The 56,684-nt window shown below is 48.2% G+C and carries 56 protein-coding genes and 3 pseudogenes (2 of these 59 running past the window's edge); 32 read left to right on the forward strand and 27 right to left on the reverse strand.

Annotated elements, in window-relative coordinates:
- The 3 genes from ACM1PF_RS26165 to ACM1PF_RS26175 form a co-directional block, all read left to right on the forward strand.
- A protein-coding gene (locus ACM1PF_RS26165; protein WP_416668785.1) for a hypothetical protein crosses the window boundary here: on the forward strand, positions 1-259 show its final stretch. It extends 1,667 nt beyond the left edge of the window; the window shows 259 of its 1,926 coding nt (coding positions 1,668-1,926); its start codon lies beyond the left edge, outside the window; its stop codon occupies positions 257-259.
- Between the two features lie 334 nt (positions 260-593).
- Positions 594-1,508, forward strand: coding sequence for a TauD/TfdA dioxygenase family protein (locus ACM1PF_RS26170; RefSeq protein WP_416668787.1), 915 nt, complete (start codon positions 594-596; stop codon positions 1,506-1,508).
- A 192-nt stretch (positions 1,509-1,700) separates the two neighbouring features.
- On the forward strand, positions 1,701-2,651 hold the full coding sequence (locus tag ACM1PF_RS26175; RefSeq protein WP_416668790.1) for a zinc-binding dehydrogenase: 951 nt from the start codon (positions 1,701-1,703) through the stop codon (positions 2,649-2,651).
- Between the two features lie 128 nt (positions 2,652-2,779).
- Here ACM1PF_RS26175 and ACM1PF_RS26180 read toward each other — a convergent pair whose 3' ends face one another.
- Entirely contained in the window at positions 2,780-3,295 is a 516-nt protein-coding gene (locus ACM1PF_RS26180) for a beta-lactamase hydrolase domain-containing protein (RefSeq protein ID WP_416668792.1), read from the reverse strand.
- A gap of 323 nt (positions 3,296-3,618) precedes the next feature.
- Here ACM1PF_RS26180 and ACM1PF_RS26185 point away from each other — a divergent pair, with 323 nt between their 5' ends.
- Positions 3,619-3,924, forward strand: coding sequence for a PadR family transcriptional regulator (locus tag ACM1PF_RS26185; protein WP_416676804.1), 306 nt, complete (start codon positions 3,619-3,621; stop codon positions 3,922-3,924).
- 184 nt (positions 3,925-4,108) lie between these two features.
- On the forward strand, positions 4,109-5,368 hold the full coding sequence (gene chrA / locus ACM1PF_RS26190; protein WP_416668795.1) for a chromate efflux transporter: 1,260 nt from the start codon (positions 4,109-4,111) through the stop codon (positions 5,366-5,368).
- Positions 5,369-5,415: 47 nt separating this feature from the next.
- Here chrA and ACM1PF_RS26195 read toward each other — a convergent pair.
- Positions 5,416-5,841, reverse strand: a pseudogene (locus ACM1PF_RS26195) (LLM class flavin-dependent oxidoreductase); the annotation flags it as partial.
- Positions 5,842-6,042: 201 nt separating this feature from the next.
- Between ACM1PF_RS26195 and ACM1PF_RS26200 the strand changes: the two are divergent.
- Positions 6,043-6,852 carry a class I SAM-dependent methyltransferase gene (locus ACM1PF_RS26200; protein ID WP_416668798.1) on the forward strand — a complete coding sequence of 270 codons (810 nt, stop codon included), beginning with the start codon at positions 6,043-6,045 and terminating at the stop codon, positions 6,850-6,852.
- A 176-nt stretch (positions 6,853-7,028) separates the two neighbouring features.
- On the opposite strand, the gene cpcA is transcribed toward ACM1PF_RS26200, so the two are convergent.
- Together cpcA and ACM1PF_RS26210 are read right to left on the reverse strand one after the other, a co-directional pair.
- Entirely contained in the window at positions 7,029-7,520 is a 492-nt protein-coding gene (cpcA, locus tag ACM1PF_RS26205) for a phycocyanin subunit alpha (RefSeq protein ID WP_416668801.1), read from the reverse strand.
- 66 nt (positions 7,521-7,586) lie between these two features.
- On the reverse strand, positions 7,587-8,108 hold the full coding sequence (locus ACM1PF_RS26210) for a phycocyanin subunit beta (protein ID WP_416676805.1): 522 nt from the start codon (positions 8,106-8,108) through the stop codon (positions 7,587-7,589).
- Positions 8,109-9,491: 1,383 nt separating this feature from the next.
- On the opposite strand from ACM1PF_RS26210, the gene ACM1PF_RS26215 reads away from it, so the two are divergent.
- Together ACM1PF_RS26215 and ACM1PF_RS26220 are read left to right on the forward strand one after the other, a co-directional pair.
- The gene (locus ACM1PF_RS26215; protein ID WP_416668803.1) at positions 9,492-9,812 is read left to right on the forward strand and encodes a hypothetical protein; all 321 of its coding nucleotides are present in this window, start codon (positions 9,492-9,494) and stop codon (positions 9,810-9,812) included.
- A gap of 24 nt (positions 9,813-9,836) precedes the next feature.
- Positions 9,837-10,274, forward strand: coding sequence for an RrF2 family transcriptional regulator (locus ACM1PF_RS26220; protein ID WP_416668806.1), 438 nt, complete (start codon positions 9,837-9,839; stop codon positions 10,272-10,274).
- 10 nt (positions 10,275-10,284) lie between these two features.
- Here ACM1PF_RS26220 and ACM1PF_RS26225 read toward each other — a convergent pair whose 3' ends face one another.
- The 9 genes and pseudogenes from ACM1PF_RS26225 to sfnG form a co-directional block, all read right to left on the reverse strand.
- Positions 10,285-11,283 (reverse strand): isopenicillin N synthase family dioxygenase, encoded by a 999-nt coding sequence (locus ACM1PF_RS26225; RefSeq protein ID WP_416668809.1) that lies wholly within the window; start codon positions 11,281-11,283, stop codon positions 10,285-10,287.
- A gap of 366 nt (positions 11,284-11,649) precedes the next feature.
- Positions 11,650-11,880, reverse strand: a pseudogene (locus tag ACM1PF_RS26230) (LLM class flavin-dependent oxidoreductase); the annotation flags it as partial.
- A gap of 30 nt (positions 11,881-11,910) precedes the next feature.
- Positions 11,911-13,155, reverse strand: a pseudogene (ribBA, locus tag ACM1PF_RS26235) (bifunctional 3,4-dihydroxy-2-butanone-4-phosphate synthase/GTP cyclohydrolase II); the annotation flags it as partial.
- Between the two features lie 126 nt (positions 13,156-13,281).
- Positions 13,282-14,292 (reverse strand): hypothetical protein, encoded by a 1,011-nt coding sequence (locus tag ACM1PF_RS26240; protein ID WP_416668812.1) that lies wholly within the window; start codon positions 14,290-14,292, stop codon positions 13,282-13,284.
- A gap of 46 nt (positions 14,293-14,338) precedes the next feature.
- Positions 14,339-15,124, reverse strand: a complete 786-nt coding sequence (locus ACM1PF_RS26245) for a cysteine hydrolase (RefSeq protein ID WP_416668814.1) — start codon at positions 15,122-15,124, stop codon at positions 14,339-14,341.
- Positions 15,125-15,271: 147 nt separating this feature from the next.
- Positions 15,272-16,486 (reverse strand): SfnB family sulfur acquisition oxidoreductase, encoded by a 1,215-nt coding sequence (locus tag ACM1PF_RS26250; protein ID WP_416668817.1) that lies wholly within the window; start codon positions 16,484-16,486, stop codon positions 15,272-15,274.
- 148 nt (positions 16,487-16,634) lie between these two features.
- Positions 16,635-17,171, reverse strand: coding sequence for a hypothetical protein (locus ACM1PF_RS26255; RefSeq protein WP_416668820.1), 537 nt, complete (start codon positions 17,169-17,171; stop codon positions 16,635-16,637).
- 27 nt (positions 17,172-17,198) lie between these two features.
- Positions 17,199-18,686: a sodium:solute symporter family protein gene (locus ACM1PF_RS26260; protein ID WP_416668822.1), complete on the reverse strand. Its 1,488-nt coding sequence runs from the start codon at positions 18,684-18,686 to the stop codon at positions 17,199-17,201.
- Between the two features lie 511 nt (positions 18,687-19,197).
- A complete protein-coding gene (gene sfnG, locus ACM1PF_RS26265) occupies positions 19,198-20,292 on the reverse strand; it encodes a dimethylsulfone monooxygenase SfnG (RefSeq protein WP_416668825.1) in 1,095 nt (364 codons plus the stop codon).
- A gap of 893 nt (positions 20,293-21,185) precedes the next feature.
- Between sfnG and ACM1PF_RS26270 the strand changes: the two genes are divergently transcribed.
- Positions 21,186-22,235 carry an LLM class flavin-dependent oxidoreductase gene (locus ACM1PF_RS26270; protein ID WP_416668828.1) on the forward strand — a complete coding sequence of 350 codons (1,050 nt, stop codon included), beginning with the start codon at positions 21,186-21,188 and terminating at the stop codon, positions 22,233-22,235.
- Positions 22,236-22,261: 26 nt separating this feature from the next.
- The gene (locus ACM1PF_RS26275; RefSeq protein ID WP_416668830.1) at positions 22,262-24,313 is read left to right on the forward strand and encodes a LysR family transcriptional regulator; all 2,052 of its coding nucleotides are present in this window, start codon (positions 22,262-22,264) and stop codon (positions 24,311-24,313) included.
- Between the two features lie 272 nt (positions 24,314-24,585).
- Here the strand turns inward: ACM1PF_RS26275 and ACM1PF_RS26280 are convergent, their stop codons facing one another.
- The 7 genes from ACM1PF_RS26280 to ACM1PF_RS26310 all read right to left on the reverse strand — a co-directional run bounded on the left by ACM1PF_RS26280 (position 24,586) and on the right by ACM1PF_RS26310 (position 31,491).
- A complete protein-coding gene (locus ACM1PF_RS26280; RefSeq protein WP_416668832.1) occupies positions 24,586-25,956 on the reverse strand; it encodes an LLM class flavin-dependent oxidoreductase in 1,371 nt (456 codons plus the stop codon).
- A 181-nt stretch (positions 25,957-26,137) separates the two neighbouring features.
- A complete protein-coding gene (locus ACM1PF_RS26285) occupies positions 26,138-26,500 on the reverse strand; it encodes an acyl-CoA dehydrogenase family protein (RefSeq protein WP_416676806.1) in 363 nt (120 codons plus the stop codon).
- Positions 26,501-27,325, reverse strand: coding sequence for an acyl-CoA dehydrogenase family protein (locus ACM1PF_RS26290; protein WP_416668834.1), 825 nt, complete (start codon positions 27,323-27,325; stop codon positions 26,501-26,503).
- Between the two features lie 65 nt (positions 27,326-27,390).
- Positions 27,391-28,596 carry an SfnB family sulfur acquisition oxidoreductase gene (locus tag ACM1PF_RS26295; RefSeq protein WP_416668836.1) on the reverse strand — a complete coding sequence of 402 codons (1,206 nt, stop codon included), beginning with the start codon at positions 28,594-28,596 and terminating at the stop codon, positions 27,391-27,393.
- 230 nt (positions 28,597-28,826) lie between these two features.
- A complete protein-coding gene (locus ACM1PF_RS26300; RefSeq protein ID WP_416668839.1) occupies positions 28,827-29,579 on the reverse strand; it encodes an ABC transporter ATP-binding protein in 753 nt (250 codons plus the stop codon).
- A 14-nt stretch (positions 29,580-29,593) separates the two neighbouring features.
- The gene (locus tag ACM1PF_RS26305; RefSeq protein WP_416668841.1) at positions 29,594-30,442 is read right to left on the reverse strand and encodes an ABC transporter permease; all 849 of its coding nucleotides are present in this window, start codon (positions 30,440-30,442) and stop codon (positions 29,594-29,596) included.
- Positions 30,443-30,453: 11 nt separating this feature from the next.
- Complete coding sequence (locus ACM1PF_RS26310; protein ID WP_416668844.1) at positions 30,454-31,491, reverse strand: aliphatic sulfonate ABC transporter substrate-binding protein; 1,038 nt, start codon at positions 31,489-31,491, stop codon at positions 30,454-30,456.
- A gap of 136 nt (positions 31,492-31,627) precedes the next feature.
- On the opposite strand from ACM1PF_RS26310, the gene ACM1PF_RS26315 reads away from it, so the two are divergent.
- Positions 31,628-32,068 carry a GNAT family N-acetyltransferase gene (locus ACM1PF_RS26315; protein WP_416668847.1) on the forward strand — a complete coding sequence of 147 codons (441 nt, stop codon included), beginning with the start codon at positions 31,628-31,630 and terminating at the stop codon, positions 32,066-32,068.
- A gap of 52 nt (positions 32,069-32,120) precedes the next feature.
- Here ACM1PF_RS26315 and ACM1PF_RS26320 read toward each other — a convergent pair whose 3' ends face one another.
- The gene (locus ACM1PF_RS26320) at positions 32,121-33,197 is read right to left on the reverse strand and encodes an LLM class flavin-dependent oxidoreductase (protein WP_416668850.1); all 1,077 of its coding nucleotides are present in this window, start codon (positions 33,195-33,197) and stop codon (positions 32,121-32,123) included.
- Positions 33,198-33,665: 468 nt separating this feature from the next.
- Between ACM1PF_RS26320 and ACM1PF_RS26325 the strand changes: the two genes are divergently transcribed.
- Both ACM1PF_RS26325 and ACM1PF_RS26330 read left to right on the forward strand, forming a co-directional pair.
- Positions 33,666-34,880: a glutathione S-transferase family protein gene (locus tag ACM1PF_RS26325; protein WP_416668853.1), complete on the forward strand. Its 1,215-nt coding sequence runs from the start codon at positions 33,666-33,668 to the stop codon at positions 34,878-34,880.
- Between the two features lie 114 nt (positions 34,881-34,994).
- Positions 34,995-36,242 (forward strand): tetratricopeptide repeat protein, encoded by a 1,248-nt coding sequence (locus ACM1PF_RS26330; protein ID WP_416668856.1) that lies wholly within the window; start codon positions 34,995-34,997, stop codon positions 36,240-36,242.
- On the opposite strand, the gene ACM1PF_RS26335 is transcribed toward ACM1PF_RS26330, so the two are convergent.
- Positions 36,188-37,009 carry a phosphate/phosphite/phosphonate ABC transporter substrate-binding protein gene (locus tag ACM1PF_RS26335; RefSeq protein WP_416668859.1) on the reverse strand — a complete coding sequence of 274 codons (822 nt, stop codon included), beginning with the start codon at positions 37,007-37,009 and terminating at the stop codon, positions 36,188-36,190. The two genes, ACM1PF_RS26330 and ACM1PF_RS26335, sit on opposite strands and share 55 nt — an antisense overlap.
- 514 nt (positions 37,010-37,523) lie before the next feature.
- Here ACM1PF_RS26335 and ACM1PF_RS26340 point away from each other — a divergent pair.
- From ACM1PF_RS26340 to ACM1PF_RS26370, 7 genes are all read left to right on the forward strand, one after another.
- On the forward strand, positions 37,524-37,727 hold the full coding sequence (locus ACM1PF_RS26340; protein WP_416668861.1) for a hypothetical protein: 204 nt from the start codon (positions 37,524-37,526) through the stop codon (positions 37,725-37,727).
- A gap of 135 nt (positions 37,728-37,862) precedes the next feature.
- A complete protein-coding gene (locus tag ACM1PF_RS26345; protein WP_416668864.1) occupies positions 37,863-39,065 on the forward strand; it encodes an acyl-CoA dehydrogenase family protein in 1,203 nt (400 codons plus the stop codon).
- 20 nt (positions 39,066-39,085) lie between these two features.
- The gene (locus tag ACM1PF_RS26350) at positions 39,086-39,967 is read left to right on the forward strand and encodes a MetQ/NlpA family ABC transporter substrate-binding protein (RefSeq protein ID WP_416668867.1); all 882 of its coding nucleotides are present in this window, start codon (positions 39,086-39,088) and stop codon (positions 39,965-39,967) included.
- Positions 39,968-40,253: 286 nt separating this feature from the next.
- Complete coding sequence (locus tag ACM1PF_RS26355) at positions 40,254-41,108, forward strand: MetQ/NlpA family ABC transporter substrate-binding protein (protein ID WP_416668870.1); 855 nt, start codon at positions 40,254-40,256, stop codon at positions 41,106-41,108.
- Between the two features lie 24 nt (positions 41,109-41,132).
- The gene (locus ACM1PF_RS26360; RefSeq protein WP_416668873.1) at positions 41,133-42,110 is read left to right on the forward strand and encodes a methionine ABC transporter ATP-binding protein; all 978 of its coding nucleotides are present in this window, start codon (positions 41,133-41,135) and stop codon (positions 42,108-42,110) included.
- On the forward strand, positions 42,110-42,766 hold the full coding sequence (locus tag ACM1PF_RS26365) for a methionine ABC transporter permease (RefSeq protein WP_416668876.1): 657 nt from the start codon (positions 42,110-42,112) through the stop codon (positions 42,764-42,766). Before ACM1PF_RS26360 ends, ACM1PF_RS26365 begins: the two co-directional genes overlap by 1 nt.
- 256 nt (positions 42,767-43,022) lie before the next feature.
- The gene (locus ACM1PF_RS26370; RefSeq protein ID WP_416668879.1) at positions 43,023-43,961 is read left to right on the forward strand and encodes a polysaccharide pyruvyl transferase family protein; all 939 of its coding nucleotides are present in this window, start codon (positions 43,023-43,025) and stop codon (positions 43,959-43,961) included.
- A gap of 92 nt (positions 43,962-44,053) precedes the next feature.
- Here ACM1PF_RS26370 and ACM1PF_RS26375 read toward each other — a convergent pair whose 3' ends face one another.
- The 3 genes from ACM1PF_RS26375 to ACM1PF_RS26385 all read right to left on the reverse strand — a co-directional run bounded on the left by ACM1PF_RS26375 (position 44,054) and on the right by ACM1PF_RS26385 (position 45,747).
- Positions 44,054-44,329: a hypothetical protein gene (locus ACM1PF_RS26375; protein ID WP_416668882.1), complete on the reverse strand. Its 276-nt coding sequence runs from the start codon at positions 44,327-44,329 to the stop codon at positions 44,054-44,056.
- 84 nt (positions 44,330-44,413) lie between these two features.
- A complete protein-coding gene (locus ACM1PF_RS26380) occupies positions 44,414-45,076 on the reverse strand; it encodes a cadmium resistance transporter (RefSeq protein WP_416668885.1) in 663 nt (220 codons plus the stop codon).
- Between the two features lie 482 nt (positions 45,077-45,558).
- Positions 45,559-45,747 (reverse strand): hypothetical protein, encoded by a 189-nt coding sequence (locus tag ACM1PF_RS26385; protein WP_416668888.1) that lies wholly within the window; start codon positions 45,745-45,747, stop codon positions 45,559-45,561.
- Positions 45,748-45,975: 228 nt separating this feature from the next.
- Between ACM1PF_RS26385 and ACM1PF_RS26390 the strand changes: the two genes are divergently transcribed.
- The 3 genes from ACM1PF_RS26390 (at position 45,976) to ACM1PF_RS26400 (ending at position 47,717) form a co-directional block, all read left to right on the forward strand.
- Entirely contained in the window at positions 45,976-46,146 is a 171-nt protein-coding gene (locus ACM1PF_RS26390; RefSeq protein WP_416668891.1) for a hypothetical protein, read from the forward strand.
- A gap of 9 nt (positions 46,147-46,155) precedes the next feature.
- The gene (locus tag ACM1PF_RS26395; RefSeq protein WP_416668894.1) at positions 46,156-46,743 is read left to right on the forward strand and encodes a Crp/Fnr family transcriptional regulator; all 588 of its coding nucleotides are present in this window, start codon (positions 46,156-46,158) and stop codon (positions 46,741-46,743) included.
- 425 nt (positions 46,744-47,168) lie between these two features.
- Positions 47,169-47,717: an MgtC/SapB family protein gene (locus ACM1PF_RS26400; protein ID WP_416668896.1), complete on the forward strand. Its 549-nt coding sequence runs from the start codon at positions 47,169-47,171 to the stop codon at positions 47,715-47,717.
- A gap of 32 nt (positions 47,718-47,749) precedes the next feature.
- Here ACM1PF_RS26400 and ACM1PF_RS26405 read toward each other — a convergent pair whose 3' ends face one another.
- Both ACM1PF_RS26405 and ACM1PF_RS26410 read right to left on the reverse strand, forming a co-directional pair.
- Entirely contained in the window at positions 47,750-48,493 is a 744-nt protein-coding gene (locus tag ACM1PF_RS26405) for an SDR family oxidoreductase (RefSeq protein WP_416668899.1), read from the reverse strand.
- Positions 48,486-48,923 (reverse strand): beta-lactamase hydrolase domain-containing protein, encoded by a 438-nt coding sequence (locus tag ACM1PF_RS26410; RefSeq protein ID WP_416668901.1) that lies wholly within the window; start codon positions 48,921-48,923, stop codon positions 48,486-48,488. The genes ACM1PF_RS26405 and ACM1PF_RS26410 overlap by 8 nt, the downstream gene beginning before the upstream one ends.
- 277 nt (positions 48,924-49,200) lie before the next feature.
- Here ACM1PF_RS26410 and ACM1PF_RS26415 point away from each other — a divergent pair, with 277 nt between their 5' ends.
- The 9 genes from ACM1PF_RS26415 to ACM1PF_RS26455 form a co-directional block, all read left to right on the forward strand.
- Positions 49,201-50,265 (forward strand): sulfonate ABC transporter substrate-binding protein, encoded by a 1,065-nt coding sequence (locus tag ACM1PF_RS26415; RefSeq protein WP_416668903.1) that lies wholly within the window; start codon positions 49,201-49,203, stop codon positions 50,263-50,265.
- Between the two features lie 57 nt (positions 50,266-50,322).
- Positions 50,323-51,387: a sulfonate ABC transporter substrate-binding protein gene (locus ACM1PF_RS26420; protein WP_416668906.1), complete on the forward strand. Its 1,065-nt coding sequence runs from the start codon at positions 50,323-50,325 to the stop codon at positions 51,385-51,387.
- 10 nt (positions 51,388-51,397) lie between these two features.
- Positions 51,398-52,531, forward strand: coding sequence for an FMNH2-dependent alkanesulfonate monooxygenase (gene ssuD / locus ACM1PF_RS26425; protein ID WP_416668909.1), 1,134 nt, complete (start codon positions 51,398-51,400; stop codon positions 52,529-52,531).
- A 220-nt stretch (positions 52,532-52,751) separates the two neighbouring features.
- Positions 52,752-53,306, forward strand: coding sequence for an NADPH-dependent FMN reductase (ssuE, locus tag ACM1PF_RS26430; protein ID WP_416668912.1), 555 nt, complete (start codon positions 52,752-52,754; stop codon positions 53,304-53,306).
- A 211-nt stretch (positions 53,307-53,517) separates the two neighbouring features.
- A complete protein-coding gene (gene ssuC, locus ACM1PF_RS26435) occupies positions 53,518-54,321 on the forward strand; it encodes an aliphatic sulfonate ABC transporter permease SsuC (RefSeq protein ID WP_416668915.1) in 804 nt (267 codons plus the stop codon).
- Between the two features lie 28 nt (positions 54,322-54,349).
- Positions 54,350-55,132 carry an ATP-binding cassette domain-containing protein gene (locus tag ACM1PF_RS26440; RefSeq protein WP_416668917.1) on the forward strand — a complete coding sequence of 261 codons (783 nt, stop codon included), beginning with the start codon at positions 54,350-54,352 and terminating at the stop codon, positions 55,130-55,132.
- A 47-nt stretch (positions 55,133-55,179) separates the two neighbouring features.
- Entirely contained in the window at positions 55,180-56,199 is a 1,020-nt protein-coding gene (locus ACM1PF_RS26445) for an aliphatic sulfonate ABC transporter substrate-binding protein (RefSeq protein ID WP_416668919.1), read from the forward strand.
- A 47-nt stretch (positions 56,200-56,246) separates the two neighbouring features.
- Entirely contained in the window at positions 56,247-56,396 is a 150-nt protein-coding gene (locus tag ACM1PF_RS26450; RefSeq protein ID WP_416668922.1) for a hypothetical protein, read from the forward strand.
- Between the two features lie 71 nt (positions 56,397-56,467).
- Positions 56,468-56,684, forward strand: partial view of an NIL domain-containing protein gene (locus tag ACM1PF_RS26455; RefSeq protein WP_416668925.1) — the 5' portion only. The gene runs 77 nt beyond the window's last position; only the first 217 of its 294 coding nucleotides appear in the window; the start codon lies at positions 56,468-56,470; its stop codon lies off the right edge, out of view.

Here is a 56,684-nt window from a genome sequence, read left to right on the forward strand (position 1 = left end):
CGAAACGAAGCTGAGAATCCGGTTTTATGACAGCGATGATCAGAATGCTACGCTACGAGTCGGTAATCAATTGTATGTATCAGGAAGCCCTACATTGGGTGAGGAAACTGATGCGATGGGACAAGTCGCTTTTCCTAGAGAGGCTGGAGACTATCGCCTGATTTTTCAACTGTTTGCCGATGGGCTTTCTCCTAGTTCCAATGAGGCGATCGAGCCTATCTACACGCAACTGGTGACTGTATTGCCAAGAGAAAGCTGAAATCGCTTAAAACGCGAAAATCTTCATTCCAGTGTAGGGGTTTGGCATTGCCAGATCCCTATTTTTGAAATATTCCAGACAACCAGCATAAACCGTTCTAAAAACGCAAGTGAGCGGGATACAATTTGCCAATTAATAAATCTAATTAATGAAAACTTGTACTTCGCTTTGCGGTGTGACAAGATAAGGAATAGAAATTACGGTAACTTTATCGGTTTACCGTATTTAAGCTTTCAGAAGGCTTGGCTGTGGTTGTCGCTATGCCTGGATGGATCAGCCTGCTTTTGTCTAGATTTGTGAGTCTGAATTCGTAAATTCAAGGAGAAGGAAACGTATGAGCTTCAAACATTTCGATGTTCACCCCGTTGCCGGACGGATTGGTGCTGAAATTATTGGCGTTGAATTACAGCAACGTCTCAGTGATGAATTAATCCGAGAAATTCGTCAGGCGTTGGTGCAGTACAAAGTCATCTTTTTTCGTCATCAATCATTAGATGCAAAGGGTCAAATTGCATTCGCCAGTCGATTCGGTGAAATTACTACAGCCCATCCTACAGTACCTTCTCTTCCTAACCATCCAGAGATTCTCGATCTGGATTATGGTCGTAACGTCAATCGGGCAAATCACTGGCATACTGACGTAACCTTTGTCGATCGCCCACCGATGGGGTCAATCTTGCGGGCTGTAGAAATTCCCCCGGTTGGAGGAGATACAGTCTGGGCAAATACGGTAGCTGCCTATCAGGATCTACCGCCCCATTTGCAAGGGCTGGCCGATCAGCTTTGGGCAGTTCACAGCAACGCCTTTGATTATGCAGAAGCGGCCGTAGACCTCTCCGATCGCCTCAAAGCATTCCATCAGATCTTTGCCTCCACGGTCTATGAAACCCTGCATCCAGTGGTTAGGATTCATCCTGAATCAGGAGAACGGGCATTGCTCATCGGCGGCTTTGTCCGGCAGATTCGCGGACTGTCAACCAGTGAATCCCATGATCTGCTGCGCCTGTTGCAGTCCTACGTCACTCGTTTAGAAAATACCGTTCGCTGGCGATGGCAGGAAGGTGATGTTGCATTTTGGGATAACCGAGCTACACAGCATTACGCGATCGATGATTTTGGTCATCAAGCCCGACGGGTGCAGCGGGTGACACTCGTTGGAGATTTGCCAGTCAGTATTCAAGGGCAGCAGAGTGAAGCGATTCGAGGGGATTCCTCTACTTACATTCAACGGGAAGCGGCTGTCGCTTGAGGTGTTCAGGATGTTGGGTTAGATCACCTGTGTGATCGTTCTATTCTATTGAATGGGCGGGCAAGATGCCCACCCTACAAGAGTGACGGTCTATCGAGTTTCTATTTCGGGTGCGAATGGCTGCCTGCGATGGGTAGTGCCCACCCTACAATAATTGACAGCTTGCTTAAGTGAAAGAACGGGGGATTGGTCATGGCTAAAATTCGTGCGGTAGTGGTTGATCCGGATGCTCCAGGACGATTAGTAATTCGGGACGTGGAAGCTCCCACCCCTGCTCCCAACGAAGCCCTGATCCGAGTGGCAGCCGTTTCCCTAAATCGGGGTGAAGTCCGACGATCGACCACTGCTGAAGCGGGTTGGCAACCGGGTTGGGACTTAGCAGGCACAATCGAAACGCCAGCAGCAGATGGCTCTTCTCCGGCAGCCGGAACGCGAGTGGTGGGGTTTGTTCGTTCGGGGGCTTGGGGTGAATTAGTGGCAGTGCCCAGTCATTCGATCGCCCTTTTACCAGGCTCGGTTTCCTTTGCTCAAGCGGCAACCCTACCCGTCGCAGGGTTAACCGCCTATCATGCCTTAAAGCAGGGCGGACTGATCCTCGGAAAAACCATACTAGTGACAGGCGCATCAGGCGGTGTCGGGCAATTTGCCATTCAACTGGCGCGGTTGTCTGGAGCCAGAGTCATCGCCCATATTCGTCAACCCGATCACGAGGCATGGGTCAAAGAGGCAGGAGCAAATGCGGTGGTGATCGCCGAGGAATTACCCCTGGAAACCGAGTTCGCCCCCTATGATCTGGTGATTGAATCCGTTGGTGGCAAAACCCTCACAGCAGCCTTGGGTTCGATCGCCCCAGATGGAACGGTCGTCCTGTTTGGCACATCCGGCGGCAATGAAGTGACGTTCAACGCACAACGATTCTACGGTGTGAGCAGTGGCGCAAGCCTGTATGCCCTCATCCTGTTCCATGAACTCAAACGCGAAACGGCAGCCGTCGGCTTACAGCGATTGCTAAATCTAGTCGCCTCCGATCAACTCCATCCTCCCATTACGATCGAAGCCCCCTGGACAAAAGTGGCAGACTTAGCCCAGCAACTACTTGATCGGCAATTTCTGGGCAAGGCAGTATTGCACCTTTCAGAGTAGAGGAACGCAATATTTGTACATTGGGAAAACTCTATAGCTTTTGTGGGGTGGACATCTTACCCGCCCCTAACTCAAGAAAACTCTACTCTTGTGGGGTGGGCATCTTGCCCGCCCCATCCATCATACTCTCAACCCACCATTACATCTACCGTCGCGTTTTGCTTCGCACGCTGATTCGCCTGCCGATTCGCGTATTTATCGATGTACTGTACAAACAGTTGTCTGATCTGCGGATTAACGCATCGGTAGTCCAGATACTTAAACCCCAACGCTCTGGCTCGCTCCAGGGTTTGCTCTGGTGTTAAACCTTCTCGAATTGCCACACTCAGCATCGCAATGGCAGTCGATCGCAAACTGGCGGCACAGTGAATTACGGCAGGTTTGGGAATACGATGCAGTTCTGCCAAAATCAGCGTAATCAACTCTTCGTTCAAGGCTTCCAGCTTGAGGGGAATATTGACATAATACAATCCCATCGCTTCAACGACCTGCTGTTCGTCTGGCAAAAAGCCCAGCTCATCGGGCGATCGTAAATTCAGCACCGACTTGAAACCTTCCTGCACAGCCTGTTTAAGTTGTTCGGGAATCACCTGTCCTGTGGTGGCTAAGTGTTCATTAATTCGTAAGGCGTTAATCACGTTCACTCCTTTTGACCAATACAATTCTCAAAAGCAAAAACGCAAAAATGAATCTCCGTAGCTGCTTTCAGGCAAGATCAGCCTAAAAAGTGCAGCTTTACCGTGTGAGCTATTTTTGGCGCGGGAAATCTGCTTCTGATAGGGATAGATGAAGTATTTCATTATTATACGGTTTATCTACAGATTTACCGTAGATTAAGAAAAAATTATCTGATTTGGAAATATATTTGCTGCGGCTAATCATGTTAATAACTTCAGAAGAATTTGATGACGATACAATCAAGCACGAAAGCCAGCCCAGCAGTTTTATAGGGGTTGATGAAAAGCGAATGGAAGATAGAGAATTTTACTCTGGCTTGATCCGGCTCCACATTTTGCATCATGCAGCGCAGGAACCCATTTTTGGGCTGGGCATCATTGAGGAACTGGCTCGTCATGGCTACAAGCTGAGTGCCGGAACCCTCTATCCCATGCTTCACGATATGGAGCAAAAGGGCTATCTCAATTCTTGCAAAGAGCGATCGGGCAGGCATATTCGCCGGGTTTACCGGGCAACGCCGCTGGGAAAGGCAAGGCTGGAGGAAGCGAAGGAGAAGGTGCGGGAGTTGTTTGGGGAGTTGTTTGAGGGGGAGTGAGGAGAAAGTTCGATCGGAGCGTTTTTGTAGCCCACGATATAGAGTTTCGATATCGTAGAACGATATGCTATGAGCAGGGCTGGTTAGGTCGAGAGCCTGAATCGATCGCCCCTATCCAGAATCAAGCTTTGGGTTTGGTTTTCTAAGTCATTACCTGCAATTGAATCTGCAATTAAGATTGAGCATGAATCAGCATTTGAATCAAAACATTCCCCCTGCTCCGCCTCGCTTATCGGCTCGATTAAAAGAACTGGCTCAACTTTTCCTCAAGTTGGGCTTCATTGGGTTTGGGGGTCCACAAGCGCACATTGCCATGATTCATGATGAAGCAGTGGTGCGGCGAAACTGGCTGACCGAGGAGCAATTTGTGGAAGGGGTTGCGGTCTGCGAGATGTTGCCGGGTCCTGCCTCGACCCAGATGGGCATCTATACCGGATATGTGCGGGCGGGTCAGTGGGGAGCACTGGTGGCAGGGCTTTGCTTTATCTTCCCTGCCTTTTTGATTGTCCTGACCCTGTCCTGGGCATATTTTCGCTTTCAGGGTGTGCCGCAAATCAATGACTTGTTTCTAGGCGTTTCACCCGTCGTGATTGCAGTTATCTTTGGGTTTTGCTGGAAGCTGGCGAAGAAGGCGATCAAAGATTGGTATGGGGTAGCGATCGCCCTGGCGGTTTTTCTGATTACACTCTTGTTTCGTACAAATGTCTTGTTGCAGTTCATCATAGCGGGCATTATTGGACTCCTTTTATATCGTCCCGGTCGTTCCCAATCTCCGCCATCGAGTTCAACTCGCGCATTACTCTTTCCCCTCTTGCCAGTGATCCAGATGGTTTCCCATCCGCTAGCCGTTGTGCCTGCTGAACCCCTGGCAGTTTCCAGTTTTTGGGGCTTAGAACGAATCCAGGAATTTTTGATTCCTTTAACCGGGTTCTTCCTCAAAGTGGGTAGCTTCATTTTTGGCGGTGGTTTAGTCATTATTCCTTTACTGGAATTTGAGGTGGTGAACCAATTCCACTGGCTGACCCAAAGCGAATTTATTGACGGAGTGGCGATTGGCGAACTGACTCCGGGACCGGTTGTGATCACAGCAGCATTTGTGGGCTACAAGGTGGCAGGCGCATTGGGCGCGATCGTTTCCTCTATTGCTATTTTTACTCCATCGTTTGTGTTCATTATGGGTGCGGCTCCGCTATTGATTCGGATTCGCCAGAATCCTCGGATTCGTAGTTTTCTCAAGGGTGTGACCCCGGCGGTGTTAGGCGCGATCGCAGCAGCAGCAATCCCTCTGGCACAGGCAGCGATCGTTCACGAGACACCTGCCCGAACGGTTTTGGCAGCAGTGGTTTTCATTGCTGCATTAGTTGCATTAATTCGGTTTAAGCGTCCCACCTGGCAGTTGGTTCCGTCTGGAGCGGCGATCGGTTTAATGGTAGGGGCGTTGTAATGCGCTGCACTCGTGGCATGATCTCTGCGGCAAAACAGCCATTCAGCCGAGTAGCGATAGCGTTCATCATGGGGCAAAAAGGGAATCCCCGTCTTCTCCAGTTCTGGCTTAAACCAGGCACTAATCAAATTAATCGCAAATCGTCCCTGGCTGATGGCATCAATCCCTAACGCCATTTTGGCCAGCACCACCGGATGAAACAGCAGGGGCTTAATTGCCGCAATAGTTTCGATCGTTTGAGTGGCTTCTGCCAGAGCCGCTGCCGCCGTCCAGGTTTCCAGTTGCTCAAAATTGGCATCTCTAAAGTTACAGAGGTGCTGGGCAATCAAAGTGGTGGTAAATCCACAAAACTTTGCCAGTTGAATCAAACACTTCGATCGCGCATAACTGGCATCTCGCGGTGAATCGGGATGGTTCATTGCCCCATGATTGCCAGCAACCGGAAGCCAAATCCCATAGCGCGGTTCCAACATAATGATTGTCCTCAAAATGCGATCGGAGTCATTCTGTGAGATTCTTCAGAGAGATCTCCTAAAGATTTCTCCCGAACTTTTCTTTGGGTTTGTTTGCAGAAAACTTGTCTTTCTAGAGAGACTATGAAACACTTTTTAGATATTCTACTGTAAACCTACCGATTTACAGTATTTTACAAATAATGAATTGAGCAATTGCCCATGACACACGCAACTCCCTCTACCTTTAACTCCACTTTATTTGATGGGGCACAGCAGTACTATGTTCACTATCGACCTAAATATCCGCCCGAATTATACGATCGCATTGCTCAGGGCTTTAACCTGAATGGGAAAGGAAAATTACTGGATTTAGGATGCGGAACCGGATTGATTGCACTTGCTCTCCGCGATCGATTTGAGCAAGTGATTGGACTTGACCCAGATCCAGAAATGCTCAAGCAAGCTCAACAGCAAGCGGATGAGCTAGGTGCAAAAAATATTATTTGGTTAGAGCGATCGGCTGAACAAGTTAACGCACCGCCAAATAGCTTTAAGTTAATCACGATTGGACGAGCCTTTCACTGGATGGATCGTTCCCTCATCATCGATCGCAGCTACGATCTATTGGAAACAGGCGGTGGTTTGGTACTGCTGGCAACGCATGGTGAAGATCCCTGGACAAGCCAAATTCCTTGGAAGCAAGACATCCTGGCAGTGGTGAAACAATGGCTGGGCGATCGGCGACGGGCAGGACAGGGATGGTGGGTTGATCCTGATCCACCCCATGAGGAACTACTGAGGCGATCGGCTTTTTCCTTACAAGTGTTGTATGAAGCTGAATTTGAGCAAATCTGGACGATCGATTCACTCATCGGTTATCTATATTCCACGGCGTTCTGCTTACCCTCCTTTTTCGGTGATCATCGCCAGTCCTTTGAAGCAGAAATTCAAAAGGTATTTCTTTCCCATTACCCATCAGGAAATCATGTTGAAATTCTGAAGGCTTCCGCGCTTGCTGGCATGAAATAGACAGTAAAATATCTGGTAGAATAGCCAGTGCGTTAAATATCCAAAACAAATCATTTCAACGTACTACTCTATTAAGAAAACCATTCGCGTAGTAAGTGAAATGTCGGACTACAGGCATTTCAACTTATTACGCAAACGGCTAGACGCATTCGAACCTTGCAACCGAACGATCCTGGCTAACTCAAGGCATTGATCACATAGTCAATGTATGAGTTGAGTTCAACTGCTGGATCGCCTGTTAAACCGTGATTGACTTTAACGTGCTTGAGAGCTTCAATGTACCAGCTTGGCGATAGCTCAAACGTGCTGTTGATTTCAGCCAACCCCGCTACCAGATATTCATCGATCGGGCCGGTTCCCCCTGCCACTAGCGCGTAGGTGATAATCCGCAAATAGTAGCCAATGTCACGCACACACTTTGCCTTGCCCCGCGCATCTGAAGCGTAATTTGGGCCTTGCAGTTGGGTGGTGTAGGGAAATTTTTGGTAGACTGCGTTTGCAGCACTTTCCGCTAGACTCTGCGCTTTGCCCGACAATGCTTTTGCAGCTTCCAATGTGTTCGCGGCTTGCCGAAAACGACCAAAGGCAATCTGAAACTCGGCACTGCTCAGAAAGCGACCTTGTGTGTCAGCAGCGTTCACGGCTTCCGTCAAAGGGGTCTTTGCCATTGATTCAATTTCTCCTTTAATAAATAGGTTCTGATTAGCAAATGTCTGATTGGGGATAGCAGGACGTTAGCTTACTGCTGCCGCCGCTCGATCGAAGTAGCTGGCGACTTCAGAAAGCACGTTGCTGCAATCCCCCTGAGTGATGCCATCGGGATCATTAGCAAGGGCGAGAGAAGCTTCCTTCAGCTTCTGAATACCTCTGGCAACGGAACTACCCGGAACCCCAAGGGCTTGATAGGTTTCCCTCAAACCGTTCAGAGCGCGATCGTCCAAGATGCTGGAGTCGCCAGTGAAAATGGAGTAGGTGACATAGCGCAGGATAATCTCAAGGTCGCGTAGGCAAGCTGCCGCCCGACGGTTGGTGTAGGCATTACCGCCCGGTGCAATGAGTTGAGGTTGCTCCTCAAACAGACTCCGAGCCGCATCAGCGACGATCGCCGACGCATTACTTGAAATCCGGTTCACTACATCAATGCGCTTGTTGCCATCTCGCACTAAAGCCAGCAGCCCATCCAGTTGAGCATTGCTGAGGTATTCTCCTCGCACATCTGATTGGGCAATGACTTTCGTAAAGGCATCTTGAACCATTTTGTCATCTCCTCGAAATTGCTTGGTTAGTAAAGTAATGTTGATTGAAGTCAACCGTTGAAGGAAAATTTCGTTAGTTTCTGCCATCAAAACACTAACTATCTCTGAAGTTTCACTCTTCAAGATAAATTGATCTGAAAAGCATTATTTTCAGACACTCTAAATCCAAGTTCTGGAAAATATTAAAGAGTGAAATCAAGCTTCAATAAATTGGAAATGGTCATTTCCGCCGTGCAATTTTCCTTACAAATTATTTGTACAACAACAGCGTATCCTCTTTTGTTAAAAATGATTGAGAGCATGGTATCTAAATTCAACCTTAGAAAGGGCAATAGCAGTATTAAAATGTTTAATTGTTTTGGAAAAATTTCTCATAGAAGTAGAAGAAATTGTATTTAAAAGAACAATCTTCTACTTTGCTGAAGTCCGTATCATTTTTGCAGACAGCTTCTATCGCAGACAGCTTGAAGTAGCTAATGTAGCTGACATGCATAGGTTTCACAAATTATTCTCAAGCGGCTCACACTGAAGCACTGAAGATCAACTAGCAACTTGAACGCACTAATTAATAACCCTAGCTAATAAATGGCTTGTGGTGATTTAAGTTTTAATTTTGTAAATGTTGTGACTCAAAATACATTCTATTGAGAGTTAATTCATTATTTCAGCAAATTAAATCGATGGAAAATTGTAACTCATGATACAAGTAATTGATCTGGTGAACTACGCTAAAGCTATACTCATTCAGTAGCTTATATTTTGATGCCTGATACGATTGCTAATCTCAATCCGACAAAGAAAGGTGAATCGAAAGCGGTCAGCCTAGCATCGCACAAAATCATAAAGTACAACCGGGTGTATCCCACTTTTGAATTTGCATGACGGATAGTTCACTGGCAGGCAAGACTTCGGACTTCGGCGTGAGCTCAGTCGAACGCTTGAGCTCAGTCGAAACGCTGCCTGCGCTACGGAAATCGATCAATTTGCATCAATGGGATGCTTCCATATAACCAACTTGTCTATTAGCATGTTGTCCTCTAAGCTTTGGGCTGCGCTCTGGTAAATAAAGAAGCGGTAGCTGCTCGTGTAGAAATTGCAGCATCCTACGCTCGCCATCCCATCCGGTTCCTAAGCAAGGTTTGACATACAGGAGGTTTCCTGACTCCCCTCCAAATCCCCTCCCTTTTAAGTAGCCTTAGATACACAAGAGCTACCTTTTCATCTGCATTTGGACAGAAATCTGCGGCGATCGATCGCTGTATCCTTTGCCTGTCAGGCATAATAAATTCAGTTTATTGATATAATAAAAAAGAACACTTGTTTTTATTGATTGGGTAACTTAGGCTGAAACTAAAGCTTGAAGAAAAGGTTAACGAAACCGTGATGAATTCTAATTGCCAAACTCATAGCCTTGATTGGAACCCAATTTTGCAGCAAATGCAGACTGAGCCAGGGCAAGACTTGCCCATATTCCCTGGAGACTTGAAGACAGCTCTCTTGGCTCATGCTGAAATTAATCAGACCGTAGGGGAAGCTGCTTACCAGCTAGCCGTTGAAATTTCCCAAATCACAACGCAATCCGATCCAGAAATTACCTACTGGTTTTCGCAGTTGGTGTCCTTACTTCATTTAAGCGATTCCCTTCATTCCACTGCCCATCTCAGCTTGCCCGTTTATTTCGAATCCGTTTCTGCCCAATCCTAGCCTGGTAAATCGCCTTTGAAACCTATGGATTTCTCAAACAAAAGCGAGTACGCCCTCCTGGCAATGTTAGAGGTTGCTTCCCATTACCGTGAAGGAAATCCTTTGCAAATCCGCTACATCTCTACTCAGCAAAACATTCCCGATCGCTACCTGGAACAATTGCTAGCAGATCTGAGGCGAGGTGGCTTACTTAAAAGTGAGCGAGGTGCGAAGGGCGGTTATCGGTTGGCCCGATCGCCCAAGGAGATCACCGTGATGGATGTGATTGCCTGTATGGAGGGGATTGATCAGCAACCGACGGTCAGCAAAACGGGAGATGAAACCGTTGATCGGGCTGCGATTTCGGAGATCTGGAATGAGGTGCGGCAATCGGCATTTGCGGTTCTGCGAAATTATACGCTGCAAGATTTACTGGATAAGGCAGCGGCACGACGGCAGTTAAATACAATGTATTACATTTAGCTGGATTGCTTTACAACACACTCTGACGCAGTTCTGGAAACACTTTGGAGACTTTGTTCAAGACATAATCCCCATAGGTTCCTTGCAATGCGTGAATGTTGGCATGATCCCACCGATCGCTGAACTCTTCTTGACTTGAATCAGCGAGAATTCCCTCGATCGGCTTGACCTCAGCAGCAAAGTTGGGATCAAAAAAGAAAGGAAACGAAAGGCGATCGTGGTTTGCCAAGTTTCTAACGCGATGGGGCGTAGAGCGATAGAATCCTCCCGTGAGGCGATCGAGCATATCGCCGATATTGCAAACAAACGAATTGGGGATAGGTGGTGCATCGATCCAGCCAGATCTAGATTTGACCTGTAAACCGCCAGAATTATCCTGTTTTAGAATGGTGAGTAACCCATAATCAGTATGCTCTCCCACCCCCCACTGTTCAGGAGTATAGGGCACAGCTGGATAGTTAAAGATGCGAAATAAAATTAACGGTTCCCAGGTGTAGCGATTGAAGAAGTAGGAAGCTTCTAAACTAAGGCTAAGAGCAATTCCAGACATGATCTGATGCCCCAACTGTGACATTGCCGTCATATAGTCAAGAATGGTTGCTCGAAACTGAACAGGATAGTCTGGGAATAGATTTCGTCCGTGCAGCGGAACCTTAGCTTGTACGAGAGGATGATCATCTTCTAGTTCAGCTCCCAGATAAAGTCCTTCCTTCAAGTCAGGTTTTCCAGAAGTCAGTTCATCCCCAACCGGAAAATAGCCGCGCCATGCCCTGCCACCTTTTGCCATGCTGATCCTTAGCTTGGTATCTGAATCTTGAGCAAAAAATTGACGACTTAGTTCCTCTAGACGCTGTTGGAGTGTCTCATCAATGCCATGACCAGTAATGTAGAAGAATCCATAGTCACAGCAAGCCTGCCGGATCTGTGCTGCAACTGCATACCGTGCCTGGGTATTGGCAATTAGAGGTTGGAGATCAATCAATGGAATTCGAGCAGCTGAACTATTCATGCAACGTAACCAATAGAAGAGGAAAGAGAGGGCAGTGGGTTGCCCTCCTGTCAGCCAGATGGGAGGTATCTGTTGAACTGTGACTGTCCTTCAACCTGCTGCCGTTGTGAGACGACGCAGCCCAACATCTGTCTGAATGGGTTTTCAGCTAACTGCAAGATATTAAACTACGGTACATCGATCGATTTAAAGTAGTTTAATGTTTGATAGTATGACACACCTAAACGAGGAAGGCAAGATAGAGGATCATTCTCATTTCTGCCCTGCAACGCCGATCGCGCTAATCTCCTGAATTCCTGAACCGAGAAGCATTTGCGTCAGTGGCTATAATTTAGCTCAAGGCTGTTATGCCGCTGGGTTATCCTAGGCATCCCATTCACTTTTGGAATAGGAACTGACAATGTTCCAGGCAACCCGTCCACCAGAGAGATGATCGAGGCTGGAGAGTCGTCACACCATTGAGTAGGGATGTTCAAAGTTAGTGGAAAGCGTGACACCCACTCCAAGATGCTGGGTTGCAGTGGTAATAATGGGGACGATCGTGGAAGGTTCGTGGGTCGGACACTGCACAGCCCATTTCACACAAGCGTCCGAACTCTGTATAACGTTTTAGTTTGGATGGGTTTGCAAAAAATGCCCCAATTTTTCTGCTTTGGCAGCGAGGTATCGCACGCTATAGCGATTGGCTGGTGTAATTAAAGGAATGCGTTCCACAATGTCTAAACCCCAACCATGTAACCCAACCACTTTGCGCGGATTATTAGTCAGGAGTCGAATTTCTTGCACACCCAAATCTCTAAGAATTTGAGCACCCACGCCATAGGTGCGAAGATCGGGTTTGAAGCCAAGCTGCTCGTTGGCGGCAACGGTATCCAGTCCGCGATCTTGTAGCGAATAGGCTTTGAGCTTATTGAGTAACCCAATGCCCCGACCTTCCTGACGCAAATACACCACTACTCCCTGTCCTTCTGCTTCGATTAACTGTAGGGCGGTGTGAAGCTGTTGCCGACAATCGCAGCGTAATGAGCCGATCGCATCTCCGGTAAAGCACTCTGAGTGAATTCTTACCAGGGTGGGCTGATGGATAAACTCCTGTGGATCGCCTTTGACGATTGCGGTGGCTTCGGAACCATCCAGCGTGTTGCGATAGCCATAGATTTGAAATTCGCCAAATTCAGTCGGCAGATGTGCCACCGCTTCTCGTACCACAAAGCGATCGGACTGAAGCCGATAGCGAATTAAATCGGCAATGCTGATGATTTTCAGGTGATGGGTTTGGGCATAGGTGAGTAATTCCGGCAGTCGCGCCATCGAGCCATTGCGATTCTGAATCTCGCAAATTACGCCTGCTGGGTAAAGACCCGCTAATCGTGCCAGATCAACGGCTGCTTCTGTATGTCCTGCCCGCTTCAGCACTCCCCCATTCTGCGCCCGCAGGGGAAAAATATGTCCGGGTCGCCGCAAATCACGAGGAGTTGTAGCTGGATCGATCGCCACCTGAATCGTGCGAGATCGATCGCTGGCGGAAATTCCGGTAGTGACTCCTAAATGACGCGCTGCATCAATGCTGATGGTAAATGCCGTTTGATGAGTGTCTGTGTTGCTTTCCACCATTGGCGGTAGTTGTAATTGATCCAATCGATCGCCCATCATCGCCAGACAAATTAATCCCCGTGCCTGGGTTGCCATAAAGTTAATCAGGGTAGGAGTGGCAAACTCGGCAGCACAGATCAAATCTCCTTCATTTTCCCGGTCTTCATCATCGACGACTACGATCGCTTCCCCTGCCTGGAGCGCAGCGATCGCTTCTGGAACAGAATCGAATGGAGTAGGGGTAGATGACGTTAATTGACTGGATATTGGTAAATCCATGAAATCACTATCAGGAATGAGGGAGGACGCAGTTCGGGCAAAGATTAGATCAAACATAAACACATCAACTAGCGATTATCGGCTATGTAGGATTTACCATTCGCGGCTATTCAATTCGGGTTCAACCTAACGGACTTCTTCTTGCCACAGCCCGATACCGTCATACAAGCCTGGAGCCATCAGAAATACCTGCACCCAAAGAATGTTGAACCACCAATAAAGTCCCTGGATGGTGTTGTCCTGATTCAACAGAGATAGCGTCAACCAGTAAAGGGCGATCGTAATCACCAGGCTAGCAGTGGATGCCACAATTCCTTTGAGGGGTTGGGACAATGAAGCAAAGGGCCACATATTGAACTGCCAGAGTATCCCCAATCCCACCGTAGTCCAAATGGCTGCAAAGATCGGGCCTGCGGTGGTAGTGAACAGGTCAATGCCTGCTTGCTTGAGCAGTAGCCCCATAATCAGAGTGAGCAGGATGACGGCTCCGGTATGGATCAGTCCAAGACGAGGTTGCTCCAGATCAAGCTTGCTCAACGGCCAGCGTTCAAAGAAACTGCCAAACACCGTTGAGGTGGGATACCAATACCAGGGAATGTAAAACGGTTCTAGCCCCCAGATTTGCGGTAAGAACGTGAACGCAGGCGCAATAAAAAAGATGGCAAAGAAGATGTTGAGAAATCCGCTCACCGGATGCCAATCCCGAATCTTGTCTGTAGTGACGATCGTGTTGTCAAAAAAGAACAAGCTGGCTGCTGCTGCAATGATGGCAGTTTGTCCCCACAATCCAGCGGACGTTTCAGCGAGAGTGGTCTGGGCAGAAATGTATTTCCAGGCTTCCCCAGTCAGATAGGACAATCCCAAGAGGATAGCTAAGTTGAATGTTCCTCGCCCGAACCGGGAGGATGAAAAGCGATTACCAGGATATCCATTCAGTGAAAATCCTAGATGCCACCACCAGACAAAAAAGATGGTGATGTAGATTAACTTTGAGGTGGTATCCAGTTGCAGCACCTGACCCAGTAGTAGCTCAAAAATCCAACTCACCACCGCAATCAGGACAATAAACAGCACGCCTTTGTAAGGCTGGTTCTTCCACCAGAGGTTACGCTTCAAACCAGGATTTGCAACGCTCATAAACTCTTCTCCTGTTTTATGAACTTTTATGAACCCACACCCATGCCTAACGATCGCCTTGCAATCGGGATGCCCGCAGAGCCGTTGCTTGCTGCAAAAGCTGCACAGCCGTATCAGCAGAAATCACAGGGGCAAAAAAGGTGTTGATCCGGCGTAATGCCGCAGGTTCATCTTCTTGATGTTGGCAAGCACAGGCATCGCCAATCACGATCGGAATCAAACCATAATCACGGGCTGCTCGTGCATTTCCTTCAATGCACCAGTCGAGATGGATACCAGTAATGATTAAATTGCGAATTCCTAAACGACCCAGGTAAAGAGGCAGCTCTGTTCCTACAAATGAAGACTGTAGAGCCGTTTCAAAGAACTCTACATCACCCGGTTGATTGATAGCTTTAAGTTCATCTACTAGTTCTCCATCCCAACGTTTTTTCTCATCACTCCAATCCTGATAAGAAGCTGTCCAAAATCGGTACTGAGCCTCGTCTAAAGGAGACCTGGGATAGGATTCGCGAAACACTTCATAACCGATCCAAAAGAAATAGGCTCCGGCTTTGCGTGCTGCTTGAGCAACCTTAATGGTATTTTCCAGGCTGGGACGTTCCCATTGTTTTTCCTTGCCTTGAGCACCGTCAGGATGATAGAGGCTGTTGTTTTGGCTAATCGATAGAAAAGCAGTAGGAGCCGTCAGCAACTCTGCTAGATTGAGGGACTGCCATTGGGGATGGAGTTCGGGAACAGGCGTTGCAATTTTTTCGATCGGTTCTGTGTTCTGAATCGGTTCTGTAGTTGTTTGAGAGGGCTTACGCGGAAAATCTTTTACTTTTGGCATGGTTATCTCCCTATTGATTTCAAGGGGCAAAGCATTTGCGTAGGCACCTTTTGGTTCAAGCAAGATATTTTGCCGAAAATGCTTCACCCTTATGAATAGTTGTTTGACAGGGCAGGACAAGCAGTGCCCACCCTGCAAAAAGTATGGTTACAACCAGGGATGGCGGGGGGGATTCGCGCCATTGAGGAAATAATTGCCCACTGCATAGTATTTCCAACGCACCGGATCGTGCAGCGTATGAGCACGAGCATTGCGCCAATGACGATCGTAGTTATATTCCTGCAACGTAGACTTTGTGCCTGACAGTTCAAACAGCTTATTTGTGGCTAACAGTGAAGCTTCCGTTGCCAGAGCTTTAGCTTCCGCAACGGCGATCGAGGATTCCACAACTTTGGCTTCCTCTAAACCGGATTCGTAGGCGCGATCGATGAACTCACCTGCTCGACGCAACAGTTCCTCTGAGGCATGAACCTGAATAATCACATTGCCCAGGTTGTAGAGCGTCAACGGGTCTTCGTAGCCCTTTTCTTGATTGCTGTCCACCCAGGGGCGCGTGTGGTTTCGCACAAAGTAGAGCGTGTCGCGCAGGGCAGCTTTAGCAATGCCCACATCCACGGCAGCCTGAATAATCTGCGCCACAGCGCCCATGGGAGTCGCCCGTTCAAACGCCAAGTAGTGAGGGATTACATGATCGGGTTTGACATACACATTCTCCAGAATCGTCGTTCCACTAGCAGTGGTGCGCTGTCCAAAACTTGTCCAATCGTCCAGTAGGGTCAAGCCTTCAGCCCCTCGTTCCACAAACGCCACGATGGTGTTGCCATTTTCATCAGCGGCGATCGTCGGAATCCAGTGCGCCAGCAACGCCCCTGCCGAGTAGTATTTGCGCCCGTTCAGAACATAGCCATCACCAGAGCGAGTGAGCTTGGTTTGTACATCGGTGACAGACTTCGTACCGATTTCTGAAAAGGCATTACCAAACCGCTTGCCTTGCAGCACCAAATCAAAGAAAAAGCGTTTTTGCTCCTCAGTCCCGTCCAGCTTGATCGCTTCCACCATGTAGAGATGATTCTGGGGAATTTGTCCCAGACTGGAATCCGCTTCTGCAATGATTTTAATCACCTCTGCCAGGGTTGCATTGGAAACCCCTGCACCGCCATATTCCTTCGGTACAACGATGCCCCACAAGCCGCTCTGGGAAAATTTCTTTACTTCTTCGAGGGGTAAACGACGTTCTCGATCGCGGATCGAATCTTCTTTGACGAATTCCGCTGCCAGTTCCTTGGCAATGGCGATCGCTTCTTGATCATCTCGAATGATATGAGCTTGAGGCTCAGTTTCAATGTTGACTAGAGTTGTCATAGTGATTCTCCTTTGGTTATGTATGGTTTATGCGTTGTGATACCAAGCTCAATTAGACAAAAGAGTTCGATCGCTTTGATTCTGCCCTATTACAATGCTTTTCCATCTCTCGGTATAGAATCGAATCCCTTGGAATTCAAGTCAGGTTTCAGAATCTACGGATAAAATCACCTTCTTGTTCTGAAATTGCTCGTCGTGCCGTTCGATCTGCCAGGATCTTTCTGTACCGTTTGACATCCGATCGCATGGCCACAATGGGTACAATGGGTCCCAACAAACAGATGATTGGGCCCAGGTACAAGAACCCCCAGCCCCAAGCATAGGAAGCGATCAGCAGGGCAGAACCCACTACCCAGGATGCAGCCCCCCAGAGCAGTGTGTTATCTGCATGGGAAGCACCTTGAGCCGCTTCGTCATCTTCCAGTCCATAGGTTTCAGAGGCATAGGTGAGAACCTGGTACATTCCTTGTACGAAAAAGACGGTAATCGTGGCACCAATCAGTGCAGCAATAATCGTTGCTGGAGAGTAAGCAGAACGAATCGGCGTGTCCCCTGTTACCCCCTGGGCATGAACCAGTTGAGCGTAGAAAAGCGTTAACCCAGTGCCCAGAGCGAAAAAGCTGACCCGCTTCACCAGAGTTCGGAACCGAAGGGGGAGCGTTTGCAAAAGGTAATTAATGTTCATCGGGATACTCCTAAAAAACGCAGATTCTTACTGAACAATTGCTGTAATTTCCGGTTCTTCAGACAAATCCTGAACTTGAGTCAGACTGGCGTAATCAAACCGCTCTGAGTTGGTCAATGCAATGGCGATCGGCACAATGGTACTCACAGCAAGCACCGTATAGGTGCCAATTTCATCACCAAAGCGCGTCATGGCAAATACTCCAGCAATTAAGCCTATGATGGTGCCCCAGGTGAACGCAGTTGCATTCATCCGCGACCAGACGATTGACAAGATCAGGGGAACTAACACCGCCGCTCGAATAATGGAAGTGCCTAACACCAGCGACACCAGATCAATGCCGGATAGGACAACAGCGATCGAAATTCCAGCCGCCACGACCATGGAAAGTCGAGTCCAGGTAAACAGCGATTTTTCAGAAATGTGGGGAAATAATGGCTTAATTACATCCACTGCCGACACCGAACTTACTGCCGCCAGGGTGCCATCACAGGTGGAATAACACGCCGACAGCACGATGATCACAAACAGATAAATCACCCAACTGGGCAAACCTAAATGGGAGACTAAAAAGGGCCCTAATGCCGCTGGATCACCACCTAAATCGGTCGCTAGATTGACATTCAACCCAATCCCTACAAGTCCCACCAAACCCAGGCACAGGGCAACGGGATAATACAGACCTCCGCCCCAGAAAAAGGTGCGACCCAACTCCTTTTCCTTGATGCCCCAGGCAACCTGCCAGAATTCCTGTCCGGCAATGGTCGCAGTGATTAATGCCAGACAGAAAGTCAGTCCAAAGCTTTGGAACGCATCCGGGCGTGTTACCGAAAACAGATTATTTCCCTGACTTTGCACTGTCTGCCAGACGGTTGCTGCACCCCCCACCTGACCCAAAATGGCAGTCGTCACCAGCACCGAGGGCACCATAATCAACAAGCACATCAGGGTGGAGGTAGAAATAGAAGCCCATAGCCCTCCCAGGCTAATGTAGAGCAGGATGACGATCGCTGAAATGGTTGCAACCACACCCTCTGGTAATCCAAAAATCGTCGCCACCATCAGCGATGCCCCTTTCAGATTCACCGTCACAATTTGAATTGCACCAAACAAAATTCCTGCTACGACAACAATTCGCGCCAGCTTGGCACCACCATATCGGGCAGACACAAACTCACTGATGGTATATCCATGCGGCATGAGTCGTCTTAGTTTTTTGGCGAACGGAATTACTGCGATCACGGCTGCCCCGTTGGGGACAGTAAACCAAAATAGTCCTGATAGCCCGTACTGAAATGTGACTCCAATGGGCAACAAAATGCCAATCACCCAGGTCCAGACCGACAGCAGACCGGCAATCCCAAATCCTAAACCTAACTGACGACCCGCAATCACAAAATCATGGGTGTTGCGCACTAATTTCCACTTTGCGTAGTACGAGACAATCAACATTGCCACTCCCAGACCAATTAGAGTGATGACACCCTGGGTGGGACCAAGAGCTTCTGCCTTCACAAGGCTAATTCCTTCCACTCATCTACTCCTTAGTGAATTCTATAAATTGTGCAATCACGCTCATATCCCAGCAATGACTTCAGGGATAGCTTCCAGCACTTACCTTGAAATGCTTTGTTTAGCTTCCGATGAAATGGTTGATGAAAAGGGGGCAAGCTAGATGAACTAAAGTAGCGAATTCAATGCTGCTCTGAGCTTGTCATCCCATCCTGAAAGCATCTACAAGCTTACTGTCTGATCAGGCTACAGTCTCTAATTCTGTTTCAGATGCTCTCAAAAGCTCCAAACTTTATCATGGTTGATCTCTCTGAAATTTCAACTCAGGGAACGCCTATGTTCACATAGATGCGAATTTAAACTGAATCAAGTTCTACATCAAAAGACAACATCTGTTGCTTTGGTAAACCACTCAAAGAACGCAATTTTAAGCCAAGTTTATCGTTTATGGGTAATTCAGAATAAAGCTTTCTGCAACTTGAAAACTATTCAAATTACCCATTTGTACATACACTTACACTCCCACAAGCTCTTCTGAAGTTCGACGACGTGCTTCAATCTGATGCACCAAAGGAATCACAGTTCGACCAAAGGCAGGCAAATCATCGGAATAGTGTAAAAATCCTCCCAGAATCAAGTCAACACCGACTTCATAAAACTGGCGAATCTTGTCTGCCACCTGTTCAGGCGTACCAATTAAGCCAGATTTGAATCCATCGTTGTACTGTACCAGATCTTCAAAGTTAGAATTTGCCCACATCCCCTGGTGATCGCGGGTTGAAGAACCGGCATGTTTAACCGCTTCACCAAATCCGTGAACGGCTTCGACATCTGCCTGAGCAATAATTTCTCGCAACACATCATGAGCTTCTGCTTCCGTGTCTCGCACTAGGGCAAATGCATTTAGTCCAAACTTCACTTTGCGTCCCTCTTTACGCGCCAGAGCTGATACTTCTTCGATCTGCTCTCGCACCCCTTCCACCGTGTTGCCATTCATGAAATACCAATCTGAGACTCGCGCTGCCATGCTACGAGCTGCTTTGGAGTTGCCGCCCTGGAAGATTTCGGGGTGAGGGCTGGAAATAGGTTTGGGTTTTACCCATCCACCATTGATCCGGTAAAAATCTCCCTTGAAGTGGAACTCATCTTCCGTCCATAGCCCTTTCAAAACGCGGATAAATTCTTCGGAACGGCGATACCGCTCGTCATGATCCAACCAGGGTTCACCATAGATGGTGAATTCTCCCTTGAACCAGCCACTCACCACGTTCAAGGCAAATCGACCGTTGGATGAAAAGTCGATGCCTGAGCCAATTTTGGCAACTACACCCGGATGCCATAACCCTGGATGAACCGCAGCAATCAGCTTGATTCGTTCTGTAGCTGGGGCGATCGCTGCCACGGTTGACAGAGCCTCAAGCTGGTATTCCGCACCGTAGCTGGCAATAAACCGCGCCTGAGCTAACGCATACTCAAACCCAACCTGTTCCGCTGTTCGAGCCAATTCGATATTGTAATCAAGCGTCCAATCGGTACGTTGAGGAATTTTACTTATCACTAGCCCACCGCTGACATTGGGCACCCAATATGCAAACTTAATATCCACCATTTCTTTCTGTCTCCATGATTGCAGTTAAACCAATACACCAGGGAATTCACCGTTTAGAATTTCCCGCTTCACTCATCTGGTTTCTAGGGTCAACCTTGAACAAACAGGCAGCATTGAAAAACTGACAAAAGCTGATGCAGTGAACCTTTTCCAATTAGAACAAAACTTTGGGTTTGGTCAATGCTGCGTTTGCTCGTCCTAAACACCGATTCACCTCAGTTGCGTTAACCCCCAATTAAAATACTGTATGTCTACCGATTTACCGTATTTTAATTGATTAAACAATAGCACAACATTTTGAGAGAAACAAGTTCTTAAAAAACTTTTTCGATTTTGATTATTTGATTTTCAGAAACTATTCTTTCCTACGATACAAACCTTAGAAAAATTATCTCTGAAGTAAAGGCTTTCAATAAGTGTATTCACAACATTTTGTGGAGATTCCAGCAAAATGAATTACATAGAATTCCCAGTCGAAACTTATTAATTCTTTTGAGCTAAAGTCGCTACATCTGCACAACTTTCTTAAAGCGACTCAACAACTTTGTTGAAATGTTCTTTAACGTATCTCACTCAGTCATTTCCTAGAGGTACACCAGTATACCTGTAGAAATTTTCCTATTTCATTTTGGAATAATGAGTCTTTTTGTATCATGAACAACAATTTTTTCGCTTACTTGCATAGAGTTGAACGGTTCTGAGTAGGCTTTAAGGTTGTTGCCAAAATAAGACGTATGATCGATGGCTATTCCGCATCGTGATAGTTCAACAGCGCCAGAGAATTAACTTGGGCTGTACATGGGCTCAGAAAACGTGGTAGTCTCCGAAATACTGTAAGCCCATAGACTTATAGTATTTTAAGATTGAGCTTATTAACTAAGGAAGGGAAGAAGGTGACGCTTAAATTTGGAATTTGGTCTCCAGTTTGCGGTGATTGGCTCAGAATAGTTCATGCTCAAAAGTCTTTCTCTGTCCAATGTTTATTAGATATTGCAGTTCAAGCAGATCGCTTAGGCTACGACTTCTGCTACATTCCAGAACATTATCTTAATGCAGTACATGGGGCGAATGACGAAGTATTAGATGCCTGGATAGTAGCGATCGCAACCAGTTTTAATACTAAAAGAATAAAGATAGTGACGGCAACCCAACCTGGATTTAAACTACCTGCTGTGGTCGCTAAATTGGGTGCAGATATCCAAAATCATCTGAGTCAGGGTAGATGGGGACTCAGTGCGATCGCGGGCTGGTGGCAACTAGAAGCAGAAGCTTATGGGGATGTCTGGCTCCCCCACCGTGAACGCTATGCCCGCCTGGAGGAATATTTAGATGTGATAACTGGCTTGTGGACAAAAGAAACGTTAAATTACGCTGGTCAATATTACACTATTGCCCAGGGCCGTTTACCCAATCCGCCGCACCCCCTTCCCTTCATTTGCATTGCCGGTGAATCGGAACGGGCGATCGACTTAGCTGCACGCAAGGGAGACTATCTATTTATCAATGCAGATAGTTTAGAAAAAACAGCCACTCTGGTGCAACAAGTAAAACAACTGGCTCACGATCGCTATGATCGCACAATCAAGATTGCCATGAGTGCCTTTGCCATTGTCCGGGAAACGACCACTGAGGCAGAAGCCAGGTTAGAGCAAATTTATCAGCTTGCCGATTCTGCACAAATTGATTATTTTCAAAAGCAAATTGATCCGAATGTGGTTGCCCACAACAAATTAGCTTCCTATCAAACCATTGAAGCAAATCTGGGATTATCCGCAGGCTTGATCGGTGATCCGAATACGATCGTCGATCGCCTCAACCAGTTTGAAGCAATTGGAGTTGATGTCATCATGCTCAAATTTGAATCGATGCTGGAAGATGCAGCTTACTTTTACCAATCTGTTATCTCTCAGTACAACCAACAACAAAGTCTCCTCTCGCTCTAGTGTTGCTATTGCTAATAACGTCCGCCATGAAAACAGAAGATATTACACTGAATCACATTAAAATCCTGAAAACGGTGAACGATTGTGGCAGCTTTTCTCAGGCGGCAAAACAATTGCAGTGCAGTCAGGCCATGATCAGTAAAAAGGTGAAGCAGTTGGAGGAATGCTTTGGTGTTCGGTTACTAACGCGCTCCCCCGGTGCGATCGGCTTAACGTATAAAGGAAAGAAGTTGATTGCTAATGTCCAAAATACGGTTGAAACAGTAGAACGTCTTCAAGAAGAGTTTCAGCTTACGCTCAGTGCGGAAGGAGAAGATCTGTTCTTAGGTGTTTCCCCGTTGTCTGAGGTATGGCTTGAACAGAATCTGTATCGATTTCAGCTCTGTTTTCCTGGGCGAGAGATGAGGAAAATATTAGTTGAAAGTGGCAGGTTATTTACTGACCTGCAGGCACTCAAATTTGATGCTTTATTGAACCATTCACCTGCCTATAAGGAGAAACATCATTGTACTCGGTTACAAACCTATCCAACGCTTTTGGTATCGTTTGATCCTGAGAAAAGGCTGACACAAGAAGATATGGTTCGGTTATGTGAAATCGAATTTTCTAATGTTGTCCTGCTTGAAGAAGTTTACCAGGAGTTATCTAGATACCAATATTTGGATAAAAATCAGTTGAATGAAGCAAAAGTTGTCAATAACTATCAGCAATTGCTTGAGCTAGCCCACGATACCCAAAAGCTAACGATTCTCCCCGATTTTTGCCAAACCCCTATCCTCGGTAAATATCAAACATCGTCATTTGGATTGCTTCAAGACGCGATCGAATATGGTGTGTATATTCATGTGCCGCATTTTGGTGAATTACTCGTGTCTGCGGAAAGCCTCGTGAGAAGCTTTCGCCTGGATCAAGTGAATTTAGAAAATCGATTTCAGCTTCATTTGCTCGAAAATTCTCAATTAGTCAAAGAAAGCAATATTGTTAGAATCGGAATCCAACGCGATTCGCTAGGACAGCTCGTTGCCAGTTATGGAACTAAATATATATTTGATTTGCTCAAGCAAGAACCAACGAAGCATATTCCCCTTGATGAATCGAGTTTAAGAAATATTAAGATCGATCGCGGTTTTGAATTACAAGTTATCCCATTTCCATCAGGAGAACAAATCAATCATCAGATGAAGCGCGGTGAACTAGATCTTTGTGTATTAGATGATGTTTCGCTTCTCAATAATGGCTTTCAGTTCTTTAAAGATTTTAGCTTTGGTTCTAAATTAATTGGAATTGCTTCTTACAATTTGTTTGGGCAAGATCTCAGTATTGTTCTGCCCAAAGATTCTTCGATCGTGTCTGTTCACCAACTTCAAGGAAAGCGAATCTCTACCTGGTTTGGTTCAAATGCTCATCGGTTTGTCATTACGCTATTTGAGCTATACGGGATGGATGTGAATCAAGACTGTAAATTAATTGATGAAGATCCCCGGACTGGCAGCACAAGTCTACTCAATGGGCAGATTGATGCCTATGTTTGCTGCAAAACATTTGCCGCGACGCTAATCAATTATCTTTCCCTGCGAGCATTGACCCAAGAGCAAATGCTGTCAATCAAAATTCCTTCACTAAGGGGCATTGTTTGCCGATCGCAGTTCATCAAAGAAAACCCCAAGTTCGTCATCGCTTACCTACACGATTTAGTCATTACAAACCATTGGTTTACCTCAAATCCGTCAAAGGCGATCGATACGCTTAGTGCCCTCATTGGGATTAACAAAGCTCAACTGACTCAGTTTTTCAGTTCCGAATTTGGGAGCCGCATTGACCCTACTTTGAAACCTCAATGGTCATGGCTGTTAAAAACGCTCAACCGCAGGCTTGATGGGAAGTATAACACTTCCCTTTTTGACGTAGATTTTTGGATTGAGGATTATTTCCTGCGACTGGTCTACAATCTGCTAGACCTGGACTATCACTTTCAGCAAGTTTCCTTCGCCAATGAACTGTCCAATAGTTATTTCCTAGAAGAGAAGTTTAATCGATACACAGAAGTCATTCACAATAGAAGTTTCCCAGTTCAATGAGAATTTAGGTAGACTCACTCCTGGGTCAAGGCAAATACCAAGTGAACCCGAAGCAACAGGGTTCACTCACCTCAGACTGTGATCGCTTCCGCTTCACGCCGGGCAGCAGGCAGGCTTCGCACTAAGGGAATCACCGATCGCCCAAATTCAGGAAGCTCATCAGCGAAATGCAGGAATGAACAAAGGATTAAATCTACGCCCACTTCGTAGTATTGTCGAATGCGATCGGCAATTAACTCTGGTGGTCCGATCAGTCCTGTTTTATGGCGAGACTAATGGGCAACTCCAACCAGTTCAGCCTGTTTCTGATAGGGCGTTAAATTGGCTTTGCCCAATCCCAAATGATCACGGAGGGTCTTGCCCGTGTACTCTTGACGGAATAAACCTCGTCGCTGAAGTTCCGGAACAACCAGATCCACAAATTCTTCAAATGCGCCAGGAAGGTATGCCGGAGAAATGATAAAACCATCCGCCTCGCCGTTCTTAAAGCTTTCCTCTAGCTGATCGGCAATCTGGGTTGGCGTGCCAACGATATGGGGCAACAAAATCCCCTCGGCGTAGAGCCGTCCAATATCCCGCAGGGTCAGTCCCTCCTTTTTACTCAGCCGGAGGGCAACCTCAAATAGCCCTTTAATGCCGCCCACTTCCACATCTTTAACAGGTTCATCCAGGGGATGTTGTGAGAAGTCATAGTCCATGTGGCTGGAGAGAGTGATGAGTCCTGCGATCGGATCAACCAGTTCATTGTGCAACGCTTGTTTCTCACGGGCGATCGCCTCAGTTTCACCGATGAACGGAATCACCGCCGGAAAGATTTTGACATCATCCGGGTTACGTCCATAGTTAACTGTACGAGACTTAACATCATCGTAGTAGGCTTTACGTCCGTCAGGCGTTGGATCAATTTCAAAGATAATCTCTGCCCAGCGGGCAGCAAACTCTTTCCCTCGATTCGATGAACCCGCCTGCATGATAGCGGGACGACCCTGGGGCGATCGCGGCACGGTTAATGGCCCACGCGACTTGTACCAGCGTCCCTCATGGTTAATATGCTGCACCTTAGTGGGATCAGCAAACAGTCCAGTGTCCTTGTCCAGCACCAGAGCATCTTCCTTCCAGCTATCCCAGAGCTTGTAGGTCAGTTCGACAAACTCATCGGCACGATCGTAGCGATTTTCGTGTTCCAGGTGTGCCTCCAGCCCAAAATTGTAGGCTTCGCCGATGTTGTGAGAGGTGACAACATTCCAGGCAATCCGCCCCTTAGAGAGGTGATCTAGCGTGGCAAAGGCTCGTGCTAGTTCGTAGGGAGAATAGTAGGTCGTTGAACGGGTAATTCCCAGCCCAATATACTCTGTGGCGACTGCCATCGTTGCCACCACATAGGCCGGATCAATCAAAATCGCCCCTTGAGTCCCCCGCCTCAACGTTTCCTCAATACTGTTGCCATAGCGGTGAGGCACAGCCAGGGCATCGGCAAAAAATACATAGTCAAACTTGCCCCGTTCCAGCGTTCGTCCCAGGTGTTGATAGAACTCAGGCGTTAAAAAGCTGAGATCGTTTTCAGGATGCTTCCATGAAGGATGACTGTGGGTGAGATGAGATGCAATTAAGAACCCAGCTAAGTGGAACTGTTTTTGTGACATTTGATATTCCTCAAATTTTCAAAAAACTTTCAAACGATGTAACCGCGATCGTGGGTTCTGCTCATTGCAACTTGGGATCGTCGAGCAATCGTCGATCAAACGACCTGTGCTACCGTTTTAACTCTTTAACTGGGCGGGCAAGATGCCCACCCCACAAGAAGTTCAGGTAATTAAATTACATCTATGTGTATAAGGTGAACACTGGAATTTGCTCATTCAGTGTCCAATTCCCAACTTCGTAAACCTTGTATGCTACAGGATCATGCAGTGTGTGCGTCCGAACGTTGCGCCAGAATCGATCGAAGCGATATTTAGAGGCTGCTGCACGGGTTCCCGTCACCTCAAAAATCTTGCTGGTCACTTCCAATGCCACACGGGTTGTAAAGACCTTCGCGGTGGCGATCGTGACAGCCGTTGTGCCTCGTTCTGCTTCGGTCAGTTGTTCACCTTGATCCCAGGCAGATTGCAAAACCGTAGCCACCTGATCGGCATGGCTAGTTGCAACTGTTAGGTCAACCCAAAGATTGCCATACTGCTCAATGATTTAGGGATCTTGGGTTGCTGTTTCCGCTGGCGAAAAGATCCACGGGCGAGTTTGGGTTTGGGTATACTGTTTGGCGGCTTCAAAGGCTCCCAGGGCAATTCCCAGGTAGAAATTGACAAAGACACTTTGAATCAATAGCGTGACTAGCGTTGAAAAGGGGCGAGGATGTGCCTGGGAATCCGGATCGCCCAGGACTTCATCTCGGTAAATTAAAACCTTGTGGAACTCGACGCTGCCGCTGTTGGTTTGGCGTTGCCCAATGTAATCCCAATCGTCATTTAAGACCACCCCCTCTCGATCGCTGGGGACGATCGCAAACAGCACATTACCCAAATCCTGACGAATTCCAGCAACGACAATTACATCTGAATTTCTGGCTCCGGTGGAGAAATTTTTGATTCCCTCAAGGTGAAAATTCTCCCCGTCTGGAGTAAAGGTGAGATCTGGGTCACGAGGGTTCACCGAGTCTCCCCAATACCAGTGATTTTGGGCACTTTGGCTGTAAAAACGCTGCTGCTGTTCAGCCGTACCAAATAGCTGAGGCATGGCTGCGTTCACGTAGTGATAACCCAATAGCTGCGCCAGGGAACCATCGGTTTTAGCAATCTCCCGGATCACCTTCAAGGCAGTAATCCAGTCGGCCCCTTGTCCGCCATATTCTGAAGGCAGCGTTAAATTAAACAACCCACTGTCGCGCAGTTGTTGGAGTGGCTCAACGGGTGAACCGCCCTGAATATCCCGTTCGATCGCCGTTTCAGCAAACGTTTGAGCGAGGGATTTGGCGATCGCTAGATGATCAATTGATGAACGAAGTGTTGAAACCATAGGTGAAAGGTACTCCCACTCAGTTTGTACGAGAAACAGAATGATTTCAGATAGCCAAATCGGATTTAGAAGGCTCCATGACGAGGAGGATTGACCCCATTGAGGTAGTAATTGCCAATACCGTGATATTTCCAGCGCACTGGATCATGGAGGGTGTGGGTACGGGCATTGCGCCAATGGCGGTTGTAGTTAAACTGCTCCAGGGTCGATCGAGTGCCCGTCAATTCAAAAAACTGGTTGGTAATCGAAATCGCCGCTTCGTCAGTCAGGGCCTTTGCTTCCGCTACGGCAATTGAAGCTTCTACGGCACTGGCTTCTGTGCGCTCAACCAGAGCCTGATCGATGAATTCTCCCGATCGCCGTAACAGAGCTTCTGCGGCATGGAGTTTCACCGTTAATTGCCCAACGGTGTAAATCAGCAAGGGATCTTCGTATCCCTGTTCGACACCACTATCAACCCAGGGGCGCGTATGCTGCCGTACAAACTCCAGACAATCCTTCAGCGCAGCGTGGGCAATGCCAATATCAACCGCAGCGTGCATAATTTGGGCGATCGCCCCCATCGTAGTTTGCTGTTCAAAGGCGAGGTAGTGCCGCAAAATTTGATGTTCTGTTACCGCTATATTGTTCAGAATGGTTGTGCCGCTTGCTGTTGTCCGCTGTCCAAAGCTTGACCAGTCATCAATTACCGTCAGCCCTTCTGTTTGGCGATCGACAAACACAACAACGACATGGTTTTCATCATCTAAAGCGACTACTGGCACAACATCGGCGAACAACGCTCCCGTTGAATAGAACTTTTGACCATTCAGAACATAGCTTGTCCCTTGTTGCACCACGCGAGTTTTAAACGCAGTTGCCGTCTTGGTTCCCACTTCACAGAAGGCATTACCAAATCGTTGACCCGCCAAAACCCGCTGGAAATAATCTTGCTTTTGGGCTTCGGTACCGCTTAGGCGCAGGGCTTCCACCATGTAGAAATGATTTTGAGGGATTTGCCCCAAGCTGGAATCTCCAGCCGACAAGGTGGCAATCACTTCTGCCAGGGTGACATTGGAAACCGATGCTCCACCATACTCAGTTGGAACGGTGATTGCCAAAAGCCCACTGGCAGAGAGTTGTTCAATCTCTGCATAAGGAAGGAGCCGATCGCGATCGCGTTCTGCGGACTCCCGCGCAAATTCAGCCGCAAGCTGTTGAGCAACCTCGATCGCTTCTCGATCGTTAGTAATGATATGAACCTGGCGATCCCTTGTCGGCGCACTAACCATATTTTTCCCTGATGATGGTGTCTTGACTTAGAACCTGCGAAATCTGATCCGTAGCTCGTTTCAGCGCTCCCATCAAATCTTTTCCGGTCAAATCGATCTAATCTACTGTAAATCTACCGATATGCCGTATTTTATAGTCGAAAGTATTGCACACCCGATTGGAGAAAGCAAGATACGATGACACCCTTTCCAGCTTAAGTTTGGGTTAGCTGACAAACTTGCAGGGTGCGCTACACTTCCACCACCGATCGCCCTTCCTCCGAAAGATCCAGATAGCGCAGCAAAGTCTCTTTCCAGTGCTGAAAGCTGGATTCTGTTCGCTTGCGAGGACGAGGGAGGGGGATTTCTAGTTCCTGATGAATGTGTCCTGGATGTCCCTGCATGACGATAATCCGATCGCTCAACACTAACGCCTCTTCGACATCGTGGGTGACTAAAATCACGGTGGGACGATCGTATTCCCAGATTTGCAACACATGATCTTGTAACTGCTCTCGCGTGAAGGCATCCAATGCGCTGAACGGTTCATCCAACAACAGAATGGAGGGCTGAGTGACTAAGGCGCGGGCAATGGCGGTGCGTTGCGCCATCCCCCCTGAAAGCTGCCGGGGTAATGCCTGGGAAAATTGGGTTAAGCCCACTCGTTCCAGGAGCAGGTTCGATCGCCTTTGTCGCTCTGGTTTTGGTAAATGCGCCAAGCCAAACTGCACGTTGCGTTCTACCGTCAGCCAGGGCATCAGGCGGGGTTCCTGGAAGATAATCCCGACCTTGGGATGGGGAGCCGTAATCAGTTCATTGTCGATCGTGACATATCCTGAGGAAGGCGCATCCAATCCGGCAATGAGCCGCAGCAGGGTACTTTTGCCACAACCGCTCGTTCCAATAATGCTGACAATTTCTCCTTCCTTCACCTGTAGGTTAACTGACTCCAGTGCCAGGAAGCCATTGCGAAATTGCTTGTAAACGTTCTCCAAATGCAGCATAAATTCTTCCTCGCTCAACCTTGTGTCCCGTGGGAATCTTGCCAACTGAGAAAATGGTTTCCAACCGTAGCCAGCAGCATATCCGTCAGCTTACCGACGATCGCAAATAGCAATAGGCTGGCAAGAATCAAATTCGGTCGTCCAGTGGTTTGACCATCAATGAGCAGAAACCCTAACCCTCGACTGGCTCCCATTAGCTCCGCTGCCACCACAAACATCCAGCCCAGGCTCAACCCATTCCGCAAACCGACGATGTAAGACGGTAAGGTGGCGGGCAGGAAAATTCGCTGAATCAGTTGCAAACTGCTGAATCGATAAACCTTACCTACTTCTACCAGCTTGCGATCGACTCCTTGAACTCCGCTCATTAGATTGAGATAAACCGGAAAAAAGACCCCCACTGCAATCAAAGAAACTTTAGAAGATTCCTGGATTCCCATCCACAAAATGAACAGAGGAACCCATGCCAGAGAGGGAATATTGCGTAAGGCTTGCAGCAAGGGATCGAGATAGTTGTAGATATTACGAGAATACCCCGTTAAGGCTCCCAGAACGGTAGCAAAAATACTGCCGATCGCAAATCCAATGATCACTCGATACAGCGTTGCCCCGACGTGGCGAACTAACGCTCCGGTGACTGCTAGATTCCAGATGGTTTCTAATACGCGGGTGGGGGCAGGGAGAAGGTTAGGGGGAAAGAACCCCATTCGGGACAGAATCTCCCATAGCACCAGAAGAATTGCTGGCAGGATGAATCCTTTAAGCCACTTTAAGTGGGGCGATCGACGCTTGGATTGAGAACGTTGTGAAAACGACGACGAGATGGAATTAGAAGTATATTCCGGAGCTGATGGGACACTCATGGTTGCCTAATCTACTGCCTTGCAACTTGTTCAATGTATTGCGAATCAATTAAATCATCGACCACAGCCTGCACATCAATTGACTGGGGAATCACGTCACTCTTCTTCAGCACGTCCCCAGCCGCCACAATCACTTGCTTTTGGTCTGCACCAATCACGTATTGTGATAGATCAGTCCGCTCTAGCTGCTTTGCTGCCACTGCCTCGGTAAGATTGGATTCCTCGACCAGAATCTGGCGCAATTCGTCGGGATTATCAACTGCCCACTGCCGACCCCGTTCGTACACTTCCAGTACCCGCTCTACGTAGTCTGGATACTGTTCTGCAAAGGCTTCCCGCACGTTCAGCACCCCAAAGCTGTTGAAGTTCGGCTCTCGAAAAAAGAGGCGCGATCCACTTTCTAGCTCGGTGGTTGCCATGATCGGATCCAACCCTGCCCAAGCATCCACATCACCCGTTTCCAGAGCTGTTTTACCATCGGCATGTTGCAGGGGAACCAGTTCAATGTCCTGTTCACTCAAGCCATTTTGATCCAAGGCTCGCAGCAAAAAGATAAAGGGATCAGTGCCTCGTGTCGCGGCAACCCGTTTACCCTTGAGATCAGCAACGCTTCGGATATCGGAATTTGCCGTCGTCACCAGAGCCGCCCATTCCGGTCTGGAATAAACGTAAACTGCCTTGATCGGATTACCGTTTGCCTTGCCAATCAGTGATGCGGCTCCTGCGGTCGAACCAAAGTCAAGACTACGACTATTCAACAACTCCAGGGCTTTGTTGCTCCCCTGGCTCAATGTCCATTCGACATTCACCTGATCATTCGCTAGTTCTTCCTCCAACCATCCCTTCTCTCGCAAAACCAGGCTGACGGGATTGTAATAGGCATAATCCAACCGAATCACATCAGGACGATCGGCTGCCGTGGTAGACGTGCCTGTGCAACTGCTGAGAATCGAGAAAGAGAAAATGACGGCGATCGCCACTAACCACGTCGGAAACCGCCATCGTTTCAGGAAGCGCGATCGATTTGCCAATCTAAGCTGTTTACCCATACTATTCCTCACCTACCTGACTGCTGTAGAGACAAGTTAAAATCGCTCTTATAATACGGTAAATTGGTAGAGTTACCGTATTTGTTTTAAGCAGTATCCCACACGGTAGGATAAAAGGCAACAGGACAACGGATAAATGAAGGATAAGGAGATGATTCGATCGGCTGAGTTGAGGGACGCAAACGCTTTGCATGAGCTCCTGGAGCAGTTGGGATACTCCACGGAATTAAGTCAGATTGAGAAATTTCTACTGAAGGAAAACGACCTGGCAACGACTGCTGTTTACGTGTATGAGTTGTCAGATAGGGCGATCGGCTTTATTTCCCTCACTCGGTATTTTTACTTCCCAGCAATGCAAAACGTGATGCGGATTACTGCATTCTGTGTTGATGCCGAACATCGAAATTTGGGGATTGGTGGTCAACTACTCAGTTTTGCTGAACATCTAGCAATTGATTTCGGCGATGCATTGATTGAGATTTCCTGTTCCCTGGAGCGTCAACAAGCCCATCGATTCTACTTGAAACAGGGATATTCTCAGCAGTCCTATAGATTTGTCAAACGTTTTGTATTGTAGGCTGAAAAATTGCATCGACTGCGTTGATCGATACACAAGATACATAAATCATCTAATCATTGATACTGACCAACCTTGGCAGGCGATCGACTAGATCTAATCGCACTCGCGGTATGATCTCTGCGGCAAATCGTTCAATTTCAGGAGCCATTGGCTGAAATTGCAGCATGAAGGTTTCAATCCCGGCAGAGGCAAAATCAGCAATTCGTCTGGCGACTGTATCATAGCTGCCAACGAATCCGGCTGCGGTTCCGCCATTTGTCCCAATGCCCGGATATTGCGCCATCTGTTTAAACATGACCACCTCAGTATCAACCCCTTTCATTAGCTCCGATCGATCGTCCTGGGCAGCATAGACACTCAACTGTTGAAACACCTCTTGGGCTTCAGCGTCCGTGGAACGGGCAATGACAAAAGCAGACAGAGCAAACCGCAGGGGGTGATGCTGTTTACGGGGATATTGCTTCACCGCAGCGATCGTTTTTCGTACCTGCTCAAGGGGGCGACCATTGAGAAAAAACACATCTGCCGCTTGTATGGCTAATGCCCTGGCAGGTTCAGATTCGCCGCCTAAATAAATGCGGGGATGGGGTTGGGCGATCGATCGAGGTAGCAAATTGAGATTCGTGATCTGAAAATAGTTTCCCTCAAAGGTGATGCGCTCTCCGCTCCAGAGGGATTTCACGACCTGCAACCATTCCGCTGAATATTGATATCGCTCCTCATGGAGCAGAAACGGAATCCCCGATTTTTCCAATTCTGGTTTAAACCAGGCACTAACTAAGTTAATGGCAAATCGTCCCTGACTAATGGCATCAATGCCCAGTGCCATCTTTGCCAACACTGCTGGATGAAACAGTAAAGGCTTCACCGCCGCAATAATTTCGATCGTACTGGTGGCTTCTGCCAGAGCTGCTGCCGCTGTCCAGGTTTCTAGCTGATCTAGATTTGGATCTCTGGGATTGAGCAAGTGTTCTGCAATCAGGCTAGTTGTGAATCCATAGCGTTCTGCTAACAGCAACAGCGACTTTGCACGGGAGTAGCTGGCATCGCACGGTTCGTGGGGATGGTGCATTGCCCCCCAATTGCCATACACAGGAATCCAAATACCATAACGGGGTTCTGACATAGCCCACTCCGGGAGTATCACAATTCATGCCCATTGCTCAGTTTTTGCAGCGCACAACCTTTGCCATTAAACACAACCTTGCATCGAGCAGAGTAACTTGAAAGCCTAAAATACTGTAAACCGATGGACTTTAAGTATTTTTTGGTTAAACGAATATCCCATAGACCCTTTTGAACCGTCAGTGATCTGAATTACAAAATCAAAAAATCTTAAATTTTAACGAAAAGCCTGGGCATGACTGGGTTGTTTTTATTGCCATTTTATGTGACTCTTTTGATTAATTCCTGTTAACTCCTGTAATTCGATAGTATAACCGTAATTTAGATTAACTGGACGATATCAGGTAGATATTAGCCAAACCCTGTGTCCGCCAACGCCTGGATTAGAGAGATATACAGCTCAGTCCAATTGAATGATGCCTCCTGAAATTAACGTATTCACTATTCGCAGCCACCAACGAGGTAAACCGTGCTAACCCAAGCCACCCTACCCAACTGGGATGAACTCCTACAAACCGCCCGATCTCAAACGCCCGTTCGTCGCATCCGTAGACCTGGACAGTCTCCTTCTACTGCCCCTATTCCTAGCAGCATTGATAAACTTCCTCCCAATACCAAGCCACTCGTTTTACTGTACCGCGATACGAATTCCTGGTGTCCATTCTGCGAGCGCGTTTGGTTTGCCCTGGAAGAAAAGCAAATCCCTTTTGACACAGAGTTTATTGACCTGAGCAATAAGCCCAAATGGTACACCGATCTGGTTCCTACTGCCCTGGTTCCAGCGGCAAAAATTGAGGGTCAACTGGTCTATGAATCCAAGGATATTCTGTTAGCTCTGGAAGAACGGTTTCCTGATCCGCCGCTTTTGCCAACCGATCCAGAGGAGAATGCCGTGGCCAGACGGTGGATTGAGGAGTCAGAAACCAGTGGTTTTTTCACAGTAAGCTATCAGTTCCTGCGGGCAGCAACCGCCAATACTGAGGAATCAGCGCAGCTACAGGCAAACCTGGAAGCCCACCTCGATCGCCTGGAGCAACTTCTGACCCAGTATCCTGATGATTATTTCCTCAGTACATTCAGCTTGGTGGATATTGTCTACAGTCCCCATCTCGATCGCCTGGCTGCCAATGCGCCTGCATACAGGGGCTATGAAATTCGGGGAAATTCGCGCTTTCCTCGATTAAATGCCTGGTTTAGGGCAATTGAGCAGCGTCCAGCCTACCATCGCGTTAAATCTGACCCGATTACCAATAATCTATTGCTCAAACGACGGTGGGGATTAGACCCGATTGCCAATTTAAAACCCCTAGAGCCGATCGAGCATATCGCAAGTTCCGATCGGGCTGAAGCCGCAGAACGATTGAGTGATAATCATGAAGCCGCAATCAGGGATGTTTGGCGGAATTCTGGAGTCCAACAGTTCGCAGCCTGTGAAACCACCATTCTGGAAGCGATTGATCTGCACCTGAGACTGTTAGCAGATTATTTACTGTATGGCGATCGGAGACTGCTACCGTGGGGACGAGTCGGCGGACAAGATCAGGCTGATCCCCAGATTGCAGCGATTGGAGCTGTGACGCTAGCCTATCTGAGAAACCGCATCTGTGCCCCTCGTGATATGAGTGCTGGAGCCGCCACTGCATTTCGGGCAGCGATCGATCGAGTGTTGACGCAACTTTATTAGTTTCGTTTCGCCAGCCCGTTTGTTGACCAAGAGCCTGACCTGGCTCTGTTTTTGAGTGCCTGGTTTTTGAGTGTTTCATTTTCGAGTACAAATCAAACGTGTGAGGAGTAGACCATGCTAGAAAACCGTGATGGATATTGGATTACCACCCATTCCACCCAAACGATCGACGCGATTCACCGCTTTACTGATCAATCCCTTGGCTACGGCAGAATGGCAAAACCTGCAATCCTAGATGCGATCGCGGCTGATCCCACCTGTGCCCTTGCCCACGCCTATGCTGCGGCGTACTACCTGGCTCAGGAGAATGCCGTCACCTGGCAACAGGCAAAACCCCACCTGCACATTGCAAATTCACTAGCAGACCAAACGACGGAACGAGAAAAGCGATATATTCAAGCCATCAACGCCTGGGCAGTCGGAGACATTCATCGAGCGATCGCGCTGCATGAGTCCATTACCGAGCAGTTTCCTAGAGACTTAATGGCGGTGCAGCAGGGACAGTATCACTACTTCTATTTGGGCGATCGCCAGGGATTGTTAAACATTGCCGAGAAGGTGCTATCTGCCAATGGTGATCAGCCCTATCTCTATGGCATGGTTGCCTTTGGTTTGGAGCAATGTCATCGCCTCCCGGAAGCCGAACGGATGGCATATCGGGCGATCGAAATTACCCATTGCGATCCCTGGGCACATCATGCGATCGCCCATGTGCTGGAGACACAACGACGAACGGATGCAGGAATTCTATGGATGGAGCAGTTTGCCGAAACCTGGGAACGGTGCAATACCATGCTTTATACCCATAATTACTGGCATCTGGCATTGTTTTATCTAGCAAAGGGAGACATGCAAACGGTACTGGACTTATACGATCAGCGGGTTTGGGGGTGGGCTTGCAAAGCGTCACCCAAGGATCAGGTCGGTGCCATTGCCTTATTGCTGCGATTAGAACTACAGGGCGTAGAAGTGGGCGATCGCTGGATTCACCTGTGCCCCTACCTGTTTGCCCGCATTCATGAACACGCCTTACCGTTTCAGGACTTACATTATGTTTATGCCTTAGCAAAAGCAGGACATGGCGATCGGGCAAGGGAAATGCTCACCAGTATGCAGGTTCATGCCCTGACAATTCCGCCGCAGTTACAGTCTGCGTGGACGGAACTGGCGATTCCGGCAGCCAGGGGATTGCTGGCTCACGCCAGGGAAGATTGGCAAATCGCAATGGCAGAATTAAAGCCTGTTTTATCCAGGCTATGGGCGATCGGCGGGAGTCATGCCCAACGGAACTTGTTTAACCAAATTTATCAGGATGCAGCAGCCAAGATCGAGGCATATCCTGCCTTGAGAACTGCCTCATAAGCGTCCGCCAGTTCTTGATACCGCTCAACGCTGACAGGCTCATATCGCTGAATCCCTGCCTGGGTCATGGTGTGTTTGAGAGAATCACCAGGATTGAGTAAAGCAGTCCGAATGTGTTCAATCAGAGTACCTCCCAACCGTTGAGCCACAATCATCGGCGGCATGGGGCAAGGACTGATCGACTCAATCACCCGCAGTTGATGGGCGAACTCCGGCACAGTCCGCAGTTCTTGTTCCAATACAGTACTGTCGATCGCTGCCCAGTCTGCTTCACCCGTGATGACTGCCTGAATCGATCGCTGATGGGAACCCGATTGCCAGACGGAACCAAAAAAGATAGGTGAATATCCTTTTTGAATCAGGTGATAGCACGGCAAATTGTAACCGCTGTTAGAACCAGGATCGTTGTAGCAGAAGGTTTTATCCGCTAGCGCATCGAATGACTTGATCCCACTGCTGGCACGCACAATCACATCTGAAAAATACACGGGGCGATCGGCGTATCGTGCCGACTGCATAATTGGAGCAACGAGCGGTTGATAGAGCGGTGCCTGCTGATACTGGCGAATGAAGGGTAAGCCGCAGATCAAGGCTAAATCAATGCGATCGTTGATTAAATCAGGGTCATCAAGGGGATCAAACCGACTTTCGGATAGCTGTACCTGGATGCCTAAAACCTGCTGTAGATGCGCTGCCACAGCCTGATAAAACCAGAACCCGTTGGGAGCCAGGTAGGAAACGATCGAGAGGGAAGTTGGGGCAGTCATCTTTATAAACTTCTAACTGGCATAAAGCCTTATAGGGCAAGCACCAGAGCCTACAACCGGAGGATTCGCCCCGGCTAAATACGGTACGTCAACCAATTTACCGTATATCTGGACTTGATTTTTCTGGGTAGCTATGGCAAGATGCTGAATAATCTTAAATACGGTAAGCCTACCGATTAACCGTATTTTAGCCTCGGACTGAGTCTTGGTCGAGGAAAGGATGATAGAAGGCTTCAACACTGTTGCATTGCTTTTGCCTGAGTCATCACTGCTTCGGTCAAAGGAGTCGCCCAAACGAACGGGTGGGTGATGTTGTATTTGCTGGTTTCGTAATGAACGTGGTGACGAATGAACAATTTCTTTTGGCATCGAATCTGGAGCTATGTATATCCGTATTCGGTTATTGGCAAAGTGGCAGTGTTGGTGGTTGGGAGCCTTGTGTTTCTTCAGTTGGATCATCTTGCACGAAGAATTTCTAAACCATCCAAAGTCTTATCCAAGGAGCCATTGGGGTATGTTAATCGGACAAATTGAGTACGAGCTTTTGGAAGCGAACCTCTGGTATTTGGGGCAGGCAGGATATGTTGATTTGGAAGCGGCTTCAGAATATCAGGCAAGCCAGGAGTCTGACTTGGAGACGCGATCGGCGGTTTTGGATCAGGATGATCCGGACGTTGAGCGTTGGACTCGTAAGGGACTTGTGCTAGATCCGCAATGAAGACTCATTGAGGGTTTGAGTTGTGGAGTGATTGAAGTGATCTGACTGGGCGGGCAAGATGCTCACCTCACAAGAGCAATTCCACCAGGCAAAAGAGATTGGGTTTGCAATTTTTAAGGGAGAACAGGGAGTCAGATGACGCTAGCGATCGAACCATTGATTGATTACCGAGCCATTGTTGCAGAGTTGGTTCAGGAATTTGCTACGACAGCCGTAGAGCGCGATGCTCAGGGGGGAACGCCTCAATATGAGCGCGATCGACTGCGGCAGAGCGGTTTGCTGAAATTGATTATTCCTAAACAGTACGGCGGATGGGGTGAATCCTGGGTGACGACGCTGCAACTGGTGCGGGAATTTGCCAAAGTGGATAGCTCGATCGCCCACATCTTCTCCTATCATCATCTGGGGGTTGTGGCTCCTCATATTTTCGGTACGCTAGAACAGCGCGAACGCTACTATACACAAACGGCTCGTAATAACTGGTTTTGGTGTAATGGATTGAATCCACTCGATCGCCGCGTTACCCTCACCCCTGAGCCGGACTCTTTTCAAGCAGGAGAACCTCAGCGGTTTCGGCTGAATGGAACAAAAAGTTTCTGTTCTGGCTCTGTGGATTCTGATTTAATTCCCGTTACCGCCGTTCAAGAAGGAGCAGCAGGGTTGACGATCGCCATTGTTCCCACCCAGCGCGAAGGCGTAGTAGTGCATGGAGATTGGGACAATATTGGGCAACGTCAGACAGATAGTGGCAGTATCACGTTTAATAATGTGTTAGTAGAACGGGATGAATTGTTAATTCCCGATGCGGATGGTTCAGTGTTTAAGACGATTCGAGCCTGTTTTACCCAGGTCACGTTCGCCAATATCTATCTGGGAATTGCGATCGGCGCATTGTCAGCCGCCAAAGAATACACCCAGACCCAAACCAGAGCCTGGATTACTTCTGGTGTGGAAAAAGCCACTCAAGATCCCTACATTTTGCATCACTACGGCGAACTGTGGACGAATTTGCAAGCGGCAACCGTTTTAACCGATCGCGCTACCGAGCAAGCACAGCGAATCTGGGAGCGGGGTGATGCGCTCACATTAGAGGAACGGGGAGAATGTGCCATGTCGATCGCCGTTGCAAAATCGTTTGTAACCAAAGTTGGATTAGAAACGACCAGCAAGATTTTTGAACTGATGGGAACCCGATCGACCGCTGCAAAGTATGGCTTCGATCGCTACTGGCGAAATCTACGTGTCTTTACACTGCATGATCCAGTGGATTACAAAATTCGATCGATCGGGAATTGGGTTTTGAATGGCGAGTTACCAAAGCCAGATCTTTACTCTTAGCTTAAATTCTGAATGAAAATATGAAACGCACTTCTACGCTACGATCATCAAATCTACAATCATCAAAGCTAACTCGTCGCCTATTTATGGTGGCGTTCAGCGTTTTTGCCACATCCGTCACGCTTCATGGGTGTGCCGGTTCTCAACCGACTGCTTCATCGGAAACTGAAGCCGCTTCGGAGACAATTCGGGTTGGGGTGAGTCCAGTACCCCATGCGGAGATACTGGAGTTTGTCAAAGATAACCTGGCAGCCGATGCAGGACTGGCGATCGAAATTGTGGAGTTTTCCGATTATGTTCAGCCCAATCTGGCACTGAACGACGGACAAATTGATGCCAATTACTTCCAGCACGTCCCCTACATGGAGGATTTTGGGCAGGAACGGGGCATTGATATGGTCGCTGTGGTTCCCGTTCACATTGAACCCCTGGGGCTTTACTCAAGGCGAATTCAATCCCTGGATCAGGTGAGTGATGGCGCAACGATCGCTATTCCCAATGATGCAACCAACCTGGGACGTGCCCTTAATCTGATTGCAGACCAAGGTTTGATTACACTGCGATCAGGGGCAGGGATTTCTGCTACGGTTCAAGACATTGAGGATAATCCGAAAGATCTCAACTTTGTTGAACTGGAAGCGGCTCAACTGCCGCGATCGTTGGACGATGCCGATTTAGCCATTATTAACGGCAACTACGCGATTCAGATTGGCTTAACGCCGAGTCAAGATGCACTGGCTTTGGAGACGGCAGATGACAATCCCTATGCCAATGTTTTGTCGGTGCTGCGAGGTCAAGAGGATAATCCGAACGTACGTACTCTGGCAGAGTTGCTGGATTCACCAGAGGTGGAGGAGTTTATTGAGCGGACGTATGACGGGTCGGTCATTCCAGCATCTTAGGCTCTGTTTTGAAAGCTTTCGATCCCCTCTGCTCCCTTAAAAAACGAGAGTCAACCAGTCAAAGTCCCCCTTTTCAAGAGGGATTTAGGGGGATCTCAAAGTCTGTCACATCTGAACAAGTCCTTTATAAAGCACACCCTAGTTCTCACCTGATTAGATCTTGTTGACTGGGCGGGCAAGATGCCCACCCCACAAATACTTTAATTGATTGTTCTTCCCTCCTTTGATTGTTCGTAATTCCTGCATTTTAATTGTCATATTCTATTCCGGAGGAACATCACCATTCATGAAATTCAATCGTCGATTTTTTCTAATTGCAGTCAGTGCCTTCTCTGCATCTGTTATTTTCTCCAGTTGTGCCCCCTCTCCTCAGAACGCTGCACCTACGTCTTCAGTAGAAGCATCAGAGTTCAGTGAACCGCTCAAACTTTCGGTGACTCCGGTTCCAGCCGGAGAGATCTTGGCATTCGTGCGAGACAACATTGCCCCGGAAGCTGGACTGACGATCGAAATTCTAGAATTTAATGATTTTAATCAGCCAAATTTGGCTCTCAAAGAGGGAGCGGTTGATGCCAATTATTATCAGCACATTCCATTCATGCAGGACTTTAGTAAGCAGCATGATATGGATCTGATCGCGCTCAATCCGGTTCACTTTAATCCCCTGGGAGCATTCTCAAACCGAATCAGTTCCTTATCCGAGCTACAGGATGGCGCAACGATCAGCATTCCTAACGATGTGACCAATGGGAGTCGTGCCCTGAGACTGCTGGAAGACGAGGGACTGATCACCCTGCGGGAGGGGACAGACGAACTGGCCACCAGTGCTGATATTGCAGAAAATCCCAAAAACTTGAGACTTCTGGAAATTGAAGCCCCTTCGCTGCTGCGATCGCTCGACGATGTGGATGTCGCTATCATCACAGGCAACTTCCTGGTGCAGGCCGGTCTGAACACCAAAGAGGATGCGATCGCCCTGGAAGAAGCCGGAGATGAAGCCAGGTTTGCGGTACGGTTGGCGACCCTGCGCGGGAATGAGGATGATCCTCGGATTCAAAAACTGAATGAGTTGCTGCACGATCCCCGTGTCCGCGAGTTCATTAACGAGAAGTACCAGGGTGCAGTTGTTCCAGTCTTCTAAGGTAAAGTCTTTTGAGGTGAATCTGTGATTACCATTCGTGACTTGACCAAGGTATATGGCTCCAGGGATGCGCCGATCGTCGCTCTCGATGGGATTAATTTAGAGGTGCAGCCCGGAGAAATTTTTGGCGTATTGGGTCAAAGCGGAGCGGGAAAAAGTACGCTGATTCGCTGCGTTAACCTTTTAGAAAAGCCGACTTCTGGCTCGATTCAGGTCGATGGACAGGAGATCACTCAACTCTCTGGACAGGATCTGCGAAAAGCGCGGCAGCAAATTGGCATGATTTTTCAACATTTCAACTTGCTCAGTTCTCGGACGGCAGCAGAGAACATTGCTTTTCCACTGGAGGTCATGGGCTATGGACGACTACAGCGAAAGGTGGTTGTAGAAGAATTACTCTCACTGGTGGGACTGGAAGGACGGGGAAACGCTTATCCCTCCCAACTTTCCGGCGGACAGAAACAGCGGGTGGGCATTGCCAGAGCCTTGGCGGGTGATCCAAAGGTTTTACTGTCCGATGAAGCCACGTCTGCCCTCGACCCCCAAACCACGCGATCGATTCTGCAACTGTTGAAGGATCTGAATCAACGCATGGGCTTAACGATTTTGCTGATTACCCACGAAATGGGCGTAGTCAAGCAAATTTGCGATCGGGTTGCCATTCTGGAAGCAGGGCGAGTGATCGAGCAAGGGCGAGTATCAGATCTGGCATCTCAACCTCGTTCACTCTTAGCGCAGGAATTCTTTCCCCATCGCAATGGACATCAACCCCAACTGGGTGGAGTCATCGCCACGATCGCCCTCACCGGAGAAACGGCTCGTAAACCAATTTTCTCCCATCTGGTGCGCCAGTTTGATGTGGATGTCAGCATCCTCAACGGCAGCATTGAAACGGTGAGTCAGCAGCGAGTTGGGCAATTTCAGGTTGAATTGTCTGGAAGCAATGTAAAGTCTGCCCTGGAATATCTGCGTGAACTGGATGTGAGTGTGGAGGTGAACTAATGCCGGAAGCGGTTCTATTAGAAAATCTGTGGCGGGCAACGGTTGAAACGTTCTACATGGTTGGCGTTTCTGCGGTGTTGGCAACGGTCATCGGCTTGCCTCTGGGATTGTTGCTCGTAATCACCAACGCAGGCGGCGTATTAGAAAATCCCAGTCTAAACCAGTCACTGGGAGCCATCGTCAATGTGGGTCGATCGCTTCCATTCATTATTTTATTGGTTGCGATTATTCCCCTGACTCGTCTGATTGTGGGTACAACGATCGGCAGTACCGCCGCACTGGTTCCTCTCACCCTTGCGGCGATTCCTTTTTTTGCCCGAGTGGCAGAAACCTCGTTGCTGGAGGTCGATCGGGGATTGATTGAAGCTGCTCAGTCCATGGGATGTAGCTACTGGCAAATTATTCTCAAGGTATTGATTCCAGAAGCCTTTCCCTCCCTGATTTTGGGAGCCACCATTATGGTAATTAGTTTGTTGAACTATTCAGCAATGGCAGGGGTTGTCGGTGGTGGTGGATTGGGGGATTTAGCCATTCGCTATGGTTATCAACGATTCGATACTAGGGTGATGTTAATTACCGTTGTTCTATTAATCGTGTTAGTGCAGATTACTCAATTTTTGGGCGATCGTTTGGCGAAACAACTCCGCAAGCGTTAGTTTTCTTAATTTCTTTTACTTCATTTCCTATATGATTCATCAGCATCCCCTGATCCATTCCTTTATGGGTCAGTTTTTTCAATCTATCTCTGCGCTCTCCCCAATCAATTTACAGTTCAATGATTCTGCGAATGGATCACTAGAACTGTCAGCCAAAATCATCAAACAGGTTAATGGTACTTATCGCAGGAGATGGAGAAACCAGGTTCGTCGGTGGGCTACCAATTATGTCACTCCGTCGGTTCCACTTTGCTGGGTGGCGACAACCCTAAACCGTCCCTACGCGAATTTAGGAGATGCCCTGAGTCCAGTGATTGTGAGTGCCTTATCTGGATTGCCGATCGTCCATCGCCACTTCGACTCAAACTCCGAACGGTTTGCTTGTGTGGGTACAATTGGGCAAAATTTTAGTCGGGGAACGGTGCATCTTTGGGGTACGGGAGTGGATGCATCTCGAAATCCGATTCATCCTCAATTCAGGCTTTATCAACGTCCCCCCAATACCAATTTCGTGGTTCATGCCCTGCGCGGCCCTGTGAGTTCCCATACCTTCAGACGAGAGGGCATTGAGGTTCCGGATGTATACGGCGATCCGGTGTGGTTTTTGCCCTCTATCATTGAACCATCGGAGAAGAAGCAGTATGAGCTAGGTGTCGTGGTTCATCTCACAGAATTGTCTGAACTGTCTGCAACAGCTTCCACCCATGAGGCGTTTTTACGGTATAGAATTCCGCCTGAGTTATCAAGCACTATCCGCATCATCAATACTCTCACTGAACCTACATTTGATGCGATCGAACAAAAGGTGAAGGAGATCACATCCTGCAAGCGGATTCTCAGCACCAGTTTGCATGGACTTGTGATTGCGGAAGCTTACAACATTCCCTGTTTACATTTGCGAAGTCGGCGCAAGGGCGCAACGCGAGTTAACCTGGAGGATGAGACAGAGATTATTGATCAACGCATGCGGGACTTTTACCGTGGCGTTGGACTGAAAACCCTAGTGACCTATAGCCAGAAGCGCAGCAAGGAAACAAACTGGGAAGATGTGATCCAGGCGATCGATACTCATTGGCAACCGCTGGAATGGAATCCTGAACCGTTTTTAGAAGCCTTCCCTCTCCCGCTGAAATTTAATCCCCTTGATACTCCTCATTTGCTCGATCGCCAGTTCTTCGATCGCATTGTTTTTTGATGCTTGTGGGGTGGGCATTCTGCCTGCCCAGTCAACGAATCAGAAGTGCTGCATCACCGATCGAATTGCCAATTTACAGTCCATCGAATCAATTACAACCCCAGCAAAACTGTGCCTAGCTCAGGCAATTGAACATTCTGCACCAATCGAAAAAAATCCTGTGGTAAATGACCCACTTCAGTCCACAACTGTCCGGGGGTAATGTTGAAAAAATAGTTGACTCCTAGAACAACCACTGCAATAGCTAGAATGATTCCAAATCCAGAGGTCAGAATCTTGAACAGCAACCGGAGTACCAGCAGCGAAACCACGATCGCAGCAATGAGTAGAACCGTTTGTGGATTGATCAATTCCAGTAAGTTTTCCATGTACTTTCGCCTCAAACAATGATTCCTTGATTGATTTCTTTGATTGATTTTCTGACCTGTTCAACAAGCGATCGAAGCTAGTCTCTAGAACGAGAAAAACAACCGATAGGACTCATTATCCATAACGATCGAAAGTCCTAGCCAGATTAAAACAAACGGAAATACTTTTCGGGCACAGCGAGCCAAGAAAAAGGCAATGTTGGGCTGGCGAGTTAAGTGATAAGAAAGGAAACACCAAAGCCCAATTGTTGAATAACAAATCAACACAATAATGCTTAACTTGGGTAGCGTACTGCTCGCAAATAACGGCACATAAATTCCAATATTGTTGCCGCCATTGGCGATTGTCACCGCAGACACTCGATAGGTTTGGGGGTCGCGTAATGTTGCTAGCAAGGTTTTCTTTTGAGGTTTTACTCTTGTTCGTTGGGAAGAGACACTCTCAGAAACCGCCTGGATTGTATCGGAGTCATCTTCACGACTGAGTAGACTGTTAATCCCAATACAAACGGGTAGGAATCCTAGTAGACCAATCCACATATGGGAGACCATTAAACCACCCAAAAAACCAATCAGGCTGATACCAACTAATACAGTAAATCCAACATATTCACCAATGACAACATGGCGAGGACGAAAAGTGCGATTAACCTTGCCAAAAAATAGGGTCAGGTAAATGTTGTCATCAAACGTTGTTGCAACGGCAGCAGCCACTCCGGTCATTGCTGTAGCGATTAACCAATCCATAAGCGGTTTTGTCCTAATGAACTCTATTTGTGGGGTACTTAATTCAACTAAAGCGATCGGCTGTTTCTATCTGTACGCTTTAGAACATGACTTCAATGTATAGAGATCAACTGATAGAAGCAAATATTCTTTCTTTTCAAACCCATAAATCAAATTGATGAATGAAGGCACTCAAAAGCCGATAGAGCCGATCGATCTTTGGCAATCGATCACGATGCTCTATCTTGAAAAGAACTCATTCGTTTGTTACCAATTCATGAATAAATAGATCAATTCAAAAAGTAGGGTGGGCAATGCCCACCGAAAACTATTCAACGGTTCTCAAATCATTCTTAGAATTGTGAATTAAGTTATCCGTACGATTACTCTGCCTCATTGACTGGGCGGGCAAGATGCCCACCCCACAAGAGTTGTAAAGTTGTAAATTACTGAGTTATCGATCAATTGACATCAGTGGAATGCTCCCATGCTCCTCTCAGGTACTAGCGTCTAGTTTTCCAGAGGAGGTACTCCTCTAATGATGAGAAATACTGCACAGTGCTATCCAGTCCTTCTGGTCTACCCTTCAAATATCCTTCCAGATAGGCCGGCTCGTGCAACCTTGGCAGTAATCCGGCATCTCGATCGCGCTGCCCTCGTTGAATCTGCTCTTGGCGGAGATGGTTTAGCATAGGACTGACTTGTGACTCGCACGTTGAAATCTACTCTTAGTCTATGGAATTTGTTTGATAGAAACAAATACTCTTTTTTCTTAAAACAATAAAGAGAAGTGATTAAACGGAGGGTGATTTGCTGAGATTCTCAGGATAATCTTCCTTGCGTTTCTCCCTACCCCGTGTTAGAGTTCTATCAATAAAATACGGTAAGTCAGTCGGATTACCGTTTTATTAGGTTATAGAATGAAAGCAAACTCATCTCAACCCTTGCGTTGCTGGCATTGCCGCTTTTATCAATCCGATCGACAGCAAAGCGGTGGCTGTCGAATGTTGAATGTGCCTGTGCAGGGACGGTGGCAAGCTTGTTGTTTGTACGCTCCTGTCTTTGAATCTGATCAACGCAGCGTTTGTTAATGAGATATTATGACGATTTCCTCACACTTCATTTCTCGCCCCCTAGACCGCACGACTCAGCACTTTACAGCCCGATCGCTTTTGCCTCCAAAATCTGATCAGGTTTGGCGGATTGAATCTGGGATTGTTCGCAGCATGACCTGGTTGGAGGATGGCACGAATGTGGTTCTGGGTATTTGGGGAGCAGGGAGTACAGTCGGCAAACCCTTCTCCAGCCGTGAACCTTACCAGCTTGAATGTGTTACCCGAGTTGAGGCAACCCCCATACCTCTAACCGGTTTAACCAATTTTTCAGAAATCTTGCTGAATCATCTGCACCAGGCTGAAGCATTGATGGAGATTCGCAGTTATAAGCGAGTGGATTTCATGCTGCTTCAACTTCTAACCTGGTTAGCGCAGCGGTTTGGACAAGAAGTTGAACAGGGAATTCTCATCGATTTACGATTTACCCATCTTGACTTAGCCGATGCGATCGGGGCAACTCGTGTCACCGTAACGCGAACGCTTAATCAACTACAGCAGAACGGCATGATCGAATGCTTACCCCTCAAACGCATCATCGTTCACGAAGAACGGCTCTGGCATTACGAAATTTAACCCATGCTAAGCTGCTCTAAGTTTCAAACCAACCCTTCAGTAATCTAGCTTCTTGTGGGGTGGGCATCTTGCCCGCCCTATGAATTAATTCCCAAACCGATCGCACCAGTATAGACGATATAGACGATCGAATCCCAGTTTAAAGCAAGCTTTCCATTCGTCTTCCCCTTCCTGTCAACGGTGCTTCAACCAACCTAGCTGGACTCAGAGGAGTATGTTTTGACACTCCTTTTTTTTGATCTTTTCTTAACTTGTTTTTAACCTAAGCTTAAACTAAGATAATCTGAGCAGGTAGATCGATAGAAGAAGCTTCACCTGTCAAAGCTTTGCTGCATTGCATTCAGGTTAAAAAGCCACAAAAGCATTTCTTTTAACCAGCAGGGTTTAGACCCATTTGTTAATCACTCACGATCGGGAGGCGAACGATGAGCCATATGTTTATTACCCCAGGAGATTGGTTGCCTCTGTTGTTCAGGCTGTCACTGGCGTTACTAGTCGGAGGGGCCATTGGCTATAACCGCCAGCAGGGAGGTCGATCGGCTGGAATGCGAACCTTCATGATGGTCAGCATGGGAGCCGCCTTTTTTGTATTGATTCCGCTACAGGCAGAAGGAGATAGCACCTTTGCCTCGACGAATGCTCTCAGCCGTACCATTCAGGGAGTCGCAACAGGAGTCGGATTTTTGGGGGCTGGATTGATTCTGCAACCCGCGTCGCCTAAAGGTGGGGGATTCAAGGTCAAAGGATTAACAACGGCTGCATCCATTTGGGCTGCCGCAGGGTTGGGAGCCGCGATCGGCTGTGGGCTGTGGCAGTTGGGTTTAGTGGGTGCAGGGCTAACTCTTTTGACCTTGAGTGGAGTGAAGCGCGTTCGGAAAACCGTTCGTCAACGTCGGACAAGACATGGATTTCTGCTAAGGCGATCGAGTATCCATCACCGCAATGTTCAGAGCGGGCGAGAGAAAGAGATTTAGTTTTAGCAACTGCCTAAGCACCCGCACTATCCTTACCAAGGCTGCGTGGTTGGGCCGATTGTAAATTCGTTCACGTTTGTGTCTTCTGGCTGGTCGATTGCAAACGCCACAACATTGGCGACTCGATCGGGTGAGATACTGTATTCCTCATGCGACACTGCCATTTTCTTAGCCACCTCTGGGTCGGTAATCTGATTTAACAATTCAGTGTTAATTGCAGCAGGATAAATGGTCGCAGTCCGAATGTTCGTTCCCTCTTGGGCCGACTCCATGCGGAGAACTTCCATGAAATCGCGTACAAACCATTTCGTCCCACCATACACTGCACCACCTGGATAAGCTTTTAATCCAGCAACCGATGAAGTTGTGATAATATGCCCAGACTTTTGGCTAATAAACGTTGGCAACACCGCAGCGATACCATTGAGTACACCCTTGATATTGACATCAACGGTTTGATTCCATTCATCCGTTTTCAATGCAGAAAGTGGAGAAATTGGCATGATGCCAGCGTTCAAGAAAATAACATCGACCCGTCCAAATGTTTCCTGGGCAAGCGTGACGATCGCAGCGTTATCCGATGGATTAACCACATTCATCAATTGATAGACTGCTTGTCCGCCAGCGTTTTGAATTTTATCAGCTAGCTGTTTCAATTGGTGCTCACGACGCGCGCCCAATACGACTTTAGCGCCTCTGCTGGCAAGCAATTTCGCAGTTGCTTCACCGATCCCTGATGATGCGCCGGTAATAATCACAACTTTGTCTTTAATCATTTGAATTTTGTTCTGAGATAAATTTTCTCAAGTGGGGTTGCTCTGGGGATAGTCCCAATTCATTCGCTTTTTCGGTGATTTGCTCGATCGTCAACCCCTCATTTAGAGCCGTTGCAATTAACGCGATCCCGCCTGCCCGTTGCGCTGCTCCACAGTGAACCAGCACAGGTTTCGGTAGGCTTTCCAGTTCTTTCAAGGCATTGGCGATCCCTTCTGCCGTTGCATTGGAACTGTTGAGCGGCACGTTGGCGTATTCTAATCCGGCTGCCGCTGCCTTCTGCTGTTCGTCAGACAGTACACCGGGTTCATTGGGCGATCGCAAATTTAATACGGATTTAAATCCCTGCTGGGCAGCTTGCTGAAGTTGTTCGGGGGTAACTTGCCCAACAATGCTCAGAGAGTCGCTCACAGCTTTGAATGCGTCTGACATGATTTGGCTCCTTCAATTCAGATTGACCCAGATTCCCTATTGCAATATTGCAATCCTCAACGGCACATTTCCCTGGAACAAGATTCTGTTCAGGCTGAAAGCCTTGATTTTTGATCGCAAGTGTGAGATATTCCTTTAAACAAATACGGTAACTTGACCGATTTACCGTATTTTATCTTACAATTAGTTTTCAGTTCAAAACAATCGCTGGGAAAAGCCCTACTTCGATCGCATCAAGCGGTTTCGTCGCGGCAAAGCTCCAGGGAGGATAGTAAGGATGAGTCAGGTTCGTCAGTTTTTTAAGGTGCGGTTCAATAGAATTGGGCAATGGCAGTTTCGACGAGATAAATTCTCGCGTCGGGCATTTTTGCTCTTGTTTTCTGTGGGCTTAGGGTTAACGCTGACCCTAGCCGCTTGTACTCCTGATGCTTCAATCCAGGCTGAGGTTGATTCTACCGCTTCACCAATCGCAGTCGATCGGGTTGTTCGGATTGGGCATCAAAAATTTGATCCGTTTACGCTGGTTAAGGCAAGAGGTGGCTTAGAGAGACGGTTAGAGCCGCTGGGCGTGTCGGTGGAATGGACAGAGTTTCAGTCGGGACCTCCGATGATGGAAGCCCTCAACGTAGGGAGTATTGACATTGGACGCACAGGAGACACTCCGCCCGTAATTGCCCAGGCAGCGGATGCACCTTTGGTTTATATCGGGGGAGGCACACCTAAGGATCGCAGTTCGGCAGTGTTGGTCAGAGCCGATTCACCCATTCAAACCGTTGCTGATCTGGCAGGAAAGAAAATTGGGTATGCCAAGGGTTCCAGTGCTAATTACCTGATTGTGCGGGTATTGGAAACCGCAGGGCTGACGCTGGATGATATTGAGTCGGTGTATCTCTCTCCCGCCGATGCACGATCGGCATTTGAACAGGGAGGAATTGATGCCTGGGTAATTTGGGACCCGTTTTATGCAGCGGCGCAGGAGCAGGCGGATGTGCGGGTGATTCGGGATAGCGATGGGTTGGTGGCGAATCGAGATTTCTATTTGGCGGTCAACTCCTACGTGGATGACAATGCCGATGTGATTGAGGCAATCAAGCAGGAAACCCAGGAGGTTTCAGCCTGGGCAGATGCTAATCCGGATGAAGTAGTGAGCATTCTCTCACCAATTCTGGGCATTGAAGCTCCCATCCTGGATGTCGTAACCAAACGACGGGGTTACGATTTTCAGCCGATGAGCGATGAAATGGTGGCGGAACAGCAAGAGATTGCTGATGTGTTCTACGAGTTTGACCTGATTCCCAAATCGGTCAATGTTTCAGAGATTGTCTGGCGATCGAGTTCATGAACCCATATAAGACATTCCCATTATCTAACTTGAGACGAAATGAGAGGAAGAAGCTGAATGTTCAATCTTGACCAATATGACCTGATTTCCCGTGTTGCCGATCGCATCGGTTCACTCTTTCAACAACGTAGACTGAGAGCCTTCTCTACCCTATTTGTGGTGGGATTAGGACTCAGCCTGCTGGTGACAGCTTGCAATCCTGGAACCAATTCCTCGACGGTTGCCAGTTCTCCCAATTCGGCTGCGCCCACTAGTCAAAATCGCGCTTTGCGAGTGGGATATCAGAAATCTTCAACGGTACTGAACCTGCTGAAGAATCAAGGGACGCTGGAAGAGAAATTGCAACCAGAAGGCGTTCGAGTGGAATGGGCAGAATTTGCGGCGGGTCCCCAAATGCTGGAAGCTCTCAACGTGGGCAGCATTGACTTCGCCTACACCGGAGAAACACCCCCCGTCTTTGCTCAGGCGGCAGATGCCCCCCTGGTTTACGTTGCCTATGAGCCAGTCGGAGGGTCTGCGGAAGCCATTTTGGTCAGGGAAGATTCTCCAATTCAAACCGTAGAGGATCTTAGGGGCAAAACCGTTGCCCTGAACCGAGGATCGAATGTTCACTATCTGCTGGTACGGGCACTGGAAGAGGCAGGATTAGAATATAGCGACATTACAACGGCTTACTTGCCTCCGGGTGATGCCAGACCGGCGTTTGAGCAGGGTAGCGTCGATGCCTGGGTAATTTGGGATCCGTTTCAGGCTGCGGCTGAAACCTCCGCCAATGCTCGAATTTTAGTGGATGGCAAAGACCTGGTTGCCAATCACGGTTATTTCCTATCTACGCAGAACTATGTGGATCAAAACCCAGACTTAATTGAGGAAATTCTGGAAGAACTGAGAACGACTGCCAATTGGGCAGAAGATAATCCCTCTGAAGTCGCTTCGTTCCTGTCAGACGAGTTAGGCATTGATATACCGTCATTGGAATTGGCAGAAACCCGTAGAGGGTATGGGGTTAAGCCTCTCACGGATGAAATTGTGAAAGGGCAACAGCAAATTGCCGACACCTTTTACAACCTGGAATTGATTCCGAAGCAAATCAGCGTTGCAGATGTCGTTTGGAAAGGATAGAAGACGTAGAATGGATATTCTTTGGTTTTTTCCCACCCACGGAGATGGTCGCTATTTGGGAACGCCGATCGGTGGTCGCGCGGTCACGCCGGATTACTTGAAACAACTGGCGGGGGCGATCGACTCTCTGGGCTATGCTGGGGCACTTTTGCCCACCGGACGTTCCTGTGAAGATGCCTGGATTACGGCGGCTTCGCTCATCCACGTCACCCAACGCATGAAGTTTCTGGTGGCAATTCGTCCAGGGATTAGCTCACCGGGAATGGCAGCGCGGATGGCGGCAACGTTCGATCGTCTGTCTCAAGGGCGGCTGCTGGTGAATGTCGTCACAGGAGGTGATCCCGTCGAACTGGCGGGAGATGGACTGCACCTGAGCCACGACGATCGCTATGTACTCACTGATGAATTTCTCTCAATCTGGCGAGAAGTAATGGCAGGGGAAGTGGTGGACTACGAAGGAGAATATCTCAATGTAAAAGGCAGCAAACTGCTGTTTCCGCCTGTGCAAACGCCCTATCCGCCGCTCTACTTTGGTGGGTCTTCTCCTGCTGCGAAACAGGTAGCTGCCAAGCACGTAGACTTGTATCTCACTTGGGGCGAACCTCCGGCTCAGGTAGCCGAAAAAATTGCTGAGGTGCGGAGACTGGCGGCAGAACAGGGCAGAACCCTCCGGTTTGGAATTCGCCTGCATGTCATCGTTCGAGAAACGGAACAGGAAGCCTGGGACGCAGCGCACCAACTGATTCAGCATTTAGATGAAGAGACGATCGCGGCTGCCCAAAGAGCCCTGTCTCGCGCTGATTCAGAAGGACAACGGCGGATGGTGCAACTCCATAGTGGCAGCAAAGCTTCGCTGGAGATTAGCCCGAACCTATGGGCTGGAGTGGGTCTGGTTCGGGGTGGTGCAGGCACGGCTCTGGTGGGTGATCCGGATACGGTTGCCGATCGAATGCTGGAATATGCCGATCTGGGAATTGATACTTTCATTCTGTCAGGCTATCCCCATTTGGAGGAAGCTTACCGGGTGGCAGAACTGCTGTTTCCGAAACTTCCTGTTGGCATAACCTTACCGCCGCCCAGCCGCATGATGAGTCCGGTGGGTGAGGTGATTGCCAACGAAAAGATTCCGACCAGTGCGAGTTAGATCGTGGCGGGATGGGTGCCTGCTGATTGACCCACCCCCAACCCCTCCCAGGAGGGGAGTTTCGGACATTCTGCTCTTGGGAGAGTCCAGGAGTTTCGAGGAGATCACCGACACTCACTACCCTACCCAGCCTCTATACATTCCCCTCCTGGGAGGGGTAGGGGTGGGTTAGATCGATTTCACCTCTGTTCATTGTTCATTATTCTGGAGTAATTCCATCATGCCCCAAGTTTTAGCGATCGCCGGAAGTCCATCTCATCCTTCGCGCACCTATTCCATCCTGGAATCTGCCACGCGGATTTTAGAAGCCGAACAGATTTCAACGCAGATCCTTTCGGTTCGCGATTTGCCTGCGGAAGCCTTACTGTTTGCCCAGTTTGATCATGAAGCGATCGTCCAGGCTGCGTCCCTGGTGGAACAAGCCAATGCCTTGATTATTGCCACACCAGTGTATAAAGCCGCCTACACGGGGGTTCTTAAAGCCTTTCTTGATTTACTCCCACAAACAGCCCTTGCAGGCAAACCCATCTTACCGATCGCCACCGGAGGCACGATCGCCCATTTACTGTCGATCGACTATGCCCTGAAACCGATTCTTTCGGCATTGGGAGCCAGATATATCCTGGCAGGAGCCTACTTTGTCGATAGTCAGGTGCAGCGCAACGAGGATGGCAGCATTCAGCTTGAACCAGAAGCTGAACAACGCCTGCAAAATTCAGTTCAAGATTTGGTTGCTGCTTTCCGCCCTGCTCCGGTTGCTGCGATCAGCCGCTAAGAACTCATTTAGAAACGCGAATTAAACAAATCAAAATTCTTGTGGGGTGGGCATCTTGCCCGCCCAGTCAACGAAGTAAAACAATTCACAGATTATTTAGTTCACGCTCCTTAAAACCATGCAGGATTTGAATTTCAGAAACGCTAACTCGTTTTCGGATAGGAACTCAATCTTTGTTTCATAGAAGGAAAGTCTACAGAGGGGAACACCGATGCAAATTGCTCAACGTCCGTCCAACTTTTCCTGGCGATCGTCTCTTCCCTGGGAGCAGATCGCCCCCTGGATTGTACCGGTTGGTTTGATTGTCCTGTGGCAGCTATTGTCGCAAGTAGGCTTAATTCCAACGCGAATTCTGCCTGCCCCAACCCAGATTGTGGAAGCTGCGATTCGGTTGGCGGGTACGGGTGAGTTGACTCGTAATATTGGGATTAGTCTCTATCGCGCCCTTGTTGGATTTGTCATCGGGGGAGGAATTGGCTTGTTTCTGGGAGTTTTAAACGGACTCTCAAAACCTGCCGAACTCTTGTTAGACGGCTCCCTCCAAATGGTTCGTAATATTCCCCACCTGGCGTTAATTCCGCTGGTAATTCTCTGGTTTGGGATTGGCGATCAAGCTAGAATTTTCCTGGTCATCCTCGGCGTATTTTTTCCAATTTATATCAACACCTTTGCTGGAATTCGATCGATCGAACCCAATCTTCTGGAAATGGGTCGGGTATACGGGTTGAAACGTCAAGAGCTATTTTGGCAAATTGTGGTTCCTGGGGCATTACCCAGTATGCTAGTGGGTTTGCGGTACGCACTGGGTCTAATGTGGTTGACGCTGATTGTCGCAGAAACGATCGCCGCTAATTCGGGAATTGGCTACATGGCAATGAACGCCAGAGAATTTATGCAAACTGATGTAGTCGTTCTGAGTATTTTACTGTATGCCGTTTTGGGTAAATTAGCCGATTCGATCGTGCGTTTCCTAGAAAGAAATTTGTTAGCCTGGCATCCGAGTCAAATATCATAGTGTGTCCCTCAATTAAGGAGATAAGAAGGTGAGTACGTTAAGATCAAATGCCCAATATGGCATTCATTTGAGCATTCGCAACCTGGATAAATCATTTGGCAATTTTCAAGTTTTACAGGATGTAAATTTGGAATTGAATCCCGGAGAGTTTGTTGCAGTCGTTGGTAAAAGTGGTTGCGGTAAAAGTACCCTGCTGCGGTTGATTGGCGGATTGGATGCCCCAACCTCTGGCGAAGTGGCGATCGATGGTCAGGTTTTGCGCGGACTCAATCCCAATGCCCGAATTATGTTCCAGGATTCTCGCCTGCTGCCCTGGCGCAAGGTGTTTGATAATGTCGTCCTGGGGTTACGCGGTAATGCTCGTCAGCGGGGAGAATGGGCACTGCGGGAAGTGGGACTGGGCGATCGGTTCAATGATTGGGTGACGGTGCTGTCGGGGGGACAACGCCAGCGGGTAGCTTTGGCACGGGCACTGGTGAGTCATCCCCGATTGTTACTACTTGACGAACCCTTGGGCGCATTGGATGCTCTGACTCGTCTGGGAATGCAGCAATTGATTGAAAACCTGTGGAAAGAGCAGGGATTTACCGCGTTACTCGTTACCCATGATGTAGAAGAGGCAGTGTATTTAGCCGATCGCGTGGTGGTGATTGAAGAGGGACGCATTGCCCTGGATTTGCCGATCGATTTGCCCCGTCCTCGCACGGAAGGAGCCGCCTTTTCAGAGCTAAAGCTGCAAATTCTCGATCGAATTTTGCAACGCGATCGGATAGCATCTGAGGTCAATTCCTCAGTGCAATATGTGTCCTGATCGATTCAATTTGTGATTCTTACCTGTTGCACTGGAATGACATCACCATGAAACTCAAACGCAGAGATGTTTTGTATGGTTTGGTAGGCTTATCGATTCCCCTGATCGCCTCAAGCTGTGCCGGAGGGGACTCCAACTCAACGGAACCGGCGACAGGAACCGGAAATGCAACGGCAGAGCCGACCGATTCAAGGATCGTGCGAATTGGCTATCAGAAAACCACCGACCTGGATTTGCTGCGAACGCGGGGAGAACTCGATCGGCGGTTACAGGAGTTAGGTTCCAGTGTGGAGTGGTCGCTGTTTCAGTCGGGACCTCCGATGTTGGAGGCCATGAACGCGGGCAGCCTTGACTTTGGTGGAATTGGGGATGCCCCTCCCATTTTCGCCCAGGCAGCAGGCGGAGAGTTTTACTACGTCAGCGTCATTCCCTATGGGCCAGAAACTCAGGATATTATCGTGCCAGCCAATTCCTCTATCCAGTCACCCGCAGATCTGAGAGGGAAGAAGGTTGCCCTCCAGAGAGGTTCCAGTGCCCACTATCTGCTGTTGCGCGTGCTGGAAGAAGCGGGAATTCCGGTCAACGAAGTGGAAGTGGTTTCTTTGTCTCCGGCCGATGCGCGAGGGGCATTTGAGCAGGGTTCTGTGGATGCCTGGTCAATTTGGGATCCGTTTCTGGCGGTTGCTCAACAGGAAGGCAATATTCGAGAACTGAAGGTGGGACGGGAACGCCGGACGTTTCTCCTGTCAGCCCGATCGTTTACCGAAAATCATCCAGACTTACTGCAAGCCATTCTGGAGGCAACAAAAGCAAACGGCGAATGGGCTTTGCAAAATCAGGAAGAACTGGCAGAACAATTTGCCAGAGAAACAGGCCTACCAAAGGACATCATGGCCATTGTCAACGATCGCCGCAACTGGGTACCGGAAGCGGTGAATCAGCAAGTCCAGACTGAGCAACAAAGTGTGGCGGATGCCTTCTACACAGCCCAAATTATTCCCAGAGAAATCCAGGTCGAAGAGGCGTTTCTGCCTGCTGATGAGTACGCTAAAATCTCCCCCTTCTAGCCGCCTTTCCGATCGCATTGATTAATCCTGATCTAAGGAGTTTGGCGATGCAATTAAAAGATGCCCCTGCTGTCAGCGTTTCTCCGTTACTGATTCTCACGATCGCCTGTCTATTCAGCTTTTTTGTGACGATCGCCTTGAGCTTTATCCGTCCTCATACCGTTGCTAATTTACTTGCAGCGATCTCCGCTTTGTAGCAAAGTTGCCTCCTTGGCTTTGCTACCTTCCTCTTTAACGTGCTCAAAAACGTGATTAAGGATCAACAGCAATGATCACAGCAACTCAGACAGCTAGGGGTGTTAGTATCGCTCATCTCCGTATTCAGATTCTCATTCCTGAATCGCAGCATTATGAACCCATTTTTTCCCGACTGGTTGCCAATCATAAGCTAGCAGTTAACGTCACCCGCACGGTGCTGGGAACCGATGGTCAGCCCCGGCAGCTTGACTTGGAGCTAACAGGGACGATCGCCCAGATGCAGAGTG

Origin of the sequence: Egbenema bharatensis FJBBOT/2019 (assembly GCF_048077055.1) — a bacterium.
Lineage (GTDB): Bacteria > Cyanobacteriota > Cyanobacteriia > Elainellales > Elainellaceae > Egbenema > Egbenema bharatensis.

Coding starts and splice junctions, on each gene's coding strand:
- ACM1PF_RS26170 (WP_416668787.1), top strand. CDS start 594: ATGAGCTTCAAACATTTCGATGTTCACCCCGTTGCCGGACGGATTGGT.
- ACM1PF_RS26175 (WP_416668790.1), top strand. CDS start 1,701: ATGGCTAAAATTCGTGCGGTAGTGGTTGATCCGGATGCTCCAGGACGA.
- ACM1PF_RS26185 (WP_416676804.1), top strand. CDS start 3,619: ATGGAAGATAGAGAATTTTACTCTGGCTTGATCCGGCTCCACATTTTG.
- chrA (WP_416668795.1), top strand. CDS start 4,109: ATGAATCAGCATTTGAATCAAAACATTCCCCCTGCTCCGCCTCGCTTA.
- ACM1PF_RS26200 (WP_416668798.1), top strand. CDS start 6,043: ATGACACACGCAACTCCCTCTACCTTTAACTCCACTTTATTTGATGGG.
- cpcA (WP_416668801.1), bottom strand. CDS start 7,520: ATGGCAAAGACCCCTTTGACGGAAGCCGTGAACGCTGCTGACACACAA.
- ACM1PF_RS26210 (WP_416676805.1), bottom strand. CDS start 8,108: ATGGTTCAAGATGCCTTTACGAAAGTCATTGCCCAATCAGATGTGCGA.
- ACM1PF_RS26215 (WP_416668803.1), top strand. CDS start 9,492: ATGAATTCTAATTGCCAAACTCATAGCCTTGATTGGAACCCAATTTTG.
- ACM1PF_RS26220 (WP_416668806.1), top strand. CDS start 9,837: ATGGATTTCTCAAACAAAAGCGAGTACGCCCTCCTGGCAATGTTAGAG.
- ACM1PF_RS26225 (WP_416668809.1), bottom strand. CDS start 11,283: ATGAATAGTTCAGCTGCTCGAATTCCATTGATTGATCTCCAACCTCTA.
- ACM1PF_RS26240 (WP_416668812.1), bottom strand. CDS start 14,292: ATGAGCGTTGCAAATCCTGGTTTGAAGCGTAACCTCTGGTGGAAGAAC.
- ACM1PF_RS26245 (WP_416668814.1), bottom strand. CDS start 15,124: ATGCCAAAAGTAAAAGATTTTCCGCGTAAGCCCTCTCAAACAACTACA.
- ACM1PF_RS26250 (WP_416668817.1), bottom strand. CDS start 16,486: ATGACAACTCTAGTCAACATTGAAACTGAGCCTCAAGCTCATATCATT.
- ACM1PF_RS26255 (WP_416668820.1), bottom strand. CDS start 17,171: ATGAACATTAATTACCTTTTGCAAACGCTCCCCCTTCGGTTCCGAACT.
- sfnG (WP_416668825.1), bottom strand. CDS start 20,292: ATGGTGGATATTAAGTTTGCATATTGGGTGCCCAATGTCAGCGGTGGG.
- ACM1PF_RS26275 (WP_416668830.1), top strand. CDS start 22,262: ATGAAAACAGAAGATATTACACTGAATCACATTAAAATCCTGAAAACG.
- ACM1PF_RS26280 (WP_416668832.1), bottom strand. CDS start 25,956: ATGTCACAAAAACAGTTCCACTTAGCTGGGTTCTTAATTGCATCTCAT.
- ACM1PF_RS26290 (WP_416668834.1), bottom strand. CDS start 27,325: ATGGTTTCAACACTTCGTTCATCAATTGATCATCTAGCGATCGCCAAA.
- ACM1PF_RS26295 (WP_416668836.1), bottom strand. CDS start 28,596: ATGGTTAGTGCGCCGACAAGGGATCGCCAGGTTCATATCATTACTAAC.
- ACM1PF_RS26300 (WP_416668839.1), bottom strand. CDS start 29,579: ATGCTGCATTTGGAGAACGTTTACAAGCAATTTCGCAATGGCTTCCTG.
- ACM1PF_RS26305 (WP_416668841.1), bottom strand. CDS start 30,442: ATGAGTGTCCCATCAGCTCCGGAATATACTTCTAATTCCATCTCGTCG.
- ACM1PF_RS26310 (WP_416668844.1), bottom strand. CDS start 31,491: ATGGGTAAACAGCTTAGATTGGCAAATCGATCGCGCTTCCTGAAACGA.
- ACM1PF_RS26315 (WP_416668847.1), top strand. CDS start 31,628: ATGAAGGATAAGGAGATGATTCGATCGGCTGAGTTGAGGGACGCAAAC.
- ACM1PF_RS26320 (WP_416668850.1), bottom strand. CDS start 33,197: ATGTCAGAACCCCGTTATGGTATTTGGATTCCTGTGTATGGCAATTGG.
- ACM1PF_RS26330 (WP_416668856.1), top strand. CDS start 34,995: ATGCTAGAAAACCGTGATGGATATTGGATTACCACCCATTCCACCCAA.
- ACM1PF_RS26335 (WP_416668859.1), bottom strand. CDS start 37,009: ATGACTGCCCCAACTTCCCTCTCGATCGTTTCCTACCTGGCTCCCAAC.
- ACM1PF_RS26340 (WP_416668861.1), top strand. CDS start 37,524: ATGTTAATCGGACAAATTGAGTACGAGCTTTTGGAAGCGAACCTCTGG.
- ACM1PF_RS26345 (WP_416668864.1), top strand. CDS start 37,863: ATGACGCTAGCGATCGAACCATTGATTGATTACCGAGCCATTGTTGCA.
- ACM1PF_RS26350 (WP_416668867.1), top strand. CDS start 39,086: ATGAAACGCACTTCTACGCTACGATCATCAAATCTACAATCATCAAAG.
- ACM1PF_RS26355 (WP_416668870.1), top strand. CDS start 40,254: ATGAAATTCAATCGTCGATTTTTTCTAATTGCAGTCAGTGCCTTCTCT.
- ACM1PF_RS26365 (WP_416668876.1), top strand. CDS start 42,110: ATGCCGGAAGCGGTTCTATTAGAAAATCTGTGGCGGGCAACGGTTGAA.
- ACM1PF_RS26375 (WP_416668882.1), bottom strand. CDS start 44,329: ATGGAAAACTTACTGGAATTGATCAATCCACAAACGGTTCTACTCATT.
- ACM1PF_RS26380 (WP_416668885.1), bottom strand. CDS start 45,076: ATGGATTGGTTAATCGCTACAGCAATGACCGGAGTGGCTGCTGCCGTT.
- ACM1PF_RS26385 (WP_416668888.1), bottom strand. CDS start 45,747: ATGCTAAACCATCTCCGCCAAGAGCAGATTCAACGAGGGCAGCGCGAT.
- ACM1PF_RS26390 (WP_416668891.1), top strand. CDS start 45,976: ATGAAAGCAAACTCATCTCAACCCTTGCGTTGCTGGCATTGCCGCTTT.
- ACM1PF_RS26395 (WP_416668894.1), top strand. CDS start 46,156: ATGACGATTTCCTCACACTTCATTTCTCGCCCCCTAGACCGCACGACT.
- ACM1PF_RS26400 (WP_416668896.1), top strand. CDS start 47,169: ATGAGCCATATGTTTATTACCCCAGGAGATTGGTTGCCTCTGTTGTTC.
- ACM1PF_RS26405 (WP_416668899.1), bottom strand. CDS start 48,493: ATGATTAAAGACAAAGTTGTGATTATTACCGGCGCATCATCAGGGATC.
- ACM1PF_RS26410 (WP_416668901.1), bottom strand. CDS start 48,923: ATGTCAGACGCATTCAAAGCTGTGAGCGACTCTCTGAGCATTGTTGGG.
- ACM1PF_RS26415 (WP_416668903.1), top strand. CDS start 49,201: ATGAGTCAGGTTCGTCAGTTTTTTAAGGTGCGGTTCAATAGAATTGGG.
- ACM1PF_RS26420 (WP_416668906.1), top strand. CDS start 50,323: ATGTTCAATCTTGACCAATATGACCTGATTTCCCGTGTTGCCGATCGC.
- ssuD (WP_416668909.1), top strand. CDS start 51,398: ATGGATATTCTTTGGTTTTTTCCCACCCACGGAGATGGTCGCTATTTG.
- ssuE (WP_416668912.1), top strand. CDS start 52,752: ATGCCCCAAGTTTTAGCGATCGCCGGAAGTCCATCTCATCCTTCGCGC.
- ssuC (WP_416668915.1), top strand. CDS start 53,518: ATGCAAATTGCTCAACGTCCGTCCAACTTTTCCTGGCGATCGTCTCTT.
- ACM1PF_RS26445 (WP_416668919.1), top strand. CDS start 55,180: ATGAAACTCAAACGCAGAGATGTTTTGTATGGTTTGGTAGGCTTATCG.
- ACM1PF_RS26450 (WP_416668922.1), top strand. CDS start 56,247: ATGCAATTAAAAGATGCCCCTGCTGTCAGCGTTTCTCCGTTACTGATT.